Origin of the sequence: Methylomonas montana (genome assembly GCF_030490285.1) — a bacterium.
Taxonomy (GTDB): Bacteria; Pseudomonadota; Gammaproteobacteria; order Methylococcales; family Methylomonadaceae; genus Methylomonas; species Methylomonas montana.
In genome coordinates this window covers 1,894,849-1,951,039 of the sequence record NZ_CP129884.1, presented here as the reverse complement: position 1 = coordinate 1,951,039, position 56,191 = coordinate 1,894,849, and the positions used below count along the sequence as shown (strand labels likewise).

General features: G+C 50.9%; 59 protein-coding genes and 1 pseudogene (1 of these 60 cut by a window edge). 29 read left to right on the top strand and 31 right to left on the bottom strand.

The window, feature by feature from the left end; translation table 11 throughout:
* Positions 1-109: 109 nt before the first annotated feature.
* The 3 genes from QZJ86_RS09110 to QZJ86_RS09100 all read right to left on the bottom strand — a co-directional run bounded on the left by QZJ86_RS09110 (position 110) and on the right by QZJ86_RS09100 (position 1,906).
* A complete protein-coding gene (locus QZJ86_RS09110) occupies positions 110-523 on the bottom strand; it encodes a peptidase associated/transthyretin-like domain-containing protein (protein ID WP_301938337.1) in 414 nt (137 codons plus the stop codon).
* Positions 524-616: 93 nt separating this feature from the next.
* Positions 617-1,501: an OmpA family protein gene (locus QZJ86_RS09105; RefSeq protein ID WP_301938336.1), complete on the bottom strand. Its 885-nt coding sequence runs from the start codon at positions 1,499-1,501 to the stop codon at positions 617-619.
* 18 nt (positions 1,502-1,519) lie between these two features.
* On the bottom strand, positions 1,520-1,906 hold the full coding sequence (locus tag QZJ86_RS09100) for a DUF4398 domain-containing protein (RefSeq protein WP_301938334.1): 387 nt from the start codon (positions 1,904-1,906) through the stop codon (positions 1,520-1,522).
* Between the two features lie 284 nt (positions 1,907-2,190).
* On the opposite strand from QZJ86_RS09100, the gene QZJ86_RS09095 reads away from it, so the two are divergent.
* Complete coding sequence (locus QZJ86_RS09095; protein WP_301938332.1) at positions 2,191-2,742, top strand: PAS domain-containing protein; 552 nt, start codon at positions 2,191-2,193, stop codon at positions 2,740-2,742.
* A gap of 4 nt (positions 2,743-2,746) precedes the next feature.
* On the opposite strand, the gene QZJ86_RS09090 is transcribed toward QZJ86_RS09095, so the two are convergent.
* Entirely contained in the window at positions 2,747-4,060 is a 1,314-nt protein-coding gene (locus QZJ86_RS09090) for a YihY/virulence factor BrkB family protein (RefSeq protein WP_301938331.1), read from the bottom strand.
* Between the two features lie 634 nt (positions 4,061-4,694).
* On the opposite strand from QZJ86_RS09090, the gene QZJ86_RS09085 reads away from it, so the two are divergent.
* Entirely contained in the window at positions 4,695-5,183 is a 489-nt protein-coding gene (locus QZJ86_RS09085; protein ID WP_301938330.1) for a septal ring lytic transglycosylase RlpA family protein, read from the top strand.
* A 75-nt stretch (positions 5,184-5,258) separates the two neighbouring features.
* Here QZJ86_RS09085 and shc read toward each other — a convergent pair whose 3' ends face one another.
* On the bottom strand, positions 5,259-7,223 hold the full coding sequence (gene shc / locus QZJ86_RS09080) for a squalene--hopene cyclase (RefSeq protein WP_301938329.1): 1,965 nt from the start codon (positions 7,221-7,223) through the stop codon (positions 5,259-5,261).
* A 401-nt stretch (positions 7,224-7,624) separates the two neighbouring features.
* Here shc and QZJ86_RS09075 point away from each other — a divergent pair, with 401 nt between their 5' ends.
* Entirely contained in the window at positions 7,625-8,347 is a 723-nt protein-coding gene (locus QZJ86_RS09075) for a Crp/Fnr family transcriptional regulator (protein WP_301938328.1), read from the top strand.
* Between the two features lie 121 nt (positions 8,348-8,468).
* On the opposite strand, the gene QZJ86_RS09070 is transcribed toward QZJ86_RS09075, so the two are convergent.
* Positions 8,469-8,819 carry a hypothetical protein gene (locus QZJ86_RS09070; protein ID WP_301938327.1) on the bottom strand — a complete coding sequence of 117 codons (351 nt, stop codon included), beginning with the start codon at positions 8,817-8,819 and terminating at the stop codon, positions 8,469-8,471.
* A gap of 530 nt (positions 8,820-9,349) precedes the next feature.
* Between QZJ86_RS09070 and QZJ86_RS09065 the strand changes: the two genes are divergently transcribed.
* Positions 9,350-10,039 carry a Crp/Fnr family transcriptional regulator gene (locus QZJ86_RS09065; RefSeq protein ID WP_301938325.1) on the top strand — a complete coding sequence of 230 codons (690 nt, stop codon included), beginning with the start codon at positions 9,350-9,352 and terminating at the stop codon, positions 10,037-10,039.
* Positions 10,040-10,191: 152 nt separating this feature from the next.
* Here QZJ86_RS09065 and QZJ86_RS09060 read toward each other — a convergent pair whose 3' ends face one another.
* Positions 10,192-10,560 carry a DUF4870 family protein gene (locus QZJ86_RS09060; protein ID WP_301938323.1) on the bottom strand — a complete coding sequence of 123 codons (369 nt, stop codon included), beginning with the start codon at positions 10,558-10,560 and terminating at the stop codon, positions 10,192-10,194.
* Between the two features lie 379 nt (positions 10,561-10,939).
* Between QZJ86_RS09060 and mgtA the strand changes: the two genes are divergently transcribed.
* Together mgtA and QZJ86_RS09050 are read left to right on the top strand one after the other, a co-directional pair.
* The gene (gene mgtA / locus QZJ86_RS09055; RefSeq protein WP_301938322.1) at positions 10,940-13,534 is read left to right on the top strand and encodes a magnesium-translocating P-type ATPase; all 2,595 of its coding nucleotides are present in this window, start codon (positions 10,940-10,942) and stop codon (positions 13,532-13,534) included.
* A gap of 278 nt (positions 13,535-13,812) precedes the next feature.
* Complete coding sequence (locus tag QZJ86_RS09050) at positions 13,813-14,373, top strand: PRC-barrel domain-containing protein (protein ID WP_301938321.1); 561 nt, start codon at positions 13,813-13,815, stop codon at positions 14,371-14,373.
* A gap of 309 nt (positions 14,374-14,682) precedes the next feature.
* On the opposite strand, the gene QZJ86_RS09045 is transcribed toward QZJ86_RS09050, so the two are convergent.
* Positions 14,683-14,841 carry a hypothetical protein gene (locus QZJ86_RS09045; protein ID WP_301938319.1) on the bottom strand — a complete coding sequence of 53 codons (159 nt, stop codon included), beginning with the start codon at positions 14,839-14,841 and terminating at the stop codon, positions 14,683-14,685.
* Between the two features lie 125 nt (positions 14,842-14,966).
* Here QZJ86_RS09045 and QZJ86_RS09040 point away from each other — a divergent pair, with 125 nt between their 5' ends.
* The 3 genes from QZJ86_RS09040 to QZJ86_RS09030 are packed head-to-tail and all read left to right on the top strand — an operon-like array spanning position 14,967 to position 16,418.
* Complete coding sequence (locus QZJ86_RS09040; protein WP_301938318.1) at positions 14,967-15,374, top strand: BON domain-containing protein; 408 nt, start codon at positions 14,967-14,969, stop codon at positions 15,372-15,374.
* A gap of 15 nt (positions 15,375-15,389) precedes the next feature.
* The gene (locus QZJ86_RS09035) at positions 15,390-15,911 is read left to right on the top strand and encodes a hypothetical protein (protein ID WP_301938316.1); all 522 of its coding nucleotides are present in this window, start codon (positions 15,390-15,392) and stop codon (positions 15,909-15,911) included.
* A 39-nt stretch (positions 15,912-15,950) separates the two neighbouring features.
* Positions 15,951-16,418, top strand: coding sequence for a ferritin family protein (locus QZJ86_RS09030; protein WP_301938314.1), 468 nt, complete (start codon positions 15,951-15,953; stop codon positions 16,416-16,418).
* A gap of 442 nt (positions 16,419-16,860) precedes the next feature.
* Here the strand turns inward: QZJ86_RS09030 and QZJ86_RS09025 are convergent, their stop codons facing one another.
* The 3 genes from QZJ86_RS09025 to QZJ86_RS09015 form a co-directional block, all read right to left on the bottom strand.
* On the bottom strand, positions 16,861-17,664 hold the full coding sequence (locus QZJ86_RS09025) for a glycosyltransferase family 2 protein (RefSeq protein ID WP_301938312.1): 804 nt from the start codon (positions 17,662-17,664) through the stop codon (positions 16,861-16,863).
* Complete coding sequence (locus tag QZJ86_RS09020) at positions 17,639-18,352, bottom strand: LpxL/LpxP family acyltransferase (protein WP_301938310.1); 714 nt, start codon at positions 18,350-18,352, stop codon at positions 17,639-17,641. Before QZJ86_RS09020 ends, QZJ86_RS09025 begins: the two co-directional genes overlap by 26 nt.
* 412 nt (positions 18,353-18,764) lie before the next feature.
* Entirely contained in the window at positions 18,765-19,199 is a 435-nt protein-coding gene (locus QZJ86_RS09015; protein WP_301938308.1) for a TRL-like family protein, read from the bottom strand.
* Positions 19,200-19,791: 592 nt separating this feature from the next.
* Here QZJ86_RS09015 and QZJ86_RS09010 point away from each other — a divergent pair.
* From QZJ86_RS09010 to gorA, 8 genes are all read left to right on the top strand, one after another.
* A complete protein-coding gene (locus tag QZJ86_RS09010; RefSeq protein WP_301938939.1) occupies positions 19,792-20,592 on the top strand; it encodes a polysaccharide deacetylase family protein in 801 nt (266 codons plus the stop codon).
* Between the two features lie 199 nt (positions 20,593-20,791).
* Complete coding sequence (locus tag QZJ86_RS09005) at positions 20,792-20,974, top strand: CsbD family protein (protein ID WP_301938305.1); 183 nt, start codon at positions 20,792-20,794, stop codon at positions 20,972-20,974.
* A gap of 84 nt (positions 20,975-21,058) precedes the next feature.
* Positions 21,059-21,337, top strand: coding sequence for a CsbD family protein (locus QZJ86_RS21505; RefSeq protein WP_320415845.1), 279 nt, complete (start codon positions 21,059-21,061; stop codon positions 21,335-21,337).
* Positions 21,338-21,571: 234 nt separating this feature from the next.
* Positions 21,572-21,922: a four-helix bundle copper-binding protein gene (locus tag QZJ86_RS08995; RefSeq protein WP_301938303.1), complete on the top strand. Its 351-nt coding sequence runs from the start codon at positions 21,572-21,574 to the stop codon at positions 21,920-21,922.
* Between the two features lie 19 nt (positions 21,923-21,941).
* Positions 21,942-23,336, top strand: coding sequence for a PQQ-dependent sugar dehydrogenase (locus QZJ86_RS08990; RefSeq protein WP_301938302.1), 1,395 nt, complete (start codon positions 21,942-21,944; stop codon positions 23,334-23,336).
* A 500-nt stretch (positions 23,337-23,836) separates the two neighbouring features.
* Positions 23,837-24,346, top strand: coding sequence for a hypothetical protein (locus tag QZJ86_RS08985; RefSeq protein ID WP_301938300.1), 510 nt, complete (start codon positions 23,837-23,839; stop codon positions 24,344-24,346).
* A gap of 98 nt (positions 24,347-24,444) precedes the next feature.
* Entirely contained in the window at positions 24,445-24,972 is a 528-nt protein-coding gene (locus QZJ86_RS08980; protein WP_301938299.1) for a peroxiredoxin, read from the top strand.
* A 26-nt stretch (positions 24,973-24,998) separates the two neighbouring features.
* Positions 24,999-26,360 (top strand): glutathione-disulfide reductase, encoded by a 1,362-nt coding sequence (gorA, locus tag QZJ86_RS08975; protein WP_301938297.1) that lies wholly within the window; start codon positions 24,999-25,001, stop codon positions 26,358-26,360.
* A gap of 66 nt (positions 26,361-26,426) precedes the next feature.
* On the opposite strand, the gene QZJ86_RS08970 is transcribed toward gorA, so the two are convergent.
* Entirely contained in the window at positions 26,427-26,780 is a 354-nt protein-coding gene (locus QZJ86_RS08970; RefSeq protein WP_301938295.1) for an EF-hand domain-containing protein, read from the bottom strand.
* A gap of 912 nt (positions 26,781-27,692) precedes the next feature.
* Here QZJ86_RS08970 and QZJ86_RS08965 point away from each other — a divergent pair.
* The 3 genes from QZJ86_RS08965 (at position 27,693) to QZJ86_RS08955 (ending at position 30,472) form a co-directional block, all read left to right on the top strand.
* The gene (locus tag QZJ86_RS08965) at positions 27,693-28,520 is read left to right on the top strand and encodes a Crp/Fnr family transcriptional regulator (protein WP_301938293.1); all 828 of its coding nucleotides are present in this window, start codon (positions 27,693-27,695) and stop codon (positions 28,518-28,520) included.
* A gap of 126 nt (positions 28,521-28,646) precedes the next feature.
* A complete protein-coding gene (locus QZJ86_RS08960) occupies positions 28,647-29,093 on the top strand; it encodes a DUF2383 domain-containing protein (RefSeq protein WP_320415844.1) in 447 nt (148 codons plus the stop codon).
* 347 nt (positions 29,094-29,440) lie between these two features.
* Positions 29,441-30,472: an Lnb N-terminal periplasmic domain-containing protein gene (locus QZJ86_RS08955; RefSeq protein ID WP_301938291.1), complete on the top strand. Its 1,032-nt coding sequence runs from the start codon at positions 29,441-29,443 to the stop codon at positions 30,470-30,472.
* Positions 30,473-30,580: 108 nt separating this feature from the next.
* Here the strand turns inward: QZJ86_RS08955 and QZJ86_RS08950 are convergent, their stop codons facing one another.
* Entirely contained in the window at positions 30,581-31,708 is a 1,128-nt protein-coding gene (locus tag QZJ86_RS08950) for a DUF1207 domain-containing protein (RefSeq protein ID WP_301938289.1), read from the bottom strand.
* Positions 31,705-32,313, bottom strand: coding sequence for a BON domain-containing protein (locus tag QZJ86_RS08945; RefSeq protein WP_301938288.1), 609 nt, complete (start codon positions 32,311-32,313; stop codon positions 31,705-31,707). The genes QZJ86_RS08950 and QZJ86_RS08945 overlap by 4 nt, the downstream gene beginning before the upstream one ends.
* A gap of 325 nt (positions 32,314-32,638) precedes the next feature.
* Here QZJ86_RS08945 and hpnR point away from each other — a divergent pair, with 325 nt between their 5' ends.
* Positions 32,639-34,186 (top strand): hopanoid C-3 methylase HpnR, encoded by a 1,548-nt coding sequence (gene hpnR / locus QZJ86_RS08940; RefSeq protein WP_301938285.1) that lies wholly within the window; start codon positions 32,639-32,641, stop codon positions 34,184-34,186.
* Between the two features lie 10 nt (positions 34,187-34,196).
* Here hpnR and QZJ86_RS08935 read toward each other — a convergent pair whose 3' ends face one another.
* The 9 genes from QZJ86_RS08935 to QZJ86_RS08895 form a co-directional block, all read right to left on the bottom strand.
* Entirely contained in the window at positions 34,197-36,422 is a 2,226-nt protein-coding gene (locus QZJ86_RS08935) for a putative bifunctional diguanylate cyclase/phosphodiesterase (RefSeq protein WP_301938284.1), read from the bottom strand.
* The gene (locus QZJ86_RS08930; RefSeq protein ID WP_301938282.1) at positions 36,406-39,036 is read right to left on the bottom strand and encodes a chemotaxis protein CheB; all 2,631 of its coding nucleotides are present in this window, start codon (positions 39,034-39,036) and stop codon (positions 36,406-36,408) included. Before QZJ86_RS08930 ends, QZJ86_RS08935 begins: the two co-directional genes overlap by 17 nt.
* A 313-nt stretch (positions 39,037-39,349) precedes the next feature.
* Positions 39,350-39,640, bottom strand: a complete 291-nt coding sequence (locus QZJ86_RS08925) for a DUF1330 domain-containing protein (protein ID WP_301938280.1) — start codon at positions 39,638-39,640, stop codon at positions 39,350-39,352.
* A complete protein-coding gene (locus QZJ86_RS08920) occupies positions 39,637-40,326 on the bottom strand; it encodes a CTP synthase C-terminal region-related (seleno)protein (protein WP_301938278.1) in 690 nt (229 codons plus the stop codon). The genes QZJ86_RS08925 and QZJ86_RS08920 overlap by 4 nt, the downstream gene beginning before the upstream one ends.
* A gap of 19 nt (positions 40,327-40,345) precedes the next feature.
* Positions 40,346-41,170 (bottom strand): alpha/beta fold hydrolase, encoded by an 825-nt coding sequence (locus tag QZJ86_RS08915; RefSeq protein WP_301938276.1) that lies wholly within the window; start codon positions 41,168-41,170, stop codon positions 40,346-40,348.
* Positions 41,171-41,283: 113 nt separating this feature from the next.
* Positions 41,284-41,463: a hypothetical protein gene (locus QZJ86_RS08910; protein ID WP_301938274.1), complete on the bottom strand. Its 180-nt coding sequence runs from the start codon at positions 41,461-41,463 to the stop codon at positions 41,284-41,286.
* Positions 41,460-41,960 (bottom strand): signal peptidase II, encoded by a 501-nt coding sequence (gene lspA, locus QZJ86_RS08905; protein WP_301938272.1) that lies wholly within the window; start codon positions 41,958-41,960, stop codon positions 41,460-41,462. Before lspA ends, QZJ86_RS08910 begins: the two co-directional genes overlap by 4 nt.
* 44 nt (positions 41,961-42,004) lie before the next feature.
* Positions 42,005-42,418, bottom strand: a complete 414-nt coding sequence (locus QZJ86_RS08900; protein ID WP_301938271.1) for a GFA family protein — start codon at positions 42,416-42,418, stop codon at positions 42,005-42,007.
* 6 nt (positions 42,419-42,424) lie between these two features.
* Positions 42,425-43,159, bottom strand: a complete 735-nt coding sequence (locus tag QZJ86_RS08895) for a class I SAM-dependent methyltransferase (RefSeq protein ID WP_301938270.1) — start codon at positions 43,157-43,159, stop codon at positions 42,425-42,427.
* Between the two features lie 466 nt (positions 43,160-43,625).
* On the opposite strand from QZJ86_RS08895, the gene QZJ86_RS08890 reads away from it, so the two are divergent.
* Entirely contained in the window at positions 43,626-44,108 is a 483-nt protein-coding gene (locus QZJ86_RS08890) for a tyrosine-type recombinase/integrase (protein WP_301938268.1), read from the top strand.
* Positions 44,109-44,535: 427 nt separating this feature from the next.
* Here the strand turns inward: QZJ86_RS08890 and QZJ86_RS08885 are convergent, their stop codons facing one another.
* Complete coding sequence (locus QZJ86_RS08885; RefSeq protein WP_301938267.1) at positions 44,536-45,945, bottom strand: Fic family protein; 1,410 nt, start codon at positions 45,943-45,945, stop codon at positions 44,536-44,538.
* Between the two features lie 310 nt (positions 45,946-46,255).
* Complete coding sequence (locus QZJ86_RS08880; RefSeq protein ID WP_301670921.1) at positions 46,256-47,203, bottom strand: IS1595 family transposase; 948 nt, start codon at positions 47,201-47,203, stop codon at positions 46,256-46,258.
* Positions 47,204-47,365: 162 nt separating this feature from the next.
* Here QZJ86_RS08880 and QZJ86_RS08875 point away from each other — a divergent pair, with 162 nt between their 5' ends.
* The 7 genes and pseudogenes from QZJ86_RS08875 (at position 47,366) to QZJ86_RS08840 (ending at position 50,718) form a co-directional block, all read left to right on the top strand.
* Positions 47,366-48,418 carry an IS630 family transposase gene (locus QZJ86_RS08875; RefSeq protein WP_301938265.1) on the top strand — a complete coding sequence of 351 codons (1,053 nt, stop codon included), beginning with the start codon at positions 47,366-47,368 and terminating at the stop codon, positions 48,416-48,418.
* 31 nt (positions 48,419-48,449) lie between these two features.
* Positions 48,450-49,022: a transglycosylase SLT domain-containing protein gene (locus QZJ86_RS08870; RefSeq protein WP_301938262.1), complete on the top strand. Its 573-nt coding sequence runs from the start codon at positions 48,450-48,452 to the stop codon at positions 49,020-49,022.
* Between the two features lie 18 nt (positions 49,023-49,040).
* Positions 49,041-49,232, top strand: a complete 192-nt coding sequence (locus QZJ86_RS08865; RefSeq protein ID WP_301938260.1) for a flagellar transcriptional regulator FlhD — start codon at positions 49,041-49,043, stop codon at positions 49,230-49,232.
* Entirely contained in the window at positions 49,229-49,741 is a 513-nt protein-coding gene (locus QZJ86_RS08860) for a hypothetical protein (protein ID WP_301938258.1), read from the top strand. Before QZJ86_RS08865 ends, QZJ86_RS08860 begins: the two co-directional genes overlap by 4 nt.
* Positions 49,734-49,970: a TIGR02450 family Trp-rich protein gene (locus QZJ86_RS08855; RefSeq protein ID WP_301938256.1), complete on the top strand. Its 237-nt coding sequence runs from the start codon at positions 49,734-49,736 to the stop codon at positions 49,968-49,970. Before QZJ86_RS08860 ends, QZJ86_RS08855 begins: the two co-directional genes overlap by 8 nt.
* A gap of 21 nt (positions 49,971-49,991) precedes the next feature.
* Positions 49,992-50,392, top strand: a pseudogene (locus QZJ86_RS21600) (SOS response-associated peptidase).
* Positions 50,393-50,451: 59 nt separating this feature from the next.
* Positions 50,452-50,718 carry an SOS response-associated peptidase family protein gene (locus QZJ86_RS08840; RefSeq protein WP_301938251.1) on the top strand — a complete coding sequence of 89 codons (267 nt, stop codon included), beginning with the start codon at positions 50,452-50,454 and terminating at the stop codon, positions 50,716-50,718.
* A gap of 273 nt (positions 50,719-50,991) precedes the next feature.
* On the opposite strand, the gene QZJ86_RS08835 is transcribed toward QZJ86_RS08840, so the two are convergent.
* The 6 genes from QZJ86_RS08835 to ssuE all read right to left on the bottom strand — a co-directional run.
* Entirely contained in the window at positions 50,992-51,837 is an 846-nt protein-coding gene (locus tag QZJ86_RS08835; protein WP_301938250.1) for an amidohydrolase family protein, read from the bottom strand.
* Between the two features lie 24 nt (positions 51,838-51,861).
* Entirely contained in the window at positions 51,862-52,614 is a 753-nt protein-coding gene (locus QZJ86_RS08830) for an ATP-binding cassette domain-containing protein (protein ID WP_301938248.1), read from the bottom strand.
* 55 nt (positions 52,615-52,669) lie between these two features.
* The gene (locus QZJ86_RS08825) at positions 52,670-53,455 is read right to left on the bottom strand and encodes an ABC transporter permease subunit (RefSeq protein WP_301938246.1); all 786 of its coding nucleotides are present in this window, start codon (positions 53,453-53,455) and stop codon (positions 52,670-52,672) included.
* Entirely contained in the window at positions 53,452-54,609 is a 1,158-nt protein-coding gene (ssuD, locus tag QZJ86_RS08820) for an FMNH2-dependent alkanesulfonate monooxygenase (protein ID WP_301938245.1), read from the bottom strand. The genes QZJ86_RS08825 and ssuD overlap by 4 nt, the downstream gene beginning before the upstream one ends.
* Before the next feature lie 113 nt (positions 54,610-54,722).
* Positions 54,723-55,697: a sulfonate ABC transporter substrate-binding protein gene (locus QZJ86_RS08815; RefSeq protein WP_301938244.1), complete on the bottom strand. Its 975-nt coding sequence runs from the start codon at positions 55,695-55,697 to the stop codon at positions 54,723-54,725.
* A gap of 18 nt (positions 55,698-55,715) precedes the next feature.
* A protein-coding gene (gene ssuE, locus QZJ86_RS08810) for an NADPH-dependent FMN reductase (protein WP_301938242.1) crosses the window boundary here: on the bottom strand, positions 55,716-56,191 show its 3' portion. 145 nt of this gene lie beyond the right edge of the window; the window shows 476 of its 621 coding nt (coding positions 146-621); the start codon falls outside the window, past its right edge; the stop codon is at positions 55,716-55,718.

The window sequence follows — 56,191 nt, the reverse complement described above, 5'->3', positions numbered from 1 at the left end:
GGCCACGTAGTCTGTACGCTATCGTACACACTTACCGGCTTTAACCGTCAACTTCGGCAGTGTAGCGACGGTCGGCGGCGCCGGTACGTTGACGAACATACCGTTAAGCTTATTGGCCAGACCAAGTAAACGACAGCGCCGAGCGGTGTTTGCGGTCAACCGTTACGTTTTTGTTAATCACTTGGCCTTCATGATCGGCACTAACCCGATAACGGCCGGGCTTGAGTTTGGCAAATAACATGGGACCGTCGGATACGGTATCCAGCACGCTCTGGCGTTTTGCGTCGCTAATGCTGACGGTCACATCGCTGAAATACTCGCCGGTGCCTTGCATCGAAAACAGCAATGCCAAATTGTAATCGGCGCGCACTGCTTGCAGAGCGTCGCGTTCATCGCCGCCTATGCCGCCGCTGATAAAAGTCACATCGCCTTGGCTCTGTTGCTTAATCATGGAAGAATCGGCGATGGCTGAAAAGCTGTATAGAATCCACGGCAAAATATGCGCTAAATGTCTTCGTTTCATACTCGTTGCTCCTGGGTGCTTGGCAAAACGGGACTAACTTAAGCCCCGCCTGTTTTAAGGTTCAGCGTTCAAATCGTCAAATTGCGAATCATGCTAGCGCGTTGCGATATTGCCCTTTTCGTCGGACAGGATGATTTCCACCCGGCGATTCAATTGTCGACTAGCCGCCGTATCGTTGTCGGCTACCGGATACTCCTCGCCGTAACCACGAGTTCTGATCCGGTCGCTGTTCACGCCACCATCGACCAAAGCCGTACGCACCGCATAGGCGCGGCGATCGGATAATTCCTGGTTCAGTTCGTCGCTGCCCCGGCTGTCGGTATAACCTTCGACCAATACCTTGTAGTCCGGATATTGCATCAGAAATTCGCCCAACTTATCGATGTTGCGCAGGCCGCCAGATTGCAATTGGGCCTTATTGGTTCGGAACAACACGTCGCCCAATGTGATCACCAGACCGCGCGCGGTTTTTTTCGCATTCAATTCGTTGATCAAGATGTTCTGTTGGGCAATCAGGGCTTCGTCGCGTTCGCTATTGATGCCGGCCCGCACTAGTTCGGTCGCTTGGCGATCCACGGTTTGTTGACTAAGCTCTGCTTGCCGATTTGCCGCGTCGGCTTCCGCCGTTCTGGCGTCGAGACGTACTTGGTTGCGTTTGCCTTCCGCGCTATTCACGGCGGTTTCGGCAGTTTTGCGCTTGGCGGTTGCCTGTGCGATGGCGACTTGCTGAGTCGCTATATAAGCTAGATGGGTAACGGATTCGTCCTCATCGTCTTCGGCGTAGGCACGGTCGGCTTTTTTCAAGGTATCGTCGGCCTGCTTCATTTCCAGTTCCGCCAGCGTGCCCACTTCGGAATTGATGCGAGCGTTGTTGAAGGTGTTATGTGCATCGATCAACGATGCATTGGGCACTGAACTGCAGCCGGAAATGATGGCGGCAGCGATCAGTGTTAGCGGTAAAACTCGATAGGTTTGCATAATGAACTCCATTAAAAATTATTGGGCTTTACGGTCGATTTCTTCGCGCAGCACGCGATTGCTTTCCTGCAACTCGCGCGCCGCTTTCTGTGCTTTGGCGGAACGCGCCGTCGCGGCGGCAAGTTGGGCGTCGACCTGGGCTTGTTCGGCTAATTGCCTGGCTTGCAGATAATTTTCCTGGGTCATCGCCCGCTCGGCGGCCTCCATTTTCTGCATGGCGGCTTTCAGCGGTATCGGCGCATACTCGTTGCCGCCGGCGCTGCTGGCACTGTTCACTGCGGCCTTGGAAACGGCCATTTGTTCGGTAGGCGCCGGAATGCTGGCGCAGCCAGCGACAAACACCGCCGCAGCCAAGCCGATGCCGTATATCGTCCGAGACGTTCCGGGGTATTTAATGGTTGTCATGATTTTTGTCCTGTGAGTTAAACATCGAATAGCATTGCTACCTGGCCTTCCCGTCTATGCCCTTGCGATCGATTAGGATCGACCCTGTAAATTTTCAGGCTCTGCCCTAAAACGGATGGTAGGATTAGCAGAGAATTGGGCTAGGAAAGCGTCGAGATTGATTAGACGCCTTTGTGCGATGCAACACAGTTCGTTAGCGTACATAGGCCCGACATGGCGGGCTGATTGGCGCCGCGTTAATGACAACATAAACGGTCGGCACATCGACCTGGAGACACTGCGGTATGAAGCAAAAATGGGATGGAATCGAGCGGCGCAAATCACTGAGAAAAAAAGCCGAAGCGATGGTGTCCAGTTTATCGCCCGAGGCAATAAATACCCAACCTGCCGAAATGCTGCTGCACGAACTGCTGGTACACAAAATCGAACTGGAGATGCAGAACGAGGAGTTACAAAGAACCCATAGCTCATTGGCGGAAGCGCGGGACCGCTATTGGGATTTCTTTGAGTTTGGCCCGGTCGGCTACCTCGTCATCGATGCCGAAGATCGAATCGACGAAATCAATTTGACTGGTGCCGCACTGTTGGGCGTGGTTCGCGATCAAACGATCAAGTTTCGGTTCTCGAAACTGGTCGCGGCCGAACACCGCGACGACTGGTATCGGCAATTCCGGCAGATGATGGATGCAGCCAATACCGAAAGCCTATCGTTCGATTTAGAGATGACTCGCCCCGACGGATCGCATTTTCATGCCCATCTCGACTGCCGACGCCAAAAGCATACCGATACGCCGCCTAAGCTGTTGGTATCCCTGATCGAGATTAAGCAATCCTGAAAGTCTATATGTCCTTTAACAAACAGTTGTGTTCGGAAGCTTCCCGGTTTTTTGTAAAATTATCGACCGCAGCGATTATCAACGGTTCTTGATGGCTATCCGGCAATTGATTTTGCCCGCACTGCTCAAGCGCATTAAGCACAAAACTAATCGTCAATATATTGATATCCATTGCCGGCAAATACACTTCATAGAAATTATATTGATCTTTCAACTCGACAATAAGCTGGCTGGCGATTAATTTCAATAAGACATCCTGGATAATCTCGATGGGTATCGCCAATTTCTCGGCAATTTCCACAGCGCTTAAAGGCGTATTCAATCGACTAAAGTTTTTAGCAATCAAATGCATGATTTGTAATGCAATGACTTTTTTCAGATAAAAACTTAAATTTGAAAATCGGTTATTATTTCGGTAGGTTTGATAGTTCTGGATAAAAAAAGCCAGCTCGCAACCGAATAACACTATCATCCAACAGCTTTGCAACCAAACCACAAATAAAGGTAAGGCGGCAAAACTGCCGTAAATGGCGTTATAACTGGATACGCCAATCTGTAAACTTAAATAAGCCCACTGCAAAAGATGGTAGCTTACCCCGGTAACCATCCCGGCGACGATGCCGGCCCGGTAGTTTATTTTATGATTTGGCATAAAAATAAAGGTAAAGGCAAACAAGCCTGTCATCAGCAATACCGGCGAAAAACTCAGCGCCTTAATCACCAGCCAGGTACCGAATTCCGGTAATTCTATCGCGGTGATCAACCAGGTTATCTGCGTTTCCACAAATACGGTAATACTGCTGGCAGCTATCAGTAACACCGGCGCCAGCAACATCAGCGACAAATAATCGCTAAATTTTCGCCCCAGCGCACGGCCTTGCGCGATTTTCCAGATGTAATTAAACGACTCTTCGATATTGCCGATCAAGCTGATAACCGTCCAAAACAACACCACAATACCGATACCGGCAACCACTTCGCCTTTGGTATTTTCCAACAGATTTTGGGCAAAACCGATTAACTGCAATATCAGAGAGTCCTGATTTGGGGCGCGCTCCAGCAATTGTTGCTCCAGCATGGTTTCTAACCCAAAACCCTTGGAAATTCCGAATAACATGGAAATAACCGGTACTATCGATAATACGCTATACAAAGTTAACGCCGATGCTCGCAACGGGCACAGATCACGGCGGAATCCCTGCAAAGACAACAGCGTTATTTTTATGGCCTTGATTATTTTTTCTTGAAATAGCGGCAGTTTGTTCTCGTGTAACAGCCAAATATCTTCTTGAATAAAATTAAATAATTTATGTCCCATGGCTTGATCCGGAAGATCGAAATAACAGCTAATTAAAAATAGGTTCCCTACCAACAGTATATGTTGAAAATACTGGATTTATGGATAATAAAATTAGCCACCTGCTAAACTTGCTTTTCGGCTTCACCCGAATACAAGCTTTCAATCAGCTTTCTTTCGTCTTGGGTAAGCAGTATCCAGGAATATTTTTGTGCGGAACGGCGCTGTTCGGATAGCCGTGCCAGGCGCCGATCGGACAGGCGTCTTTCTTTCGCGCGTCTAATATCGTCTCTCCTATCGCTGTTCGGCCAGGCCAAATATGCATGCTTGATATTTTCCACCCATTCCCGTGAACCGAATGGCTAGGGGATTTGCCCCCTATCGGCTAAACGCCGGCTTAAAAGGACGACCGGCGCGATGCTGTTCGTGATTCATGGGTATTCATCTCCGCTCCTTTCCTGTATTTGCTAAAAGCCTCGAGGCCTCGTAAATCGAAATCAGGCGGCATCGTCTTATTTGTTTATCGTGCTCACTTCGCGCGCGTGGTTCTGTACGCCAGAGCACATTAGCGGCAACTAGCGATTAGTGCGCTAGCGTACAGACCTGAACAGGGATTCAGCGCATCTTTAACACGGAATCAGCCAGGAGAATCGCTATGATCCTACAACAAAGTTATTTAGGTTTTTTAGCCGTTATGATGGCCACTTTACTGGCGGTTTTCGGCTGTGATTCGGATCGCTCGCCCGAGCAAAACAGACAAGAAGCACCGGCGCAAGAAAAGGCTGCCAGCACAAACACTCGCAAGGAAGTCGGCGAGGCCTCATGGTATGGGCCGGGCTTCCATGGTCAGGAGACCGCCAGCGGCGAGACCTTCAACCAAAAAAAGCTGACCGCCGCCCACCCTAGTTTGCCGATGGGCACCAAAGCCACCGTCACCAACCTGGACAATGGCAAAAAAGTCGAAGTCACCATCAACGACAGAGGCCCGGCAGCGAAAGAGGATAGAGCCATCGACCTTTCCAGCGCTGCGGCAAACAAGCTTGATATGAAAAAAGACGGCACGGCCCAAGTCAAAATCGAGACTAAAACTGCCAAGAAAAAACCGTCGACCACCGGCAAAGCCAAATTGGCGTCAATTCCTTAAATCGAAAATTCGTTGTTCCGAGGGTAGAATTTTTCTCCCCACGTTGTGGCTATGAATAAGGGAGCACAAGCGCAACTAGGCTGAGGATTTTTGGGCGTTACGATAACGCCCCAAGGCCCACAGCGGGAAGAATTTGTCGTAACCGTGGTATTTCAGGTAAAAAAACTTCGGAAAACCTGGCGCGTTGAAACAGTCGTCGTGCCAGAAACCATCCGCTTGTTGATTTTTTAGCAGATAACTCACGCCGTCGGCGACTTCCTGACAACCCATTTCTTCTGCCGCCAACAATGCCAGCACGGCCAAAGCCGTATGAAATGCGGTACTGGATTCAAATTCACCGCGAATCTTAGAATCGTGATAACTAAAATTGCCCTCACCCCAGCCGCCATCGGCACGTTGTTTGGATTTCAACCAAGCCACCGCGCGACGCACGCTGGCGTCGTCCGCGGCAACGCCAGCCGCTGCAAATCCGAGTAATACCGACCAGGTACCGTAGATGTAATTGGTGCCCCAGCGCCCGAACCAGGAACCATCGGCTTCCTGCTCAGCGCGCAAATAGGCAACACAGCTGTCGATTACGTCGCTGTACTCCAACTGCTGCGCGCCCAATTTGCCCAATAGCATGATGCAACGGCCGCTAACATCGGCAGTTGGCGGATCGAGCAGCGCGCCATGATCGGCAAACGGAATTTGGTTTAAATAATAATGATCGTTGTCGGCATCGAAAGCGCCATAGCCGCCGTTACGCGATTGCATGCCGGCAATCCAGTTCGCGGCCCGCTGGATATTCTCGGCAAACGCCGGCGTGTTGGCTTGCAGCATCGCGTATGCCACCACGGCGGTATCGTCGACATCGGGATAATAGCTATTGCCGAACTGGAAAGCCCAACCGCCGCCAGCCAGACCGGGACGCTGAATTTGCCAATCGCCCGGCTCGTCGCGTAACTGTTTGTCCGCCAACCACCTCAAGGCCAATTGAGTGGCTTGGCGGCTGCGACTATCATGATCATGGATATCGACTTCTTGCAGAGCCAGTACGGCCAAACCGGTATCCCAAATCGGCGACACGCATGGCTGGCAGTAGACGGTATCGTCTTTCACCACTAGCAATTTATCGATAGCCGCTCTGGCGATTTGCCGTTTTTCGTTGTCGACCGGGATGCCGAGGTAATCCATCGCCTCATAAGCATTGACCATCGCAGTAAATATTGCTCCCAGCCCATCATAACCATTCAAACGGGCCATAAACCATGCAGTCGCTTTGGCGGTGGCCTTGCGCCGGACAAAGCCGGGTATCAGAGCTTCCATCAATCGGCCAACCTGATCCAGCATCAGAACGGCCTTGCCTAGCGGCGTTTTGACGTGGGAGAAATACTGCTTCTCCTGGTCGGGCGCGGTTACGAACAATTCGGCAATGCCAATTTTATGCGGGTTGCGCGCTTTGACCCGGTAAGTGCAGAGTATCGACAATGGCACTATCACCGTGCGCGACCAATAGGAGACTTTATCCAGATGAAACGGAAACCACTGCGGTAGCAGCATGATTTCCACCGGAATAAACGGCACTGCGCGCCATGGCACTTGCTGAAACATAGCCAGCATGATGCGCGTAAACACGTTAGCCTTGGCCGCGCCGCCCTGTGCTAGTATCCACTCGCAGGCTTTCCGCATATGCGGTGCATGCTGGCTGTCGCCGGCCAATTTCAACGCATAATAGGCTTTTATGGTGCAACTAAGGTCGCCCGCACCGCCTTTGTAAAGTGGGTAACTGCCGTCGACGCTGGCTTGGCTGCGCAGGAAATTGGCGATTTTAGCTTCCAACGGCGTATCGATTTCGGCCATATAGTGCATCATCAGGATGTACTCGGCTGGAATCGTACAATCTGCTTCCAGCTCGAATACCCAATACCCCGCCTGGTTTTGTAAACCCAGAAGCTGAGCTTTGGCTAAATCAATCGCCCTGTCCAGACTTAAGGTAACAGAGTTCGTAGCGGTATCGCCAACATCCGAACTGGACAGTGAGGAGTTTTCTATTAGCATGATTTCAGGTCCCTGGTTTCACTGCTCTGGTAGGATTTGCAATAGGCGTCTGAATGGGTTCAAAGACGATTAAAAAAAACCGCCGCAACTTAAAAAGGTTGCTGCGGCGAGTGGCACGCATGGTCATGGAGGCCCTGGAAAGTGAAGATTGATCCGAGGGTTTAGCTAAATAGCCTTTTTACCCGGATCGTAAATGGACAGCTTAATAGCCGCCCCAATCCTGGTCTGTACGTTATCGAACATAAGCCTGTTTATTACTGGTCGGCCTTATCATGTAAGGCCCTATTGCTCTGTTCCATAACGCACAGAGCGTAATTTTATTTATCAGTACAGTTTGGGTATAAACTAGCCCCTAATTGATGGAGCCAATCCGTGTTTCCCGATAATTGCAAAGGCAGCCGATGACCGACCTCGACCATCCGCAACAAAACCATTTGCTAAACGCTTTGCCGATAGCCGAGTACGAGCGATTATTACCGCATTTGGAGTGCGTCGATATGCTGCTGGGAGAAGTGATTTACGAATCCGGCGACGAACTGCGCTACGTCTATTTCCCCACCAATTGCATCATTTCATTGCTGTATGTCATGGAAAACGGTGCATCGGCGGAAATTGCCGTGGTCGGCAACGACGGTATCATCGGTGTGGCATTGTTCATGGGCGGCGGCAGCATGCCGAATCGTGCAGTGGTGCAAAGTGCCGGTCATGCTTATCGCTTGCGCGGCCAACTATTGATGCAGGAGTTCAATCGTTACGACGCTTTGTTACACCTGTTGCTGCGCTATACCCAAGCCTTAATTACGCAAATGGCGCAGACGGCTGTATGCAATCGGCATCATTCGGTGGATCAACAACTGTGCCGCTGGCTACTACTGAGCCTGGATCGACTACCAACAAACGAATTGAAAATGACCCAGGAGTTGATCGCCAACATGCTGGGCGTGCGCCGCGAAGGCGTCACCGAGGCCGCCGGCAAATTACAGCTAGCCGGATTGATACATTACAGTCGCGGCCGCATTACCATACTCAACAGGAGCGGCCTGGAAGAAAGGGTTTGCGAATGCTACCACGTGGTCAAAGCCGAAGCCGACAGACTTCTCCCCCCCCCCCCCGGAATTAGTTAATGAACATCAAGGCAGCTAGTAAGAGAGGTGATTTTTAGAGGCTGCCATCAGGCCAAAAAAGCCGGTTGTTACCGGCTTTACTGATGTGTTTACAAAATAGTCCTTTATTTTTAGCGATTTCCTATTGCCCGTTGACCTTTTCCAGCTGCATTTCCACTATACCTTGCTCAACATTGGCTATGCCTTCTGGCAGATTGCCGGCTTTAGCGGCTTTTATCGCGGCTTTTAGCTTGGCGTTAGCCCGTTGCAGACGAATGGAGCTGCCTTTCTCGTTTTGTTCTTTCAATGCTTCCCAGGCAATAGTCGTACTATCAATAAAGGCTTGGGTGTCGCCTTTTTTACCTATCTCCAACGCATTGTTGGATAAGGCAATCAGATTAGTGAAGCTTTCGTTCATCGGACTGCCGGCGGCATGCGCGGCGAAGGAGCCGAAAGACAACAGCAATGCCATTAAAAAGTGTCTAATTTTCATAAATTTACCCTGTGTATAAGTTCTATAAAAGGCGCAATATGGCAAATGTCGGTGGCTTACAAAAAAGCTGTTCTAGAATTGGCATTGCGCTCTGAAACCGCGACGATCGAACTATCATTAATAAAAGCCCTCATCCCGGTTGCTGGGTGATTTCACCTAAGCTGTTGCTAGCTTACGGAAATGCATCGCCCTAGTCTGTACGCCAGAGCACATAGGCTTAGCCCATCCCAAATTTATCTTGCGGGCCCTATCAGTTGCCAGGCAGGGCAATGATTCGGCATGGCCCGCGAAGTATCGCCTAAGTGCGCTAACATACAGACAATAACAGCCTGATTCGCTAATCTGACAACCAAACCAGTGGGCGCATGTCTCTCTGGACCGCCGCCAGCATCGCAATGAGCAGTTTTTCAAACCTTTTAGCCTGCCTGGCATTACAAAAACCTCGCCGGAGAGCGCCCGTGTCGTCCATACCAGCAGTTCCCGCGGCCAACCGTCTCCTTGACGCCCTACCCGCTTCGGATCAAACACGTTTGCTCGAACGCTGCGAGCCAGTCGAACTCGCCTTTGCCGAAGTGCTCTATCTTGCCGGTGCACGAATTCCGCATGTTTATTTTCCGACAGGCAGTTTTATTTCCCTGGTAACGCCAATGGATGGCGATAGCGGTTTGGAAGTGGGCTTGATTGGCAATGAAGGTATGCTGGGTATCACCCTAACACTGGGAGTAGAAGTCGCGCCGTTTCAAGCGCTGGTGCAAGGCGCGGGTTCCGCGTTACGAATAGCAGTACCCTTGTTTTTGCAGGAACTGGAACGCAGCAGACCATTACAGCTGGAATTGAAGCGCTATTTGTATGTCTCGATGAGCCAGCTCGCGCAAACGGCGGCGTGTAACCGCTTTCATTTGGTAGAAGCACGCCTGGCACGCTGGCTATTAATGACGCACGACCGTGCTCACGCCGACACCTTTCATGTCACCCATATCTTTCTGGCTTATATTCTGGGCGTGCGGCGAGTCGGCATTACTAAAGCTGCGCTTTCCCTGCAGGAACAAAAACTGATCAGCTATCGGCGCGGAGACATTACGATTCTGGATCGCATTGGCCTGGAAGCCGCTGCTTGTGGATGTTACCAAACAGAGAGAGAAACTTACGAACGTATCTTAGGCGGCGAGCCGAAAAACTTAGCCGACGCTTATAAACGCCGAGGGCTAAGCCATTCCTGAACGGTTTAAGTGAATTTCTAAAAATCCCCTCTCCTTGCGGAGGCTGTCGCAAAAGTCAAATGTAGGTTAGGCAGAGCCCAACAAAATCAAAATGTTGGGCTTCATTGTATTCAGACCAACCTTCGAGATTTCTTTAATTTTTAAAGATCCCCTTAACTCAAATCCTGTAAAGACTTCTCGGCAGTCAAATTGGTCCAACCGATGACGATTCTGTAAATCAGCAGCAACAGTGTTGGAACCAAAACGATCAAGCTCAACTGAATATCGAGCATCAATACCAAACCGGACAACGCAAAACCCGCCAAGGTCACCCATACGGTTTTAATCTGCCAGTTGAAATGCGATTCCAGCCAAGTGCCTTTCACATTGCTGCGATAGAAAAAATTAATGGCCACCCCGACTAATAAGGGCAAACCGGCAAACGCAAAGGTCAATACCTGGCATAGATAAACCGTCGCGGTCAGCTTTTTCAGTGCGGCAAAATCGTCGCTGGGTTTTTCGTTGGTGACTCTGGTGTTCATGGATACTTACCTCATCGTGAAGAATTTATCTTTGGCTCTATTATGGAGTCTCTCCAATCAGAACCCGCGTTCGGCGGCGCCAAACTCTATCCCGAACTCTAGCCCCAAAAGGCTTACTCGTCTGTACGCTAGCGAACATGCACCCCCACAGATCAGGGATTAGGGCCGATAATAATTTATCGCGAAAGCGCGTACGCTAACGCACAGACCCGATTCAGCGAGTCGCGTTAACGTTTGGCAGATCAGAAGGCTGTCGGTTCAAGGCGCAAATCGTTATCCTTAGATTGTGCTCTGACTGCACGCTGCCAATGACAAAGGCCTGACTAAGTCCATTTCCTGTAATTTCACGGAACCCGTTGCCAACCCAGCGATAACATTTATGAACAAATCAATCCCAACTAAACCCGCTGCGGGCGACACAGCTTGGTGGCTTTGTTCCGCTTCGCACCTGAGTACGGCTCGCGCCAACGATACCGACGGCTTATCCAGTACCGATGCCCGTACCAAGCTCGCCGAGTTTGGCCCCAATCTGTTCCGCGATCGCCAGCAACAATCGTTACTGCTGCAATTTCTGTCCCGCTTCAAAAACCCGTTGGTAATTCTGTTGCTGGTAGCCAGCGCGATTTCGGCATTTACCGGCGAAATCACCAATTTTGTGATCATTTCAGTCATGGTGCTATTTAGCGTTACCCTGGATTTTGTCCAGGAGCACCGAGCCGGCAAGGCCGCGGAAAGCCTCCGACATTCGGTTTCGGTCAAGGCCAGAGTGATGCGCGACGGCAAACCGTTGGACGTACCGGTGACTGAAGTGGTGCCTGGCGACATCGCCCTGCTCTCCGCGGGCGATATGGTGCCGGCAGACGGATTGCTAATCGAAGCCTGCGATCTGTTCGTCAAGCAGGCGCTGTTGACCGGGGAAGCCTATCCTATCGAGAAACATACTGGCGAATTACCGACCACCGCTACCGATCTGCAGGATGCCACCAATGCGGTGTTTATGGGTACCACGGTGATCAGCGGCAGCGCCAAAATGCGCGTGATTAAAACCGGCACCGCTACTGCAATCGGCACCATCGCCGACAGTCTGACCCGGCAACCGCCGCCAACGGCATTCGAGACAGGCACCCACCGCTTCGGCTTGCTGATCATGCGTCTCACCGTGTTACTGGTGCTGTTCGTGCTGTTAGTGAATGCGCTACAAGGCAAGCCGTGGCTGGAATCATTTCTGTTTGCGGTGGCATTGGCGGTGGGCCTGACGCCGGAACTGCTGCCGATGGTAGTCTCTGTCACCCTGTCGCGCGGCGCGATGCACATGGCCAAGAAACGGGTGATCGTCAAACGTCTGGCAGCCATCCAGAATCTCGGCTCGATGGACGTGCTTTGCACAGACAAGACCGGCACGCTAACCGAGGCCAAGATCAGACTGGAACAGCATGTCGACCCACAAGGCCAGCCCAGCGCCCGGGTGCTGGAACTGGCATATCTGAACAGCTTCTTCGAAACCGGCCTGAAAAGTCCACTCGACGAAGCGATTCTGGCGCACGAAAGCATCGACGTCAGTGCCTGGAAAAAGATCGACGAAGTACCGTTCGATTTCGAGCGGCGACGGGTGTCGGTGTTGCTGGATAAAGGCAATGGCCGCTTGCTGGTGGTGAAAGGTGCATCCGAAGAAATCATCACCCTCTGTACCCGTTATGAGCAACAAGGCAGTGATGCCCAGCTTCCGCTCGACAAGGACAGCCGAGCCCGGATACACGAACAACACAATGCCCTGGAAAGAGAGGGCTTCCGGGTCTTGGGCATCGCCTGGCGCGAAGTACCGCTGGATCATCCGCATGCGGTGGTCGGCGACGAAAGCGAACTGATCTTCGCCGGTTTTGCCGGCTTTCTCGATCCACCCAAACAAAGTGCCGGCGCTGCGCTGGCGGCACTCAAGGATAGCGGCGTGACAGTGAAAATCGTCACCGGCGATAGCGACTTGGTGACCCAGCATGTCTGCGCGCAATTGAACATTCCGGTCACTGGCGTGCTGACCGGCAAGGACATCGCCGAGATGGATGACCACGCCCTGCGTATCCGCGTGGAAAAAGCTAATCTATTCTGCCGGGTCAACCCGGCCGAAAAGAACCGGGTGATCCTGGCCTTGAAAGCGCGCGGCCATGTGGTCGGCTATCTGGGCGACGGCATCAACGATGCGCCGTCGCTGCATTCGGCGGATGTCGGCTTGTCGGTGGATTCGGCGGTGGACGTTGCCAAGGAAGCCGCCGACATGATTCTGCTGGATCAGGATTTACAGGTTCTGCACGACGGCGTGCTGGAAGGCCGCCGCACCTTCGGCAACATTCTGAAATACATCATGATGGGCACCAGTTCCAACTTCGGCAATATGTTCAGCATGGCCGGCGCGGCGTTGTTTCTGCCTTTCCTGCCTATGCTGCCAACCCAGATTCTGCTCAACAACATTCTGTACGACGTATCCGAAGTGCCGATACCCTTGGATCAGGTCGATCCGGAAGAACTGCGCAAGCCGCGGGTCTTGGACATGAACTTCATTCGCAATTTCATGCTGGTGATCGGCCCGATCAGTTCGGCATTCGATTTTTTGACCTTTTACATTCTGCTAACGGTATTGAAAGCCGACGAAGCCTTATTCCAGACCGGCTGGTTCGTCGAATCGCTGTCCACCCAGGTGTTGGTGATTTTCATCATCCGCACCCGTGGCAACCCGTTCAAAAGCCGCGCCCACCCGATTCTGGTCGCCACCTCCCTGTCGGTAATGCTGATCGGCGCCATTCTGCCCTATACGCCGTTGGGGCATTACTTCGGCTTCGTACCGCCGCCCGTCCAGTTTTATTTAATCCTGGCGGCGATGGCGGTGTCATATTTGCTGGTAGTGGAACTGGCCAAAAGAGGTTTTTATAGCTGGCATAAAAAATACGGCAAACCGCGCCGCGCCGACCATCGCTTGATTTGAAGAACTTGGCAATACATCGAAATGGCGACCCATTGCAGGGCTTACCTTGCCCACTTTTCCACACTCGCCACCTGGGCGCCACCCAATTCCAATATCGGCTAACGACTTACCGCATACCAACTTTAACCGCACAGGCATAGCCCGAAAGCAAGTATGTTCGACAGCGCACCGACAGCGCCCGCAGTGTTGGATAAAGTCGGGTCCGAGTTTGCGGAACCTTTCAAAATGTCCAGCCAAACTAGAAACGCACCTATCTTTTTACAAAGTTGGAGAATCGTATGAAAACATTAATGTCCATGGTAGCCATACCTTTTCTAAGCGCGGCAATGGTAGTTCCTGTCTACGCGGATGACGTAAAAGAGAAACAAAAAGACCTTCTCGAAAAACAACAAGAACTCAGTAAAACACAAGAAGAAGTCCATGAAAAACAGATCGAACTCAATCAAGCCAATAAAGAAGTATCCATAGAACGCGCGCAGGAGGCCAACAAGTCGATGCAGCAGGTCAGCCGAGCCAGCAAGATTACCGGTGCCAAGGTAAAAAACACCACGGGAGACAGTCTCGGCGACATCAAAGACTTGGTGATCGATCCGGAGAACGGTCAAGTGGTATACGCTGTGGTTTCCTTCGGCGGCCTAATGGGCATGGGCGACAAGCTGTTTGCCATTCCCTGGAGAGCGCTGCATTGGACCAGCCCCAAGGATTATTACGTCCTCGACTTGGATAAAGACACCTTGAAAAAGGCGCCGGGTTTCGACAAAAAGCATTGGCCGGAAAATTCCGAAAAATGGGAAGAACAACGTGAGGCGCTCGGTCAGTTTTATCGCGTGACGCCTTAATGGCCCCGGCGTCGACAACTGATTAACCTACGAGTTAACGGCATTATCAAGAACAAATCATGCCTGAGTTATTCTCTGCGCTGACGCCAGTTGGCAGGGTAGCGAGTCTGGCTACATATCGTCGGCGATGAAAATCCATATGTCGCGCCAGCCTTGAAAAAGGCTTTCTTTTGCGTCCTCCAGTGCCCACTGTTAGATAGCGTGGGCATTTTTTTCTATTCAGTCGTGAAAAATGGCCATCTAAAATTCAGCCGATTCGGTTGGATTGAAGAGTCGTTAGCGTCGATTTGCAAATTTTCCATGATTTGCTCAACCGACATAATCTTCATAGCGCGGGGGCGGCGTCGCGGTGAAGTTATCGGCAAAGACAATAGCCATACGCTCCAGTCGGCCGGACAATTTTGCAATACCTGCAATGTTTGATAGCGCACCGACACCATTCATCTGTTCCAGTAAATTCCATCCCACAACAGCGTTTTGCTGCTCATCGCAACTGCTGTCGTCATTAGCCGAAGCCAGTCTATCGAAATACCAGGCTTAGTTATATACGGCGCTAACGCTCCAAAAATAAAACACCTTTCAAGGAGGGGATTATGCCAAAACTATTATCGTTCGTTGCCCTGGCTTTAAGCGGCAGTTTGGTTTTTATGACCAGCCCCGCTCAAGCCGAACCATCTTCCTCAATCCAATTGACCGACAACTCGGCGCTGGACAATACCCGGCAAAACCTTCGCGATAAGGACAACATGACCTTAACGGCCGAGGATCAAAAAGAATCCAAAGCCGACCTAAATATCACGGCGCATATTCGCAAAACCGTGCACAAAGACAAATCCCTCTCTATGGATGCGCACAACGTAAAAATCATTACCCGTGATGGCGTGGTGACTTTGCGCGGCCCAGTTGAAACTGAAGCCGAAAGTTTAAAACTACAACTAATCACCCAGCAAACCAAAGGTGTGGTGCAGGTGGATAACCAACTCGAAATTAAAGCGCCTTAGGCGTGGGAGCAAGTCATGACTAAATCAGTTTTTTGTATCGCCCAAACCATTGAACAAACCGAAAGCATTGTGAAACAGTTGAAAGCGGCCAGCTTCGCCAACAACGATATTTCCGTGCTGCTTCCCGATAAAAACACCACCATGGATTTTGCTTATGAAAAACACACCAAAGCACCGGAAGGCGCGGCGGTTGGCGGAAGCGTAGGAATGGGTACCGGCGCGGTGCTGGGCTGGCTGGCCGGTATTGGCACCCTGGCTATCCCTGGTTTAGGGCCGTTTATCGCTGCCGGACCGATTATGGCTACCCTGAGCGGCGCGGCATTAGGTGCGGCCGCCGGCGGGTTGACAGGCGCCTTGATTGGGGTGGGGATTCCGGAGTATGAAGCCGTGCGCTACGAAGGCAAAATCAAGGGCGGCGGTATATTAATCTCGGTGCATGCCGCCAGTAGCGAAGCGATTGACCAGATCAAAGAAATCTTCGGGCATGCGCATGCTGAGGATATTTCTTATACCGACGAAGCGTCCGTACCCACTTAACGTTGAGTGTTACTTAACAGTCCCGATCGAGACCTTAATATGCACAGCGTTGAAACAATCGGCAGATTGCTACAAAATGAAATGGCCGCAGCAGCCACTTATCAACAGCTACTCGATAAGTTTCAAGATGATGGCGGTTTCACCGAATCAGCGTTTTTAACCCCTATTTACGAGGACCATAAAAACGCAGCTTCCGATTTACAAACCCATATCCGCAAACTGGGCGGCACACCGCCCGCCAAATACTCGGGTGTCAGGGAGGCGTGGGCGAAAATAATTCATGGTGGCGCGAATAAACTGAGTAAACAAGCCGCCCTGGACATTTTGTGGCAAGGCGAAAAAAGCGGCGCGGAGGATTATCTGAAGGTACTCGGGAACGCCGATTTGCCTGTATCGATTCGCTGTTTAATTGAATGGAAGTTACTGCTTATCCAAATTTCGCATACCCGGATTTTAGATCGATTATTGGGCGAGACAGAGGCACCTGCTATTAGTTTTTCCGGCTAGTGGCGATCCGATTGGTTAGACAGCCCAGCGCTTCTTGACCTATCGGTAGCCAAATTATCCTGACTTAAAAGACCTGCCGCGAGCGTTGGGCCTTTTAAAGCAGGCTTGTTTTTGATCGATCAAATTTTAATTTTTTCGTAGTAATTCGACGAAATAAATATAACTCACGGTGCCTCCAAAATGCCCCCCGCCTAGTCGGACCGGGCATTCTTTTTCATAGAAATATTTCGGCCAGTCCGAATAGGACAAATCTCATCGGTGGCCGTTGTCTTTCGCCAATTTTATTAATTCGACCAATAAATATACCTAATGCCCTGAAACGGCATAAATGACCATCCAGTTTGACCTTGCCCGCGTTACCCGCCCTTGAGGTAATTTACATAGACGATTCTCTGATTCAGAGACTGGTTCCAGAATCGGACATGAAGGAGATAGACCCTTCCTACAATTTTCGAGGCTCTAGGCGTTGAATCCCACTTAGACTCCGCCACAATCCCGACAGAAAAAAACCTCGGCTAAACAAACGCCAAGCCACCATACGAGTGATACTGACAATGTCCTTCACTGGGCGAAAATAGCTGGGCCGGGCATTTTCGGGATAAGCGGTATGCACCGGCACGAAAGTGCATAGAAAACCAAGCCTGGCGGCTTCGATGATGATCTCGCTTTCAAAAACGAAGCTTCGGTTACGGCTCGGATTGAAACTGCAGAGCCGGATGAGTTGCGCCGGATATACGCGGAAACCTGACTGGCTATCTTCAATTGCTTGGCCTGACGCCCAGGCGATCCAGAAGTTGGCGAAACGGTTTGCACGATAGCGGGCCGTTGGAATCACCTCGCGATTCCAAAGACGCGAACCAATCACCAGCCTGTTCGGATGAGCTTGAGCGGCCATCAAGAGCTTCGGAATATCGGCCGGATCGTGCTGCCCATCCCCGTCCATGGTTACGACCCCCTTCGCGCCGAGATTCAGCGCCGCCTGCATGCCACTCCACAGGCTTGCCGCCTTCCCCATGTTCTCGGGATGCTGTAATAAGGTCACCGGCATATTAGAGAGTTTTTCCACCATGCCATCGCTGGAACCGTCGTCAACCACAATCACCGTGCCGAAATATTCCAGAGCACCCTGGACCACTTCGCGGATGGTGGCGGATTCGTTATAAGCCGGGATTACCAATATGTATTCGCCTGTTCCGGTCATGCCATAGTCGCCTTGGATTCTATTCGTCCGGCTGCCAAAAATCATAAAAATTAAACCAGTTGTAAGGTGCCAGTCGGCAGTAATGTTCCAGACGGGTGGCATAGGCTTGCATGATGCGTTGGACGGCAGCGCCCCGCTCGTGTCTGGAAACTCGCTGCGGATCAGCCAGGTGTTCGAACCTCACCTCGTAGCGACCGTCGCCCAGGTGCAGGCAGAAAAACAAAACCAGCGGCATATCGAGAATTTGAGAGAGTAAGGCAGGAGCCTCAGGGAACCAGGCCGGTTCGCCGAAAAATTCGCAGCGAATCCGCTTACAGGCACTCACACTACGGTCTCCCAATAGCGCGATGATGCCGCCTTGGCGCGCGTGTTCATCGAGTCCGAACAAGGATCCTGTATCGCCCATATAAATAATGTCTTCGAAAAGCGATGGATTCAATTTCTTATATACACCAGCAATACGGGGCGTGCCCTCTCCGTAAACCAAAGCCTTGATACGATACCCACTCCCCAACGCCCCCACTGCTCGAGCAATCTCGAAGCTGCCGAGATGAGCCCCTACCAGTAGACAGCCACGGCCGGATTGGGCATAACTATCCAGCACTTTCAGGCCTTGGATGCGAATATCCAGTCTCTGGCCCTGCCCGGCAAAGATGTAGAGTCGATCCAGTAGCGTGCTGGCGAAAGTATGGTAATGCCGGAACACCTCTGTCCAGCCGCAATCACGACCCAAAACCCGCCTCAGAAAGTCGACGGAGGCTGTATGGGTGCGACACGAGAAAACAACGAAATAGGCCGTAATTGGGTAAAGTAGGAGACAGGATAGCCATCGCCCACCTCGCAGAGCAATCCAGTTGATCGTGTTCAACCAGAATAGATTGCTCCGCTCCGGTAACTCCAACCAGGCCTGTCTCATGGGACTGGGATATAAAAGAGGTCAAAGGCCGGTCGGCAGCCCTGTCCTTGCATAGATATCCCCTTGAACTTGGCGCCCACAATACGTAGGGTGCAAGTGTTGGCACAGACAATCGAACTTAGCGAACCGTCACCAGTCCTGCCTCGCGTAGATATATATGATTCATTGATCACCTGCACACCGTACTCTCCCCTTTCGTTGCTAATTTGTAAATCGAGAGCTACGGCGCCTAATGGCCCTTCACAATCGTACACCACTCGCCAACGATGTTGAGCAAGTTCCTAGCCGAGTGATCCACTGAAGTGACTTCTGAAATATTGCCGTTTTCCTTTGCCGCACGAACACTTGCATCACCGCGCGCCAGTAAACCCAGGATGGATTCGGCACAGGCTTTGCCTTCCTTCGACGCCTCAGGGTTAGCGGAACCCGTTTTTCCGGTCGCAATATCTCCCCAGAAAACCTCAGTACCCAGAACCCCCTTGATTGGCGCATCAACAATCATGCAACCACTGAGGCCAACTAAAACACTTATCAAACCAGGAGCCAAGAATGCTCTCATGGTCAGCCGCTTTTGCTTTGCGCTTCGATTGAGTGAGTTTGCCAGACCGCGTTTCCTCACCCCAATTAGTTCTACCGATGTGCTCTCGATTTGATCCCAAGTCATAGCTGTACTCCAAAAACTAAAGAAACTAAGTAATTCAAAATGAGCTCAATTGCCCATTTCTATTGAATGGTTCCCAGACCAGCTTTCCTTTCTCCTAAGAAAAAATTGAAAACCTGACTGGTTCCGTGATTAGAGTGCTCCATGACCTTTTTTGTCGGCATCCCTCTGCCATGGCAAGGTAATTACCGAATGATTCTTAGACACGGTCAGACCTAGCATGTGGCCTTCTGCTTTCTAGGTCTTCACCTTGTTTCGCGTTCGTTGCTTTCTGTTGCGCCCGCCAACACTGCCGCACACAAAACTGAAAACACTGCCCGCTTGATTCCATAGGTCTACCCCGAAAGCCAATCTACAGCAGCATCTGTTGTCGGTCTGTACGCAAGCGCACCGACCGACAACAGCGTCCCGGGTAACTATGTCGCACCGCCACGCCAATACGTCTTTGACAGTCCAGGCATTCAACACCACTCACACTGATAAGGCATAAGGCGCCATCCGCGCGCCGGCGACAGTTACATGCATCCTGCCCAAACTGTTGAGGAAATATTCGTGCCTGGCCTAAGGAATAAATGAGGAAAATACTGAATTGAAAATGACCTTATTAACAATCCCAGCGACCATGAAGCATTCTATCTGGCTTGTTCTCATGCTCACGAGCCTGATGGCGGGCTGTATTAATCGGCTTGATGTGCGTAATCCGCAAGGACAAACCACAATGGAAAGTGCCGAGTTTATGCTCAGCTTTGATGATGGGCCGCTACCTAATACCACCGAGCGGGTGCTGGATATATTGGCAACACTGATAGCGATTGACGGCACACCGGTAAAAGCCGGCTTTTTCCTGCTGGCTGATGCGCCTGATGAATTTTGGCAGCGGCGGCTTTATTACGCCCCATACGAGCTCTGGACCGATAAGGGCAGTATCGCCAAATACCCAAATATTGTCCGCCGAATCAAGCAGGCCGGACATACTATCGGCAATCATTCGACGCATCACGCCTGGTTCCGCTGGCCTTGGCTGGATACGCCAGAGACGGTGCAGGACGAAATCACCCAGTGGGAAACCATTTCAAACCCGATTTCAGGCTTGTCAAACATCCGCCTGTTTCGGCCGCCCTACTTTATTCTAAACACTACTGTGCGTGAAACGGCACACCGATTAGGTTATCAGATCGTGATGGGCGAATCGGTAGGCGACGCGATACCGGGTATGACGGTTGCTGCGATTCAGAAAAAGACTCAGGCCATTCTGTCGGCATGGCACAAGCCTTACCCCTGCCTATTGATATTTCACGATAATCGTCCCACCACCTACCTGCATCTCGGCGAAATTGTTACCCATCTGCAGCAACAGGGATTTCGACTGGTGCATTTTGATTCCAAACGATTGTAAAACAACCGGCAATGCTGGCTCCTGATCGAAAAATGTTTCTAATCGTTAGTTGCATGCTTAAGTGTTTTAGCAGGTTTATGCCGAATCAATGTGCGTTGACGCACCGACCCTGTTCAGCATTGCGAGTATGGTCTATTCCGAGCACCGAATAACATCAGAATTTGCTCGAACATCCACTAAAACAAAACGGGGAATCATCATGAACAAAGATCAAGTAAAAGGCCGCGTCCAAGAAACCAAAGGCAAAATCAAGGAAGTTGCTGGCAAGATATTAGATGACGAAGACATGGAACTAGAAGGCACGGTTCAAAAAAACGTCGGCAAAGTTCAGTCAGGGTTTGGCGACCTTAAAGAAGACATCAAAAAGGTTGCTGAAGATTAATGGTGCTGAGTTGCACCGCCTACCCATAGTGACTGGCTTGCAGTTATGTGGCAGTTAAATTCGACAGATTTATAGGTAATCATCATGAACCAAACTCACAACAAATTCAGCGCTATATGGGCGGGTATTCTTTTGACGCTCTGCTCGTTAAGCGCTTATGCCGAAGATAGCAAAATTGAGCCGCCAATGAACAAAGATCAAGTAGAAGGCAGGGTCGAGGAAACCAAAGGCAAAGTTAAGGAAATGACCGGCAAAATCATTGACGACAAGGGAATGGAAGTGGAAGGCAATGTCCAAAAAAATCTCGGCAAAGCCCAGAAAGGCTATGGCGATATCAAGCAGGATATTAAGGAAGGAAAATGAGGAAAAGCAGCTACCGATCTATCGCCTCCCCTTGGTGTTGACGCTAGCTGGATAGTTGCTCACATAACATTGTCGAGACGCAATATTTTGCGTCTCTATGTCCGCCCAGGTGAGAGCGATTAAAAATTGTTGCGGCACTCGACAGCACAATCTGACTGTTAGCAACAAAAGCTAGCGCATTTTGCGTCGGCATTTGTTTCGAGGTCGAATTGCCCCTACTCAAAGGAGAATCCTATGCATCACCCATCCCACACCGAACACGCCACGCAAGCCTGTATAGAAGCTTGTAGCGCCTGCCATCAGATTTGCCTGCATACCGCGATGAACCACTGCCTGGAAACGGGTGGCAAGCATATTAAGGCCAAACATTTTCGACTAATGATGAGCTGCGCCGAAATCTGCCAGACTTCGGCTAATTTTCAACTTACCGGCTCTCATTTTCAACATAGCCTTCACGAGCTTTGCGCGGAGATCTGCGAAGCCTGCGCGGCCGAATGCGATGAAATCGGCGATATGGACGACTGTGTCGTGGCCTGCCAGAAATGCGCCGACAGTTGCCGGCAAATGCTCAGCACTCAGCATTAAACCCAAATATCCCGACGTCATGCTTCCACGGTCCTCGTTGTTATTCACTCTGCTGGTGCTGTCGGCCTGCGGCGAATCGGCGCGACTACCGATTTCGGCCGGCATCGGCCCTCATCCCCAACTGCCGCCGCCCAATCCAAGCTGGATGCCAACAGTCAACATCGCCCAGGCCGTGGGTTGGCAGGCAAATTCTAAACCGATACCGGCGCCGGGTATGACGGTTAACGCCTTTGCCGGCAATCTCGATCATCCGCGCTGGCTTTATGTGCTGCCCAATGGCGATGTACTCGTGGCCGAGACCAATGCTCCGCAACGGCCAGACGATGGACAGGGCATCAAAGGCTGGTTGATGAAGTGGGCAATGAACAAGGCTGGCGCAGGTATGCCCAGCGCCAATCGCATCACCTTGCTGCGGGATAGCGATGGCGACGGTGTAGCGGAAACGCGTACGCCGTTTATCGAGGGACTCAACTCGCCTTTTGGCATGGCATTGATCGGCCACGACTTTTATGTGGCCAACACCGATGCACTATTGAAATTTCACTATAGCGATGGCGAAACCCAAATCGCTCAACCGGGAATCAAAGTGCTTGACCTGCCGGCAGGCCCAATCAATCACCACTGGACCAAAAACATTTTGGCCAGCCAGGACGGCTCACGGCTTTATGTGACGGTGGGATCGAACAGCAATGTCGCCGAGAATGGTATCGAACAAGAATTCGAACGTGCTGCTATTTGGGAGATCGATCCTCGAAAAGGCAGTTACCGAGTTTACGCCTCCGGTCTGCGCAACCCCAATGGCCTTGCCTGGGCACCGGACGACGGAGCACTTTGGACCGTGGTCAACGAACGCGATGAGATTGGCAGCGATCTGGTGCCGGATTACCTGACATCGGTGTCCGACGGCAGCTTCTTCGGCTGGCCTTACAGCTATTATGGCCAGCATCAGGATGATCGTGTTCAACCTCAGCAAGCCGATCTGGTCGCCACGGCCAGGGTACCGGATTATGCATTGGGGCCGCATACCGCGTCGCTCGGTTTGGTTTATTCCCGGAGTGCCACCTGGCCGGCGCCGTTCGACAACGGGGTTTTCATCGGTCAGCATGGTTCGTGGAACCGTGAGCCTCGCAGTGGCTACCGGGTTATCTTTGTGCCTTTCAGCGCAGGCAAACCTTCCGGAGAACCTGTCGATATATTGACAGGTTTTGTCAGCGACACTGGTGAAGCCTTCGGCAGACCCGTGGGCGTCGCTCTGGACAAACAAGCCGCGCTGCTGGTCGCGGATGACGTGGGTAACACCGTCTGGCGCGTGACGGCTGCTACCGCCTATTCCTGGTCGGACTCTGACGCAACCGACAGAAATTTGCTCAGCAAAATCAGTTGCCGCGCCTACCGGTATCAATCTTTCTGCTAACGCCGACGCCACCAAGCTATCAAGCTATCAAGCTAACTCATACAACATCAGGAAAACCTATTATGAGCATGATTGCCACCAAAAATGAAAAAACCGGCCAAATTTATTTTAGGTCATTTAACCATCCTCTAGTTGAATAATAAACCACCACTTTCAGTCAATTTTTAACTCACCTATCCAATCCATTGGTATCGAAAAATAATTAGCTAAAAATCACAGCCTTTATTATTGTTTAATATTTTAAAATCCGCTTTTCATAGCCTTCGATCGAATTTTGTTTACCGTGAATGTGCGACAACGCACCGACTGAATCAAAGTTTTACTGTAGATTGAAAGATCCAATAAGATATTAATTAGACCATTATTAAATACCAAATTCACGATAAATATTTATTATCTCGCAATGGTTAATTTTATAATTAATATTTTTTATTAAAAAACCGAAAAATGCACCTGGATAACACCCTTAAAAAACTGTTATCCCGATCGAAGAGAATATTATGTATAAGCCTATTTTTTGTATAAGCCAGGATATCGATCAGACAACGATTATTGTTAATAACCTGAAGATGGCAGGGTTTTCAAACAACGAAATATCCGTGCTATTCCCAGACATGTCCAACCCCAACAACCCTGTCGTTAACTCACAGGACAACGCCGGCGAAAATGCCAATGTTGTTGTGGCAGGCGGAGTCGATCTTGAGTGGATCACCGGAATTGGTAGCCTGGAAATTCCTGGCGTCGGCCGGTTCATTGCCGCCGGCCCCATTATGGTTGAATTGAGCCGAACACTCCAAACCGGGAGCCTTGGAGAGTTAATGAATGCATTGATTGGAGTAGGCATTCCTGAGCATGAAGCCAAACACTATCAAGAGAAAATCAAGGGTGGACGCACTTTGATTGCTGTCAATACAGCAAGCGTCGAGGCGCGCGATACCGCAAACAATATTTTCCAGCAGGCCCAAGCAAAGGATATTTCCTCATCCGAGGAAGCATCGGTCATCGTTTGACTTGCCGGTACGCATCGCACTATCAACAAACACATTGTAATTTTTATTAATGGAACCGTTTTCTCGATTCCATGTTTGAAACTCCAAGGAGTCCCAATATGCTTTCAACTGTACCTGATGTCACGTTTAAAACCCGCGTTCGCGATGAAAGTATCGGCGGCGAGAATCCATTTCGCTGGCAGGATGTCAGCAGCGACGACATTTTCAAAGGCAAAAAAATCGTGGTTCTGGCGCTTCCCGGTGCATACACCCCCACTTGCTCGAACAAGCATCTGCCGGGCTTCGAGGCAAAATACCAGGAACTGATCGCGCACGGCGTCGATGAGGTGTATTGCTTAAGCGTCAACGATGCTTTTGTGATGTATCAATGGGGTCAGCACCTGCAGATTTCTCATGTAAAAATGCTGCCGGATGGCAACGGCGAGTTTACCGAAGCACTTGGCATGCTGGTGAAAAAGCACAATGTGGGTTTTGGTAGCCGGTCCTGGCGTTATTCAATGTTGGTCGAAGACAAAAAGATTCTGAAACTATTCAGCGAACCCGGTCAAGTCGATAATTGCCCCGATGACCCGTTTACCGTGAGCGGCGTGGATACCCTGCTGGCTTATCTGCAGCAACAGAAATGAGCCTAAATAGTGCCCAAGGACCAGCCATGACTGATTACGACTATGATCTGTTCGTGGTGGGCGCCGGCTCCGGTGGTGTGCGTGCCGCGAATATGGCAGCCAATCAAGGCGCGCGCGTTGCAATAGCGGAAGTGCGTCATTTTGGTGGCACCTGTGTCAACCTGGGCTGCGTACCGAAAAAACTGTTGGTCTACGCCTCGCAGTTTAAAGACGACTTCGCCGCCGCTGCGGGTTTCGGTTGGACGCTGGACAACGCCTCCTTCGATTGGCCCAGTTTAATCGCCAACAAAAATCGGGAAATCGAGCGCCTGCAAGCGGTTTACCAAAATCACTTGCAACAATCCCGAGTCACTGTCTTCAATGGCAAGGCGCAATTGCTCGATGCGCATACCGTCGCGGTGGCCGGCCGCCAATGCACGGCCAAACGCATTTTGCTGGCCACCGGCGGCTGGCCGTTTGTGCCCGATATAGCCGGCAAGCAGTACATCGTTACCTCTAACGATATGTTTTCACTGGATAAATTACCCGAGCGCATTATGATTGTCGGCGGTGGCTACATTGCTGTCGAATTTGCCAGCATCCTTAACGGGCTGGGAGTAGACACCACCATTTGCCAACGCGGCGAAAAACTGCTGGAAGGATTTGACGATGATATTCGCGACTTTCTGGCGGCTGCCATGCTTAAACAAGGCATTAAGATTCTGTTTAATTGCGATGTCCAGGCAATTGAAGCGGATGGCAATGCCTTTAGCGTCAGCTTGCTGGACGGGAATACCATAACCACCGACCTGGTGATGTACGCCACCGGCAGAACGCCCAATTCGCGCGGATTCGGCCTGGAACAACTTGGCGTAGCATTGGACGACAAAGGCGCGATCATAGTCGACAGCCACTATCAAACCAATCTGCCGTCAATTTATGCGCTGGGCGATGTCACCGACCGGGTCAACCTGACGCCGGTAGCGATAGCCGAAGGCGAGGCACTGGTGCATAGTTTGTATGCCAAGCAGGCGCGACCGGTGGATTACCACAACATCCCCACCGCGGTGTTTTGCCAGCCCAATATCGCCAGCGTCGGCTTAACCGAAGCCGAGGCGCGTCAAAAATATGCGGACATCGATATTTATAAAACCGAATTCAAACCCATCAAAAATACGCTGTCGGGAAAGGCTGAAAACACCTTGATGAAAATGATCGTGGAGCGCGACACGGACCGGGTGATCGGTCTGCATATGATAGGCGCCGATGCACCGGAAATTATCCAGGGTATGGCTGTTGCGATGCGTGCCGGCGCGACTAAAGCCCTCTTCGATTCGACTATTGGCATCCACCCAACAGCTGCCGAAGAGTTTGTTTATCTGCCTAAAGCTTCTAGCAAATTCGAATAGCTCAAAGACTCGCCCCCGTTACTCCTTGGAGACAGTATTGCCTCCTTGGATAGCGCTTAAATCAACTTACTTAACTTCGCCTTCCCGTCTGGTTTCCATTTTCAGATTTTGATACTCATGCTGTTCCAGCTTACCGTCATTTCCCGCATCGACTTTGTCGAAGGTTTGCAGCAGGTATGGAAAGTTTTTCAATTCACTTTTGGTGACGTTGTGATCGCCATTAACATCGGCCTGATCAAACGTGGGCAGATTGCCCTTACCATCCACCGATTTTTTAGCGGGATTAATTTGTGAATTTTCCGCACTGACTGGACTAACAACCGTTCCAAGGCCAAGCCCCATCATGGTTGCTATCCCGATAATCTTAAAAATCCGATGCGTTCCTTCGGTTGCTTTACTTGTATATTTTCTAGTTTTCATATTAGTTTATTTTGACCAATGATTAGATAGGTATATTTTCATTTTGAAAATATATTGAAAAAATATCGTTTTAATTTCATGATTTTAATAAGCGTATTTGCTGCCAACCAAAACCTTTGAAATTTGCCGATACATACAAATTAGTTTGTATATAGTTAATGTATCAAGCTAGTAGCATTCTAACCTGCACCACTAATGATGTCGGTTCGGTGACACACATAATTTTTATTATAAAATTCTATTTTTATCCTATAGTTATGTCTATGCATAAGCAGTTTGCTGAATGGCTGACAACGGTCGGGCAACTCGAAAAGCTGTTGTGTTCATGGTTCGACAAGCTCACCATAAACGTAACTGATTGATTATACTGCATATCTGTTAGCGCAGAGCCTGTCGAAGCGCCAAGTTTTTCGAGGTGCCCTGTCGTCAAAAAATTGGTCGCCACCATTCCACACTAACCTTAAGCCTATGTGCGCTACCGTACGGATCAATTTTCTTTTTGTTTGTAATGTTTTTACCGCGTAGCGAAACAGTCGCTCAGCACTTTACTGACCATCACAATTTATCAAGGAGGCGTTATTAACAAAGATCGTCAGCAATACCGAATTCATCAAACCGAAGAAGAGACGGTCAAAAATGCGCTCAGCGACCGATCGGACGACGAGATGGAGCTGGAAATCGGCTTTGATAATGCCAAGAAACGCCATAAACACCAATCCCACTAACCCATATAGACCGCACCTACCTGCTACCTGCAAGTCATATACCGGCGAAAACTCGCTATTTTTATCTTAATGGAGATGCCATTTACGAAATGATCTAAGAATAATAAACAATTCTCGGGGCCCCCTTAACAAAGAGATTTTTAACCTCGGCAGAAAGGTTCAGCCCCCACACAGATGGAGAGGGCTCATGACTAAACTGAATACGCCTAGACAAAACCATTTGCTGGGAGCACTTCCAGCAGAGACATACGAACGCCTTTTATCCGATCTGGAACTGGTTCAGATGCCTAGTGGTAAAGTTCTTTACGAATCGGGAAGCGAATTGCGCTACGCCTATTTCCCGACGACTTGCATCGTGTCCAAGGTTTACATCGTTGAAAACGGCACATCGAGCGAACTGGCCGTGGTCGGTCACGAAGGCTTCATCGGCCTGGGTCTTTTCATGGGCGGGCGAACCATGCCGCATCAAGCCGTGGTCAGTAGTGCCGGCTACGCTTATCGACTGCAGCGGCATCTGTTTATCAAAGAAATCGAATCTCGGCATGGGTGCGATAACGATATGTCCTTGTTCCAGTTGTTGCTGCGTTATATCCAGGCGCTGATTACCCAAATAGCCCAGACGGCAGCCTGTAACCGTCACCATTCCATATACCAGCAGCTATGCCGTTGGTTACTGCTGAACCTTGATCGGCACGCGTCAAACCAGATGCTAGTGACTCATGATTACATCGCCAATATGCTGGGTGTGCGCCGAGAAAGCATCACCGACGCCGCCGGGAAGTTACAACAAAAAGGCATAATTAGTTACAGCAGAGGCCATCTTAGTGTGTTGGATCGATCGGGTTTGGAAGCACAAGTCTGCGAATGCTACAAAGTGATAAGCACTGAATTTGATCGGCTAATACCTGCTTTCGCCGAAGTTGCCGATGCCCCCATACAATTGGCACTAGATATTTCGGACAAATTCGCTAAACACCCGCCGGCCAATCCCATTTTGAATAAGTCTATTCACTAGCCGTTTGGATAACAGCTGTGCGGTACCGCACCGACTTTTAACCAGCGTTGTTATTTAATATTCATCCACGCAACCGAGTGATCGACTATTCGTTAACCATACTCACAATCAATCATATGGGGTTTCATGATGTATCACATTCAATCAATCAACAGTTTGCTACAAAATGAATTATCCGCAATAGAAACGTATCAACAGGCACTGGATAAGTTCCGGAAACAGACCGCGCTGGGTGAAATGGATTTTTTAATGTCAACATTTGAGGATCATAAAGCAGCGGTTTTCAGTTTACGGGGAAAAATTCAACAACTGGGAGGCACATCCGCTCAAGACTCGGGAACTTGGGGGACTTTGGCAAAAATAGTCATGGCCAGCGCTAATTGCATGGGTAAACAAACCGCGCTAAAGGTATTACGCGAGGGGGAATTAACCGGCTCGGAAGAATATGAAAAAGCGTTGCTGGATCATGAATTACCATCGGACATTCGCTCATTGATCGAAAACAAGCTACTGCCTGCGCAACAAAGGCATATGCGGACTTTGGACCAACTAGTAAATGCGGTGATGGCCTAGGTGTTCTATCGAGGTTACTGCTGGATTTTCGTCATGCTTATGCCAGGCAACACCTGCCCTGCCAACGGTTGATTTAATGCTTCTTGGCAATTCGTCGAAATCAATGCCGCTATGAGCGGCATTTTTTTTATACCGGAAGCTTGCGGTGAATTCGGATGAGACACAAATCCCAAACCACTGGGTTCGGTGGCCTGTGGAAAATCATGTGGGACAAACTGATTTCGAAATCATTGCTCACTGTGCAAATTCCCCCTCTGACGCCCAATTGCAGGTAAGATCAAGCCCCTAGATCAACCAAGATTTCGCTTTCATCTGGAAACCTGTTTATCGGCTTTGCCCTGAGTGGAATGATTAAAAAAATTTTCTGGTTCCTGTTCCTCATCGGCATCACTGCCTGGGGAGTGTCGGCCCTGTATTACGGGGACTCCCGCACCAGCACCTGGCATATTGCCGTAGCCAGTGCCTTTGGTTTCTCCGGCATGCTGGCGGCGATTGACGTTTTCCGTTCTGATAGATACGGGCAATGGCAACTAAGCCACTTATTGCTCTTTTTCGGTATTTGGGTCTGGTGGTTATCCATCGCGCCAGCCAATGATCGAGACTGGCAAACCGATGTGGCACGGCTGGCCTATGCGACTATCGATGGTGACAGGGTTACCTTGCATAATATCCGCAATTTCGATTACCGCAGTGAATTCGATTACCAGCCGGCCTATTACGACAAAAATTTCGATATCAGCAAACTGCAAGGCGTCGATCTGTTTGTCTTTTATTGGATGGGGCCAGCCATTGCGCACACCATCTTAAGCTTTGATTTTGGAGAACAGGGACATTTGGCGGTTTCTATCGAAACCCGCAAACAACTAGGCGAGAAATATTCGACCATTAAAGGATTTTTACGCCAGTACGAGCTGATTTACGTCGTCGCCGACGAGCGCGATGTGATTCGCTTGCGCACCAACTTCCGCAACAACCCTGCCGAAGAGGCTTATCTTTACCGGATAACGGGTAGCCAGGAGAGCGGCCAGCGTTTGTTTTTAAGTTATCTGGCAACCATTAACGCATTACGAGACCAGCCAAAGTTCTACAATACCTTGCTGAATAATTGCACCGTCGCTATCTGGCTACAGTCATTGGTCAATAAGGATCATTTGCCATTTTCCTGGAAAATTCTGCTGAGTGGCTATCTACCGGAATATCTTTATGAGTCCAACAGGCTGGAAACCCAGATGCCTTTTGTCGAATTACAACGGCAAGCCAATATCAATCACTTGGCTAAGATGGCTGATCGCTCGGCCGATTTTTCCCGGCAAATACGATTAGCAAGCCATTATTTAAATTCGACCGATGGCCGAATAGTTGAATCAGGACCGAATTGACTCCACACACCGTTCGATGAGCAGGCAGAACTGACTACGCCAAAAACCGGCCGAAATACGCGGAGGTTGTTTTACGCTCTCGGTATTCCGGCGCTTTTTAGCTTATCCCTAAAAGTGATAATGCGCCCCCAAGCCGACGTATTCCACCTTGTCTTTATAAAACTGGCCGCTGGGCGAATAGCCGTTGAAATATTCGACCAGAATCTGCAGTTTGCGACCCAATACTTTTGCGTTATCGAACTCGACGCCGGCCCTGGCCGAAATATCGGTACTCCAGTTGTTTTCGTCGTAATTCTTGATGTCGGCAGCGATGATGGGCCGCATGTTGGCAAAGTCCAGGCGCCAAGGGCTTCTAAATTCGATGCCATATTGCGCCGACCACCTTTTCAGCGCGGAAGGTTCTCTGTGAAATAAACCACCGCCGCCGCCATAAACCCTCACGCCATAAGGCAGCTCATACGACAGTTTCAAATCCACACCTTCGTAGCTGAGATTTACCCGTTCGAATTTAGTGTCGGCCACACGCAGTAAAAATTCGTCGCCCAGATGCGAACTCTGATGATATATCCGGCCGAACGCGGAAAACTGCCCGGCACGGACACTGGAATACAGGGAAGCAATAAAATCGGTATTCACCAAATCCGACGACGCGGCATCTAAATTGAAGTCGCTAAACACGCCGGCCTGAATACCGGCTTCCCATTGCGCCGTGGAATGGCCGATGTTGGCACGATAAAACGGAATGGTTTCGCCGAAGCTTACCGAGGCTATATCGCGGCCGTCGAAGTTATTGCTTTGGTAATTGCGATAAGCCGCGGAAAAATGCGCCCAGCGCGGATCGGCTAGCAGCCCTTTGAACAAATGCCCGGTCGGTAGCAACCCGGTCGGCAACACCAAGGTATCGGCTGTGGTCAACGTGGTTGGGTCTCTCGCCAACGTGGCTGCCTCTCTGGACTGCACCTCAGTGGTATCGGCAATTTTGACGGCATTGACACCGGGAATCCCCGACAATATCTTACTGGCGTCGGCGCGTTCCGCAGCGGTCAAGTTAGCCGCCGGCAAGGTGATCACACCATCTTTTACGGTCAATGCCGGCATATCGAGTTTTAACTCGTGCTTCAAAGCGGCGGCGGCATACCCGGCGATATAGGCATCATCTGCTGTCGTGGCCTGTGCACAAGGCGCAGAAACCAGCAAAACGCCTGCCAAAGTTATCAGTCGAGAAGCATCCATCATTGCTTACTCGGCACGCTGGTCTTAACCAACAGTTCGTTTTTTACCGACTTCACATGTTCTTGGTTATTCACCAAGCCAATCGCTCTGGCCACCAGTTGCTCGGAATCGACAGTGCCGCGCAGGGTGACGACGCCATCCACTGTGGTCACGTCAATCGGCGCCAGTTTCAGAAAGTCATCGTTTAACAGTGCTGTCTTGATTTTGGCGGTGATCACAGAGTCATCAAGGTATGCCCCGGTTGCTTTAGTGGTATCGACAACAGAGTCCTTGGCGGCTTCCACGTGCTTTTCGGTGTTGCTGATGGCCTGGTCTATTTGTCTTCCGGCTTTTTCCAGGGCATCGTTAGAGCTTTGCGCGGATTTATCGATGTACTCGCCGGTTTTTTCAGCTTGCTGTTCTACTGACTCTTTAGCAGCTTCAAGTTTTTGACCGGCTTTATCGGCAGTTTGCTCAATATTTTGCCCGAGGTTCTCAACGGCCTTATCGATTTTTTTGCCGGTTTTTTCCGCCTCGCCTTCCGGTTGGCAAGCCGCAAGTCCTAATGCGGCGAATAAACAGCTAGCCGCCAATAATCTTCTTTGCTTATACCACTTGATGATTTTCATAAGGGTGTTCCTTTATATGGGGTGTTTGAAAAAACTGCTATGCAGCACTGCAGCTAAAAACCTTGCCGAGATGCAATTGGCTCAGTGCTGAAACCTCGTTCTGATTCTAAGAGCAAAATCGGATGCAGTCTGTACGCTATCGAACATATGAACACCATCCCAGCTACCCGATCGGCTTGGCCTAATCCCCTGAATTAATTAAGTTTGACCGCTGTGCCTGGGGTTACTTATAGTGAACTCGAAATGACATTTAAGAGGGCAGGTTTATGCTGAAACTCAAGCATGGATCACCACTTGGAGTCATTACCCAACAGGAGTCGATGCCATGAAGTTTCTTGCCGTTCATCCCAGTCCACTGATGTATACCAAGGTATTTTTACGCCTTGAACCGCTCGGTTTGGAACTGGTCGCCGATACAGCTCGTCGTTCCGGTTGCCAGGTTCGTCTGATCGACTTACAGGTGGAATCGCATCAAGACTTGAACCGCCTGCTGGACGACTGGCAGCCCGACATCGTGGCTTTTTCATTGAATTATCTGGCCAATGTGCCTGAGGTGATCGACTTGGCCAAGGCAGCTAAAGACCGCTTGCCGAACAGCTTTGTGTTTATCGGCGGCCATAGTGCCTCGTTCACCGCCGAGGAATTGTTGGAACACGGCGAAGGCAAAATCGATGCCGTGCTGAAGGGCGAAGGCGAATCGGGGCTACCGTTGTTACTACAAGCCCTGAAAGACGACCGCGCCAGTCTTCATAGCGTACCGGGCGTGGTGACAATGAAAGGCAGCGGCGGACAACCGACCTTCATCCCCAATCTGGACGAGCTATCGCCGGCCCGGGATTTGATCAAACATCGCAAGAAATATTTTCTGGGCATGCTGGACCCTTGTGCGTCCATCGAATTTTCCAGGGGTTGTCCCTGGGATTGTTCGTTCTGCAGTGCCTGGACTTTTTACGGCCGCAGTTATCGGGTGATGAGCCCGGAAAAAGTCGTGGAGGAAATGCAGCGCATCCGCGAGCCGGGGGTTTTTATCGTCGACGACGTTGCCTTCATCCAGGAAAAGATGGGCTTTGAAATTGGCGAAGCACTAATCAGAAAAGGCATCCACAAAAAATATTATCTGGAAACCCGCGGCGATGTGCTGTTGCGCAACAAGGAGGTGTTCAAGCTTTGGAAAAAGCTGGGGATGAGTTATCTGTTCTTGGGCATCGAATCGATCGATGAAGCTGGCCTGGAAAAATACCGCAAACGCATCGATTTGAGCCGTAATTTCGAAGCCTTGGAATTTGCCCGCTCGCTGGATATTATGGTTGCCATCAACATCATCGCCGACACCGATTGGGATCAGGAACGTTTCAGAGTTATCCGGGAATGGTGCAAGGAAGTGCCGGAAATCGTCAACATCAGCATCAATACGCCCTACCCTGGCACCGAAAGCTGGCTGACCGAATCGCGTAATCTCACGACCCACGATTACCGCCTATTCGACATACAGCATGCGGTGTTGCCGACGCGGATGTCGCTGCCAGAGTTTTATGCCGAATTGATCGAAACCCAACGGGTGATGTTTACCAAACACATGGGCTGGAAGGCGATGAAGAAACTGTCAAAAAACATCGGCGGCAACCTGTTGCGCGGCCAAACCAATTTCGTCGGCAATTTGTGGAAATTCGACAAGGTCTTCAACCCGGCATTGCAACTGGCGGATCATCAAATGCCGGTCAAATATCAAATGAAGCCGCCGGTGCGCGATACCCAATTCGCCAGCGCCAAGGCACTTTCGCAATCGCTATATGTTCATCAACCGCTAGGCCGGGCCAGTCGGCAACTGGACGATGAGACCGAAAAGTTTGTCGATGAAAGCCGGAGTGCTTGAGCCGCCTATATTAGTTTTCAACATGAGTCGCTTTAAGTAGCGCCTCAAACTCTTCGGCCGTCACCGGTTTCGAGAACAAATAACCTTGACCGTAATCGCAACCGGCGCGCAACAACAAGTCGCGCTGTTCCTCGGTTTCAACCCCTTCGGCAATCACCTTCATTCCCAGCACATGAGCCATCAGGATAATGGCTTCACATAAATCGATATCGGTGGAACCGGCGGAGAGGTTGGAAACAAAGTCCTGATCGAGCTTTAAAAAATCGATGTGGAATTTTTTCAAATGCGACAACGACGAGTAGCCGGTGCCGAAATCGTCCAGCGAGGTTTGCATCCCGGCATTTTTTAAAGCCAGCAATTTTTCCGCCACGCCGGATGTGTCGTCCAGCAATAAGCCTTCGGTAATTTCCACCGCTATGCAACCGCCGGGCAAACCCAGGCGCCGTAAATGCTCGAACCAGTCGGCCATTTTGTCGCTATTGTTGTGAAACTGCGCCGGCGATTTATTGATACTGATTTGAAACTGGGCATGATGATTGATGCGCCACTTCGACACTTGATTGGCTGCCTGATGGAATACCCAGCGGCCTATCTCGGTTATCAGACCGGCATCTTCGGCAATCGGGATAAATTCAGCAGGACTCACCTGGCCGCGCGTTGGATGCTGCCAGCGTAGCAAGGCTTCGGCTTTGCGGATTTCACCGGTGGCCAAGTCCACGATCGGTTGGTACGCCACCCAAATTTGCCTGTCGGCCAAGGCGTGGCGTAAGTCGTTGCTTAGCCGCAAGCGACTCTCCGCCGCTTCCTGCATGGCCGGCGTAAAATAGCAACAACGGCTGCGGCCCAAATTCTTGGCGGCATACATGGCCTGATCGGCTTTCTTCAATAATTCTTCCATATTATTGGCATCGTCCGGATACAGCGCGATGCCGATGCTGACCGAGACGTAGCAGCGTTCGTTCTTCAATTGAAACGGCGCCGTCATGGTTTGCAAAATGGTTTGAGCCACCCGGTCGATGCTATTGAGTTCGTGCAGCTCGCCCATAATCAGCGTAAATTCGTCGCCGCCCGGCCGGGCCAGCGTATCGGTTTCGCGGATACAGGCGATCAGGCGTTGCGTGGTTTCCTGCAGCAGGCGATCACCTATGTCGTGTCCCAAGCTGTCGTTGATGTCCTTGAAATGATCCAAGTCCAAAAACATCAACGCCAATTTTTGATGACCACGGTGGGATTTTTTGATGGCTCGTTGTAGCCGGTCCAGAAACAAGCGCCGATTAGGCAAGCCGGTAAGCGGATCGATGTTGGCCTGTCTGCGAATAATTTCTTCGGCCCGCCGCTGTTCGGTGATGTCGAAGGACATCCCTACCCGCCGGATCGGCCGGCCGTCATTGTCATAGACGGTGCTGATCGATAAGCGTGCCAGATACTCGTCGCCATCTTTATGTCGGTTCCAAATCTCGCCTTTCCATTGGCCGGTGTTAATCAACTGTTGCCACATGGCCTGAAAAAAGGCTTCGTCTTGGCGGCTGGATTTCAGCAGCGCCGTGGTTTGGCCGATGGCTTCGTCGGCGGAATATCCCGTCAATTTGGTAAAGGCCGGATTGACGGCAATAATTCTGTCGTTGGTATCGGCCACCATAATGGCCTCCTCGATCGCCATATAAACAGTCGCCGCCAGTTGCAATTCTTGCTCGTTTTGTTTGCGTTCGCTGATGTCCACCATCGCCGCTAGACAGCTTAGACGGTCGCTGTCGGCAATCGCTTCGATCGCTACCCAACGGGAACTGCCGCCCGGTTGCAGAACGATCTCGCAACGTTGCGCACCGGCATTGATAAATACGTTTTGCAGAAAGCCATTGAAGGCTGCTCGATATTCGCTGGCGACGATATTGGCAAAGTGGCGCCCGGCGATTTTGCTTCGCTCCATGCCCAGCAAACGTTCGCCATTGAAATTAGTCTGATGAATACTGCCGTCTTGTCCCAAGGTAAAATAAGCGACCGGGGCAAAATCGAACAGTTCGGCATAATGTTCCAGCGCCTGCTCGGCACTCGTGCGTGCTTCCTGCAGGGCCTCGTTTTGCATCTCCAACTCGATCTGATGCACCTGTAATTCGTGCAGCAAACGGTGTTGTGATTCGTCCGGCTTCCCTGGCGCGGTCTCGGCCAGCCGCCGTTCGGCTCGGCGGCGCAATTCACCTTCGTTTCCATTCTGGCGCTTGTCATTCCGGTTTTTCATGGCTGATCCTTAATTCGGCTTCCAGCTTCTTGGTTTCGGAGATATCGATAAAGGTAATCACCACACCGTCGATCAAATTGTCCTGGGTTCGGTAAGGCATGATCCGCACCTTAAACCAGCGTTCGTCGCGGGCTTTGATCTGCTTTTCCACGAACATCAAGGTGCGCAGCACCTCCTGCGCATCGGTGTGTAATTCGGGACATTCCAGATCGGTAACGATGTCCGACAGTGGCCGGCCCACATCGGCGGCGATCACCTTGAATAAATGGCTGATGTGGCTGGTAAAGCGGCGGATATTCAGGGTGTTGTCCAAAAACACCGTCGCAATTTCCATGCTATTCAGCAGATTGTTCATGTCATTGCTGGCCCGCGACAAATCATCGACTTTGACCTGCAACTCGGCGTTCACGGTTTGCAGTTCCTCATTCAAAGACTGCATTTCTTCCTTGGAGGTGGTCAATTCCTCATTGGTGGACTGCAATTCTTCATTGGTCGATTGCAATTCTTCGTTGGCGGATTTGAGTTCTTCTTGCGAGGTTTGCATTTCTTCGCGCAAGGTTTGTAAATCTTCGCGGCTTTGTTGTACTTCGGCCTCAAGCTGTTTCTGCGCGGCGTTAGGCGATTTACGCGAGGTTTTCCTGGCCGGCGGCGTGGGGACATCGGCAAATACCACGATAGCCATGCCTTTTAAGGCAGCGGGTTTAGTGATGGTCTGTATGGTCAGATTAACGATTTGGCTAGCACCATTGTTGCCGACCACCAGCCCCGGCACATGTACCGCTTCAGTTTGATCGCGGGCTTTTTTAAGCGCGCCGATCAGCTCATGCCGCAAGCCTTCGCGGGCCATGGCGTGGATATTCCAGTTGGCCTTGCCGGCGGCCGGTTCCAGATATTTACCGGTACGCCCGCTAATGTAAAGAATATCGCCTTCGGCATTGACCAAAACCGCTGCCGGGGCGAAATGCTGTAACAAGAGCTGGTCTGCCAAGGTTTGTAGATTGGCAATAGGCAGGTTTTTTTCGGATTCTTCGGCCATGGTTGTAACTGGAAAATATTTGGTAGGGAAATCGACATCCAATGGAAAAGGATTGCCAATGCGTCGATAAAGCCGAGATTTGTTGTCAATCCCACTAAACAAATGACCGGCGTTGCCTATGGTTTCGGCGTTACCCAGCAACATAACGCCGTGATTGGCGAGCGTGTAGTGAAACAACAAAATCAGTTTTTTCTGCAATTCCAAGCTTAGGTATATCAACAGGTTGCGGCAGCAGAGCAGGTCCAACTTGGTAAATGGCGGATCCATGATCACATTATGCGGCGCAAAAATCACCATCTCGCGAATTTCCTTATTAATGCGATAGCCGCCGCCGTCCGCGCTAAAGAAGCGGTTCAAGCGTTCGGCGGATACATCCCCGGCGATATTGGCCGGATACAGCCCCAGCCGCGCTTTGTCGATAGCATCCTGATCCAGATCGGTTGCAAAAATCTGTAGTTTAAACGGCTGCGGACATTGGCTGGCTGCCAATGCTTCCTTAAAAACGATGGCCAGCGAATATGCTTCCTCGCCGGTCGAACAGGCCGGCACCCAAGCCCGTAAGGCCTTACCGGCCGGATATTCCGCCAGTAGCGCCGGAATCGCATCTGCCTTCAGAGATTCCCAGACCGACGGATCGCGAAAAAAATTGGTCACGCCGATCAACAGTTCCTTGAACAACAAATCCTGTTCCTGGGTATTCTCACGCAGATAACGTACATAATGGGCTATCGCGTCGATTTGGTGCAGCCCCATGCGCCGTTCGATCCGCCGATAAATGGTATTTTTTTTATACAGCGAGAAATCGTTGCCGGTGCGCTCGCGCAGCAGAATGACGATTTGTTCCAGCGCGCTTTGGTTTTTTAGTTCCACGCCCATGTCCGGCACGGTGTGCAAACCGCGCGGATTGTGCTTGAGATAGGCCAGTATCTTGCCCCACAATTCCACAGGGGGAGCAACAATATCCGCCAAACCGGCATTGACAGCACTACGCGGCATCGAATCGAATTGTGCCGACTCCGGCGCCTGCACCACCGCCAAGCCGGCGTTTTCCTTGATGGCGCGCAGCCCCAGAGTACCGTCCGAGCCCATGCCCGACAGGATCACGCCAGTTGCCCGTTCATGCTGGTCGTCGGCCAACGCCCGGAAAAACGAATCGATCGGCAAACGCAAGCCTCGCGGGGCAAGCGGTTCCAGCAGATGCAGTTTCCCATGCAAAATGGATAAATCTTTATTGGGCGGAATCACATACACCCAGTCCGGCTTAATTTTCATCCGATCGCCGGTCTGAATCACGGTCAACGGCGTAACCCGCTGCAATAATTCCGGCAACATGCCCTGATGATCGGGGTCGAGATGCTGTATCACGACAAAGGCCACACCACAGCCAGGTGGAACATGGGTAAAGAACTGTTCCAAGGCTTCCAAGCCGCCAGCAGATGCGCCTATGGCAATAATAGGCGGTGTACTATCCGAACCGACATTTGGTTTGCTGTTATTTCGGATTCTGGGGGCTTGGTTGGAGGCACTGGCAACCATCAAAGAATTGGAGCCTAAACTGGCCGTTTGGGTTTTAACCATTTTTCAGCTCACTTTGAGTTAAATGGAAGGCAGAGGAATCAAATCATCACATTTTGGCACTCCTTATTTAAAGGTGCATAGAGAGTACATTCACAATCGTTTAATTCAAAACAAATTATGCGCTTGTCTGCCTTAGCCGCAAAGCGCCTCATCCAAGGGTTGGAAAATAACACCTCCATAAGCTTCAGTCAGTGCGCTAACGCACATGAGAAGTGGTCCGCTCGATGGGATCGAGGTGATCTTTGATGCCGTAAATTTTGATTTGTGCCATTTTGATGATCTAACCTTTGATATGTTGGAATTTACTATTGCGTTACAAACATCCATCCACTAGAACGAGTTTACTGGTGCTCGTTTGATGGCGTAATGAAAAAAGCGTTTGCGCTTCGGGGTCTTGAAGAAAGCCGTTAGCTTGTTCTCGTGATGGAAACTCGATGACAACGACCCTTTCAGGCATCCAATCACCCTCTATAACAGTAGGCGGTTCGCCCCGAACCACGTACCTTCCGGAATGTTTTTCTATCAATGCCGGTATTTTCGAGATGTATTCTCGGAATCGATCAAAATCATGAATCGTTAGATCCAAAATGAGATAGGCATTCATAGGTTTGCCACGGCCCTTAAAAAAGCCGAAACCAAAGGATGCGGCTGTTGCGGCGTGGATCGGGCTTGCGGCACAAACAAAGTGCCGATGAAAAACGGATGCCCCGGCCACTCGATCACCCGGATATCACCTTCGGCATCAGCGCCGCTGATTTGCATAGGGCCTTGTTTCAGCGCATCGACACAGTCCGGGTTGATGCCGAAATTGCAGTAATACTGCTCGGTAGCCGTTATCGCACCATAAATGGCTGCCACGCGCGAAGTGGGTTCGAAGCGTAGTTGCATCTCTCGTCCGGCCAGCGAACAAGCCAACTGCGAGATAAATAAATTCGAGGCATACGGATCGTACTCGGCATGCTGTGCGTCTATAAATCCCAATACGTTGCGGGCATATTCGATGATCATGTGCTGAAAGCCGCCACAGGTACCGAAGCATGGGATATTGTTTTCTCTGGCATGACGAATCGCCGCCAGCGTTTTGTCCATGTTTTTATACGGGCTACCAGGGGCGATCCAGATGCCCGAGTAGCGGTCGAACAGCGCTGGGGTAATTTCCGCTGTGGAAATCCAATCGGACACTATGTTCTCGCCTAGCGCCGCTTTTGAGTGTTCGATAGCGGCATTGGTAGCAGCATGAGGCGGAAATGTCGGCGTGTATTCGCCAAGCAATGCGATGGATACCGTCATAGATGGGTAGACTCCTTGTTTAACTCAACGTTTTGATCGCTAGGCATATCGTCGGCGCGGCTCGATACAGGCAGGAATAATGGGAAAGTCCGTCCAGTACCGTGTTTTTCGAACAACCAGGCAGCGCCGTTGCCAGAAAATCGGCCATGGCAACCGGCGACCAATTGTCTTCCGCGCCGTGCCAGATATGAGCATCAACGCTGATATCGGCCAGCGTCGCTTTCCAGGGCTGCACGTAGGCGATGACGTCGCGAGCATAGCCTAGCGAATCGCGCTTGAAACAGGTTTTGAGCGTTTGGGTCATGGCGGTCCGAAACGTCTTGTCCTCTGCTAAAACCTTGTCTTCGCCGGCCGCGCTGGAAAACAACATCCGCAACAACAGGCCGGGAAACCTACTCGCTAGCCATCCTTGTACTCGAGCCAGCCACATAAAAGCGGACGGATGATTTTGAGCCAATCGGAAAACGGCGTTTCCCGCCGCCGCGTCGATGAAGTTGCCAGCATCCAGCGGCGCAGCCGCGGAAACCAGATGCAGGCTGCGGACTTTGCCGCTCATCGCGCGGCAGACTTGCAAGGCAATGAAAGCGCCGATCGAAAAGCCGATAAAATCGACGGGGTTAGCGCCAACCTTCTTGGCAATCTCATCGGCTATGCCCTGGTAATAAGCAGCACCTTGCAAACTAGGGGCTATGGTCGAGCGGTCATAACAAATGATGGTCAGCTGATGTTGTTTGCCATGAAGGTCAAAAATTTCGCATTCGTCAGGCGAACCCGGCGTACCGTGGAAATAAATCACCGGCTGGCCGTCGGCGGCGCCGAATTGTCTAAATTCTATTGATGGCATAACGGCGGCATCCTGTGTTTCCAAGGCTCGGCCTGTTCGAGCTGGGCGGCCCGTTGCAACAATAGCCGGTCGTGACCTGTTGCGGCCATGAACTGCAAGCCGTCGTCGCTCCACTACAGCGGCACCGATATGGCCGGTTGGCGGGTGATGTTGGTAATCGGGGTGAACGGCGTTTGTTGCACGGCTTTGGCGATGATCGCATCCAACGATTCGCCGGCCGAAACTTCGCCGGTTTGCAGCAGATGCGCCAGACCCAAGGCATCGTATTGCGGATATTCGCTGAATGGATTCATCGCTCAGACAGCCTTTTGTTAGCGCGGGGCATGCCAGTAAGCAACATCAACGCGCCAGCGACCACGACCACATCGGCCACGTTAAACACACCGGTGCGGATTGGTCCGATGCCCATGTTGACAAAATCCACCACATAGCCGCCGTACATCAATCTATCGATCAGATTGCCCAAGCCACCCGCCAACAACAGCGCATATGCCATGATCCAGGCCGGCGAGGCCGATTTGGAAAACAGGAGGTAACCCAGCAAAGCGAGTAACATTCCGGCTACGCCAAGCGAGAATAAACTCTCTCGGGGGTTTTCCGGAAACGACGAACCCACGCCCAAAAATGCGCCATGGTTATGGGCCATCTGTAAGCGCACCGTATCGCCCCAAAACGACCAGACTTCGGTTTCGGACAATAACGACTGGGCAACTGATTTACTGGCCTGGTCGCAGCCGACGCAAGAAATCAGCACGATAACGATCAAGACCATGCGTTTGGATAGGTTCATTCAATATCCCATGGTTAGCAGTTGAATATGATTTAAAGCTAGCATTATTCACTAGGTGCGGCTTCCGCTGACTGAGGCAGATGGTCGGCGATTGCAAACCACGGCGCTTTTGAGCCAACCATGACGTGGCGCATCGGTTTACAGCCTGGGTCACCATTTACCGTACCCAATGCTAACCCAAAAGCATCTGGAAACGCCTGATCTGCAATGTACTGCAAGGTGGAGCCGCACACCTTGCAAAATGTTCGCCTGACATCAGGGGATGAGCGATACTCTCCCAGTAGGTCACTCCCGTGAATCCATCGAAAATCTTGATATTCTACGTATGCCCAAGTGGCAAATGCCGCGCCTGTCGCTTTTCGGCACATAGCGCAGAGGCAATTGCGGGCAAACCGCAGCGGGTTCGCTATTTCACATTGGACGGCACCGCATAGGCAACCGCCTGTTAATTTACTCATGATGATTTACCTAGACACTGCCTTAATCGCTATTATGGTAGTCATTCGGTTGACGACTTCGTTAAACGCCATCCTCAAGCCACAGTCGGCAAGGATTTTCACAACGTCGTTTGGTGAAACACGGACTTTATAATAGGAACTCACTTTTTGCTGCCAGCCGTTTTCCGTTTTAACCTGCAACAAATCCGTCACCCGCACCCTGTCTGCTTCATAATCCAAACAGCACGTCAGAATTTTTGTGTCGTCACTTTTTACGGGGATGAAGCGCTGATCGCCCGAGAGTGCCGTTGAATAATCTCGAAAAGATAAGATCAGTTTTCCGCCTTCGATTAATGATTCGCAGCAATCGATAACGAATTGCCTAATATCGTCCAAACTTTCAAGATGTGTCAGTGTGTCGCCCCAGCAAATAATCAGCTCAGGTTTGGGATCAGCATATTTTTTTACCAGACGAATATCGTCATTAAAGCCGGTAACGGAAAGTCTCTGCGTATTGTCGATTAACTCGGACAAAAGCTGTTTGTTAAAATCAATCGCTTTTACCGTATATCCCAATTTTGCCAGGGAAACACTTTGTATACCATGCCCTGCCCCTAGATCTAAGGCGATTGAAGTGCTATGTGGCAATAGGCCGCTGGCTTCCAAGAAGTGTTGATGTTCTTTTTGCCTGGCATCGAAGTCTCCAACCATCCATGCATAAAAACCGCCAAGATGCCGGTCATAGTGTTCTTTTGCGGTCATGCTATTTCCCTGTAGTTTTTCATTTGTTCAATGCTATATACGTCGTGAAGTTTGCCAGGGACAGGGCAGCGGTTTAAACCGGACAAAAAGATCATCCCATTCAGGGTCGTACTGATGAACGACCTTCGCTATGCCGTAAAGCCTCAGTACCGTCAAAGGCGCAAATAGGGTGGTCATTCGCGGGGCTTGCTGGATATGTGCCGAGGTTTCGTTACCACTACCCCTGGTGTTTTGCCACGCGACCCGGTTCGGACCCAGCACCCTGAGGGAGTCCATGCCCTTGGGCGAAATATTTACTCGGCTGTGTCGGCCGCCATCCCGACGAAAAACAGTTTCTGTACGCTGATAAAGTGGATATATTTGGCGGATAGTTCGTTGAAGCACTTGCCCATGGCTGTCTCTGTGGTTTGAATGGCTAACGGTTGGATTGGGTCATATTAACAAATTGTTCGAGCAGTTGCGGCAGTTGCAACATATCATCGAATGCAATATTGCCCGCAGTCTGATACGAAGTGGTCACTCCGGTTTGTACCGAAGGCTCAATAATGCCACCGCCAATCGGATTCTTTCGCTGATTCGAGCGATTTTGAATCGAGCAAAAGACGAATGGGGATGGATTGATAGCGTGCCCAACTTTCGTTTTTTACCAGAGCCGAACGAGCGAATCCGATGGCTAACGCATGACGAAGCTCGCAGGCTTTTGACTGAACTGCCAAGCCACCTGGAAGCTATGGCGAGATTTTCGCTGGCAACCGGATTGAGTGAGGCAAACGTAACCGGCTTACGATGGGCGAAAATCGACATGAAGCGTGAGTGCGCATGGGTTGAGGCGCATCAAGCGAAATCCGGTAAGCAAGGCCGGAGGGAATGCCTGGAGAAAGGCGTTAAAACGGGCCGGTACGAGGATTTCCGCTGGCATGATTTTGCGTCATACTTGGGCAAGTTATGACATGGTTTTGAAGTGCGCGCATCTATCAAGCGAACACCTGAAAGCCCGCGCCGGCAACTCTGTTTTGCAAACTTGCAAGGTAATCGAGTTAGATAAATTCAGGAAAGCCGTTTGAATAAATGGTACAAATTTGACACATCGATAAATTTGCACCAACAAAAACAAACTCAACCTATTGATTTAATTGGTCGGAACGACAGGATTTGAACCTGCGACCCCTTGTTCCCAGTCAAATAGAGTTTTTTATCAATCAATAAAATCAACAACTTGCAGATCTCGCAATTTAAAACCCTACTACAGTTACACCAATATCAACGTTATTTATATGTTGCAGTACTACGATTTTACTACACCACTGCTACACCGAAGCATATTACAAATTAGGCTCCAGGAACCACTGATGGTAACGATCCAGTGCTGAAATAGATTATTCCACATGGTCTGTTTGGTATTTTTCCCGCCATACTGAAAACTCCAGAGGACGCAGTCCAAAACGAATTGCATTTCCCGCATGTAAGTTTTTAAGTTCGTTTTGAATCAAAATGGCAAAACGTTCCCTATCGTCTGGCGATACTGAATCCGGAATGCCTGACATGATCGATGCTGCATCTGTCGCCAGTCCATCCCGGACAATGGCTCTTATAACCTCGGCCAGTTCGTTTCGGTAACGTAATCTAACGATGTCCGGCGGCACGAGCTGCTGTTGCACGGCGACGTATTGCTGACAGGAACGCTCGTACGCCCAGATATAGACATCTCTCAACAATTCAATTCGATTCAGCTCATAGACACCGAGGACCGCGTCCACGTAAGCCTGTTGAGGCACATCGATAAAGGACAGTGGACAAAGATTGTGTTGAATCAGCGGGATATTGGCCGCCAACCGCGAAACCCGTTTGTTGACGTCTTCGAAAGGCTGCAAGTAGGGCAAATGCACCATCAGGAAAAACGATTGTTCAAACGGATCGGCGATTTCCGCCGCCATGGTCATGACAATCCCGAACAACTCTTCAATCCGTTGCGGCATCGCAATAGGCAAATATACACTACCCCCAATTTCGACCGCCCGATTACGCAGGCGACCACAACTCATCGGGTCCGCCAACAAACCATCCGATAAAAAAGCATGTAAGGCAACAATGGTTTCGGCCGTAACGCCGGCATGCTCGGTATCCCGTACCAAGTATTCAATGGCCGACTTGTGATTGAGGATCATCTGGGTTTCCATGACATCCTTGCCTTCAGCCGCCTGACCGAACTCAATCAAGCGTTCAGTATCCAGTCGACTGTAGGTATTGCCTTCCAAGCGGGAAGAAGCCCAAGAAAGGTCGATGAGCAGGCGATTCAGAATGTCACGGGCAAACGTTCCTGCCGGGGTTCGCTCAGACGGCGACCTGCCCAAGGTATGTAATTGTTCGCGTAAACCAGCTGATAAGTAATAGGTGTGGTTTGGATAGTACTTCCCCAGGAAATCCGGTTGGTAGCTGACGGGAGGCCGTTGAGTTCGTGGTTGACGAATAAAGAACTTGATCTCTTCGCCTTCTGGCGAAATGGGAATGTAAACTTCGTCAACGCCATGCCGGTTTGAGTCATCCACACCATCAACTGTGGCGATACCCGTACCAGGCTTTACGACTTTATACTTCAGTGCTCGTCCATCGCCTTCACTAACAATGCGACGCTCTGCCACCAATGTGGCCAATCGACGTTGTAAAGTGCGGCCCTTAATTTCGAAATCTAGCCATTGCGCAATGTCTTTCGCGCCAATACCTTCGGGATATTGAGCAATCAGCTTTTCGATTCGTTCCAGCTCTTCTGATGGGACTATTTTTGGCATGATTTGATTTTTGGTGTCGCGATTGACTTTATTGTGCCATTTAATATGTCACCAAACAAAAAATCGCGCCATAAAAATATTCTTGGTGGTACACATAAACCTCAGCCACCATCTACCCACCCAAGTCATCACATTCCTTCCGATCATAAGATCAAGTAAAAAAGCAGGGCAAAACTCAGAGGATCGGCGAAAAACAGCTAAAAGAGAGGTTTTTCAAACATATAGAATTTTTGGCAACGTCGTAAACTCGCATCAAGACCATTACGGCGAGCTTGCGATGTGCAATATTCCTTCAAAAAATCTTACCTGATTACCCATAAGCCTCAGCTAATTTGAGCAAACGGCCCGGCATGGGTGGAGAATTAGCCGCAGCGATGAGAAACCGCGGCATTATGGTTTGCAGATCGAATCTGCGATTAAAACGATAACAAAACTCGGCCAGATAGCGGGGTAAATGCTTGGACTGAATGGCATGGTAAGTGCCATTGATGGAGCGCTTCACGTTACCGATCATGGTATTGACCCAGGCGAATTCTTCTTTCGTCACGCTGTCAGGACCACCGCCGGTGACAATGGAGTAATGGTGACAACCGTGATCGAGCACGGCGGAAAAGCAAGCTAAGCCGTCCGAGTACACCAGACTACCCGGCTGAAGATGATGGCCGGCCCAGCGCTTGATTTCGCTGTTGCGGAAGCCTTTGACGACATTCAAGTTCATCGCGATAGGATGGTGTTCCTTGTTCAGCGCCACCGCCGCGACAAAAGGCGTCTTGTTTTCCGAACCTCGCCCGCGTTTGCCACCCCGATGCTCGCCGCCCCAGTAAACGTCATCGAGTTGAATAATGCCGGTCAGCGGTTTGCGATCATCGCGCTCTTTCATTGCCTGCATGATCTTGTGCTTGAGGCTCCAGGCGGTGTTGTAGGAAACGCCGATTTGCCGCTTCAAGGCTAAAGCCGACAAACTGGTTTTGGCTTGAGTCAGCAGATGAATCGCCAGAAACCACACGGTGAGCGGCAACTTGGTTTGTTCGAACAGCGTACCGCTGATCAACGAGGTTTGGTGATGGCACGTCGTGCACTGATACAAATTGCGAGTCTTGATCACGCTATAGCGGCGGCGACCGCAGCCTGGGCATTGAAACCCGGATGGCCATCGCGCCTGAAATAGCCCTGCGGCACACTGGCTTTCAGTACCGTAGCGATTCATGAAATCCGTCAGGCTAAAGCCTTTTTGAAATTGGATCGGATTCTTTTTCATGCCACGATCTCCTGTCAGTTCATAGCTTTCATTGGACTAGCAGGATGCTCGTAAGTTGCTGAGGGTCGTGGGTAATCAGGAAATCTTAAGCTTCAGTTTCCATTTCAAAACGTTATTATTAATCCGGCCTACAAATACCCTGTAATTTGATAAAATAAGCGCATGGACAAACATAAAATTGATGCGCGAAAATTAACGGTTGAAGGGCGAGTGTTGTTGCGCCAAATGGTGATTCGTTTACGCAAGCAGTCCGGCATGAGCCTGAAAGAGTTAGCGGCGGTTGCCGGGGTTCACCATCGAACCATTGAAGAGTGGCTGGCTCGAGCCCGTAAAGGAGGCGAAGGCGCTTTGCAGGAAAAAAGCCGAGGACGTCGGTTGGGCAGTGGGCGCAAGCTGACGATGGCGGACGAATGCTGGTTGCGTGACCAAATCGTGGGTGAATGCCCGCAGCAACTGAAACTGCCGTTTGCCTTATGGACGCGACCTGCGATCAAGGCGCTCATCCGGGAGCGCTTTGGGGTAGAGATGCAGGATCGTCTGGTTGGTAAATATCTCAAGCGTTGGGGCTTTACCCCGCAACGGCCGATCAAGCGCGCCCTGGAGCAAGATCCTGTCAAAGTCGCTACCTGGTTAGAGCAGACCTACCCTCAGGTGTTGGCTAGAGCCAAAGCCGAAAACGCCACGATATTATGGGGCGATGAGACCGCCGTTAAAGAAGACGCGCATTGGATTCGAGGCTATGCCCCCAAAGGCCAGACACCGGTACTGAAGACGTCGACGCGTTGGCACAAACTATCGATGATTTCAGCGATTTCCGCCCGGGGGGAACTGGCTTTCCAAATCGTCGAAGGTTCGATTAATACCGCGCGATTTCTGGAATTTCTCTCCCGCTTGATCGAAGGCGCGCCCCGCAAAATCTTTCTGGTGGTCGATAACCTGCGTGTCCACCATGCCAAACAAGTCAGCGAATGGTTACAGGACAAGCAAGAGCGGATTGAGTTGGTGTTTCTGCCGCCGTATGCGCCGGAATCGAATCCTGATGAATATCTCAATCGGGACTTCAAGACAGCACTCCGCAGTGGGTCGGTCAGCCAAAATACCGCAGAGTTGCTTGAAAAAGCGCTGGCGTTCATGAGTCGTATTGCAACCCTACCGAATCATGTCGCCTCTTACTTTAAACACCCTGCTGCGATATACGCAGCCCAGGGTATTTAGGGGCCGGGTTAATAAGCATCTTCGGATTGGCATGATTGGCGGCTTTTGTATCATCAGCCAACCCATGGAATCAATGGCTGATGGAGCCATTCAAATAAACAGCAGCAACCAACAGTCTCCTGGTTCAAAAACCACATTACGGAACACGCTGTGGGGCCAAGTTGCTCGGAGACATGGCATTGACCCCTACATTCTCTATGCCGTTGCGCTCACCGAATCGCGAAAAAACGATGACCAGAATAAAGTCATACCCTCGCCCTGGGCCATCAATAACGCTGGCAACGCCTATATTCCTGGCAGCCAGCAGGAAGCCGAAGCATTGCTCAATCAATTGATGGATCAAGGTAAACGCAATATCGACGTTGGCATGATGCAAGTCAATCTTCGGTGGCATGGCCACCGTGTTGCGAAACCAGAGCAACTCTTGATACCAAGCACCAATCTCGAAATCGGTGCAAGTGTACTCTCCGAGGCCATCCAATCAGTGTCTGGCAATCTTGCACATGGCATAGGCCGATATTTCAGTTGGAAAAATGAGCCGGCAGCCATCCAGTACGGACGGAAAGTTGTTGCCCTGGCAAATCAAATTCGCGCAATTCTTTAGCCAATCGAGGATGGCAGAATGGATGAGAATCTCTACAAACTCAATCTCGACTACCTCATTGTCGCTCAATCCTTAATTTTTTCCGGCAGCGAACAGAAAGCCATGTTCTGCTTAGGCTTAACGACCGAAGCGGTTTCGTTACTCCGAAAGATGCCACTCGCACAATTAAAAAGCTTGGCTAGAAGCAGGATCAACTGTTACCGAGGTTGACCTGGGCAAACGATCTGGATTTTGGTGCGCAGGAAAATCTGTACGGTCTCTACAGCAACCAGCGCGATGCCCAAAAAGCCTTACGCAATCTGGCCGAACAACACCAGCTTTGCCTGGGTGTACTGGGGCTTGAAAAAATCGGCAGAGGAAAACCGTGTTTTGCGCATCAGCTTAAATGCTGCCGTGGTGCCTGTGTCGGCAAAGAATCCGGCTTGGAACACGCCACGCGCTTACTGACCGCCATGAGCAAACTCAAACTGGCCAGTTGGCCCTATCCCGGCGCCATCGGCATTCGCGAGGAAGACGATTTGCATGTGATTGATCTCTGGTGTTATCTGGGCACGGCGCGCAGTGATGACGAAGTCCACGTATTGTTTGAACAAGGCAGACCGGCATTTGATCGCGATACCTATATGACCTTGGTCAAGGCGTTAAAGAAAACTCAGGTCGTGCATTTAGGTTCAAAGCTACTCCATGAAACCATCCGCAGGAGACATTCCGATGCCTGATTCAACTGCACGTCGCTTGAACCCGAAAAAATTGCTGTTGAGCAAATGGACTGCCGTAATGCCCAAAAACAAGGAAAAGCATTTTCTGGTGACCCAGTTGATCACACCTGAAACGCCCGATGCGCCGATAGAACACATCGAGATGGAAGCGATCTACTCGCGCCGCAGCTTTATCCTGCCGTGGCGAGACCTGACGGATACTGGACAATGGTTACAAGGTTGGCAGTAAGTCAGGCCGGGATAGAAATTCATGTGCGGACGATTTCAGCTAACAGCATCACCTGAAGAGATTGCCGAGCATTTCCAGCTGTCGCGCCTGCCAAAATACCAGTCCAGCTACAACATTACCCCGGCACGGAAAATCCTCTGTATTGTCGAGTTGGAGGACAAATCGCTAAAAGCGGTGAATCTGTTCTGGGCTTGGTGCCGTCCTGGTCTAAAGACACAAAAAACAGCCAACATCTGATCAATGCTCGTGCCGAAACCATTCGGGAAAAGCCATCCTTCAGGGTAGCATTTCAAAAACGCCGCTGCCTGATCGTCGCACAAGGTTTTTACGAATGGCAAAAGTTGGAATCCGACAAGCAAGCTTTCCATATCCATCGTCAGGACAATCAGTTATTCGCCTTTGCCGAGGCCTGGGAGCATTAGCAGCAGTTAGAACAAGCGCTGTTTCCTGTTCGATAATCACCACGGCAGCAGGTGAATTGATGAGACCGATACATGAGCGTATGCCGGTGATTATTTCGCCCAATGACTATCATCAATGGTTGGACAAAGACGAAGATGGAAATCAAGCCTACAATCTAATCGATAACGTTGCTTATGCGGAGATGACAAGTTACGACCCTTTGCCCGCCGGTCGCGTTTCTCCAAACCAGCCAGTCAGCCCATCCAGATTCTGCAAACTGGGGGGCTACAAAGCAGCCGTTGGCGATCTCAACCAAACGGTCATTTTGCGACATTCAGGTGGCTGAAAAAATAAGTTCACCTGAGGCTGGTTTTGGTTGCGAAGCTGACTTCCATGTTTATATCTGTTCGGTAAAAGCATGGAGTTCAGTTCACATTCCGACCTCTCCAACAATTATCAAAGCCCAACTGGTATCAGTTGGGCTTTTTTATTGCCTGTTGATGTGGGTTTAAGGGGGGCAGCGGGCGGGGGCAAACGTTATGAATTTTTTTAATATCAGAGGGTATTGTCAATTTGGCTCAAAGAATTGGGCGCAAGAGAAAGTTTCGACCTAATCCGCCTATAGATCGAGTTTCAGTAATCGGTTGGCATTTTTAAATAACACGTTTTCCAACACTTGCTCTTGAAAACCCAGATTTAAAAAGTCTTCAACGGTCTGGCCCATGGCGCGGAAAGGATAAGAGCTGCCGAATAACAACTGGTCGCGCAGAAAGCCATTGGCCGCCTCAACGTACAAATGACTACCTGGAAGAAAAATGTACATATCCGGCACTAAATGCACATTATCATAGCGAAACGCCACGCCGATGATCTCGTTCACATAAGGGTAAAAACCGTGATAGCAGACAATCGGTAACTGCGGAAACGCTCGGGCAACCCGGCCTACCGCTTCCGGTCTGGCGTAGTTTAGGTCAGGGATGGTCGGACCCGACATCAAAAACACCGGCACCTTCAGCTGAGCGCAGGCATCGTAGATCGGAAACAGCGCCGGGTCGTCGGCGTGTAGCGGCGGATTGCCGAATCCCGGTTCGATATTGACGCCCAGCAATCCAAGTTGCTTAACTGCGCGTTCGAGTTCGGCCAAAGCGTCTGATTTTTGCGGATCGACCGAAGCGATGCCTATTAACTCCGGGTGCGGTGCGGTGATTTCCAAAATCCGATCATTGGCAATCGTCAGATTCGGCGTATCTCGGCCGACCACGACGGACGCGGTAATGCCCACTTCGCGGATTTCATCAACAAATGCCTCGACGTTAACCGAACGAGTGAAATGCTCATCAGTTTTCGAGCCCACGCGCCGGTTCAACCATTTGGCGACTTCGTATTCGTTCGTGCCTGGCGTCGCGCCGTAAAAATCATGCAAAAAAGCCGGGCGGCTGCGCATGTCCACTATTTTTCTAGTCATTGATGTCTCAATTCAGTAAGGGATTTAAATTTCTGGTTTAGTCAACACGCGGTTCAGAATTTCTTCTTCCAGCTGTATCCATTTCGGATGGTCGCGATGGCGTGGGCGTGGTAGATCGACCTTAATATCCATGTCGATCTTGCCGCCGTCGAGCAGAATCACCCGGTCGGCCAGGGTAATGGCCTCGGAAATGTCGTGGGTCACCAAAATCGCGGTGAAGCCGGTTTCCAGCCAGATCTTTTCGATCAAGCGCTGCATTTCGATGCGGGTCAGCGCGTCCAGCGCACCAAGCGGTTCGTCCAGCAATAGCAAGCGCGGTTCGTGGACCAGGGCTCGAGCCAGCGCCACGCGCTGGCGTTGTCCGCCGGAAAGTACCGACGGCCATTCCTGGGCTTTGGATTCCAGACCGACATGCTGCAAGGCGTCCTGTGCCCTGTCTTTGCGTTGACCACACAACCCTAGGCAAACGTTATCGAGCACCTTTTTCCAGGGCAAAAGGCGCGCTTCCTGAAACATTACGCGGGCATCGCCGTTGAGCCGGCGATGAACCTGGTTGTCGTAGTAAACGGCGCCGCTATCCGGCTGATCCAATCCGGAAATCAGCCGCAACAAAGTGCTCTTGCCGCAACCGCTGCGACCGACGATGGCGACGAAACTGCCCGGCTCAATCTCCAGGTTCAGATTCTCCAGAACGGTGAGAGCGCCGAAGTTTTTACTGACACTTTCCAGTTTCAGTGCAAGATTGGATGAGGTCTTTAAAAATGCTTGGGTTGCCACGGGATAATCTTCAGCGTTGGTTATAAAAGGTCTCTATGGTTTTCAAGTGTTCGACTTAGCGGCACCTGAACCCCGGATGCCATTGCAAAATGCGCCGTTCCAAAAAATGCACCGAGGTATCCGCCAGTTTGCCGAGTAAGGCATAGATCAGAATCGCTAATACCACGACGTCGGTCTGCATGAATTCCCTGGCGTTCATCGCCATTTGGCCGATGCCGGAGGTGGTGGCAATGGTTTCGGCGACGATCAGGGTCAGCCACATCAATCCCAGCGAATATCTCAGCCCCACCAAAATGGAGGGCAAGGCGCCGGGAAAAATGATCTGGCTGAACAATTGCCATGGCGTCAAGCCGTACACCCGACCCATTTCGATCAATTGCGGATCGGTGGTTTTGATGCCGTGGTAGGTGTTGGCATAGATCGGGAAAAACACCCCCAAGGTTACCAGGAACACCTTGCCGGCTTCTCCGATGCCGAACCAGATGATGACCAGTGGAATCAAGGCCAGATGTGGGACGTTCCGGATCATTTGTACCGTGGTATCCAGAAAGCGTTCGGCGGTCCGGAACAGGCCGTTGAACAGTCCCAGCAAAAAGCCGATGCTGCCGCCGACCAATAAGCCCCAGACGGCGCGCTCGGCACTGGCGGCGATGTTGTCCGCCAGTGCGCCGGATAGCGTCAAGTCGATCGCGGCGCGCACGATGTCCATCGGTGCGGGCAAGATCTGCGACGACAGCCAACCGTTTTCGGCAGCGACTACCCAGGCGGCGATCAGCAAAGCCGGCAACAGCCAGCCCGATAGCCCTGAAAGCCACTTGGGTATGGAAACAGCCGTGTTCATGATGCTGCCGCTAATTTCGTTGCCACATCAACATGGCCGGTATCACCTACCGGACTCATGTAAACCACGGCGTTGTCGTTGCGTTTTTTGCTGCCAACCGGCAACAGCGGGAACAGCAATTCGGCGACGCGGTAGGCTTCTTCCAGATGCGGGTAACCCGACAGCACGAAGTTGTCGATGCCCAGGTCCGCATATTCCTGAAGCCTGGCGGCCACGGTTTCAGGTGAACCGACCAGCGCCGTACCGGCTCCGCCGCGCACCAGGCCGACGCCCGCCCACAGATTCGGCGAGACTTCCAAGGCTTCGCGGCTTCTCGATGCGCCCCATTGAGTCAGTTCCGCCATCCTGCGTTGCCCCACGGAATCGGAGCGCTTGAAGGCTTGCTGGGCTTTGGCGATCGCATCGGCGTCGATGTATTTGATCAAGTCATCGGCGGCGGCCCAGGCTTCCTCGTCGGTTTCCCGCACGATGATATGCAGCCGCAAACCGAATTGCAAGCTACGGCCTTTGTTTTCCGCGCGTTGCTGGACATCGGTGATTTTTTCCGCCACTTGCGCCGGTGGCTCGCCCCAGCTCAGATAGACGTCCATTTCGCCAGCGGCAAACTCGTGCGCGGCATCTGACGAGCCACCGAAATACAAAGGTGGATGCGGCTTTTGCACCGGCGGAAACAGAAGTTTGCCGCCTTCGACCCGCGTGTGCTTGCCTTCAAAGTCGACAGTGTTACCAGCCAGCAATTCACGCCAAATGTGCAGAAATTCCTCGGCATATTGGTAACGGTCGTCATGGGATTGGAAGATACCGTCGCCGGCCAGTTCAGCGGAGTCGCCGCCGACCACCACGTTCAGCAATAAGCGGCCGTCGGAAAACCGATCCAGAGTCGACGTCATCCGTGCCGCCGCTGCGGGCGTCAGCAGGCCTGGGCGCAAGGCTACCAAAAATTTCAGGCGCTTGGTCAGGGCGACCAGCGAAGAAGCGACGATCCAGGCATCTTCGCAGGTTCGACCAGTCGGAATCAGCACGCCTTCGTAACCTAGTTCGTCGACGGCACGGGCAATTTGGGACAAATATTGTTGGTCCGCCGGCCGCGCATGTTTGCTAGCGCCTAAATAACGTCCATCACCTTGGGTGGGTAAAAACCAGAAAATTTTCATGATACTTTTGCTCCTAATCGGAAGAGTGGTTTCGGCTTTCTCGTCGGCATAAGCCTTGGTTGTCTTTTTGAAGCTCCGGCATTCAAGCTCATGAATCCCGGGCTATTGGGCAGTTATTTGACTTTGGGCCGCCAAACCGCATCCTCAACCTTGATGGCCTTGGGCAGTAATTTGATGTCCAGTAAGGTGTCGGCAATTTTTTGTTGGGCGGCAATCACGTCTGCGGTCAGATGTTCCGGACCGTAGTTGCTGCGGCGCAGGGCTTTTTCCAAAATCTTGGCATCGACGCCGACATGGACAGCCAGTTTCTCGGCGGCTTCGGTGGGATTATTCTTAACCCAAGCATCGGTTTTACGTACTTCCTCGAGAATGATTTCGACCAACTCTGGATATTTTTCGACGAATTCGCGCCTTGAACTGTAAAACGCATAGTTGTTGACGATGCCTTCGCCGTTGGTCAGAGTCCTCGTGCCTAACTGCACTTCGGCGGCCGCGTAGAAATAGTCCCAAATCGACCAGGCCGCCACATCGCCGCGTTCGAGCGCGGCTCTGGCATCGGCCGGCGCCAGATAGGCCACCTCGATGTCGTTCAGCGTCAAACCGGCATTGGCCAAGGCTTGAATCAGGAAATAGTGCGCGTTCGAGCCTTTGGCGGTCGCGACTTTTTTACCTTTTAAATCGGCGACACTTTTGACCTCGGAATCCGCCTTCACGACCAGGCCTTCGCCCTGCGGCGAGGCGGGTTCATTGGCGACGTAAACCAACGGCGAACCTTTGGCAGCTTGCGCAAAAACCGGCGGCGTTTCACCGGTCACCGCAAAATCCAGGTTGTTGGTATTCAGGGCTTCCAGCATCGGCGGACCAAATTGAAACTCCGCCCATTTGACAGCAACGCCTTTGTCTTGCAGGCGTTTTTCCAGTTCGCCGGTCGATTTGAGGATGATCAGCGGGCCGTATTTTTGGTAGCCCAGGCTTATTTCTTTTGGCCAGGCTTCACTTTCGGCAAAAGCGTTATTGGCAATAACGGCCGCCAAAACAACGGCCGTTTTCAGCAAACGATTCAAGGTCGGAAAAGGTTTTTTAGTCATAAAATGCTCCAGATTAGATTAATAAACTTCTGCTTCGATTTCGGGTTGCGAGGCGGCGAGCGTCACGGAAGACACTAACAAACTAACTTGTTCACCAAGCCGTTGTTCGGTTTCGTCGTCCAGCGACAACAGGCCGAATTGATCTCTTTTCGCCCTATCATCCGAAACGAAGAAACCATTCAATATTTGCGTGGCTCCCAACGCCGACAACACCGGTTTCAATGCATAGTCGATCGCCAATAAATGCTTGTCGGAGCCGGCGGTCATGATCGGCAATACCGTTTTTCCGGCCAGCGATTTTTGCGGCAGTAAGTCCAAAAATGCCTTTAAAACACCACTATAGGCGGCCTTGTAAACGGGGGTCGCGATCACGACACCCGTTGCACGTTCAATGTGCTCCGTTACATTTTTTAGAGTTTGGCTATCCTGGGCCGGGCCAAAAATCAGTTCCTCGGGGGATAAATCTTTTACCGAGATTAGTTTGGTGGTGAAGC

Excerpts from the sequence above, each read along its gene's own strand:
- QZJ86_RS08870 (WP_301938262.1), top strand. The coding sequence starts at position 48,450 with ATGATTGGCGGCTTTTGTATCATCAGCCAACCCATGGAATCAATGGCT.
- QZJ86_RS08970 (WP_301938295.1), bottom strand. The coding sequence starts at position 26,780 with ATGAAAACTAGAAAATATACAAGTAAAGCAACCGAAGGAACGCATCGG.
- QZJ86_RS08900 (WP_301938271.1), bottom strand. The coding sequence starts at position 42,418 with ATGAGTAAATTAACAGGCGGTTGCCTATGCGGTGCCGTCCAATGTGAA.
- QZJ86_RS09075 (WP_301938328.1), top strand. The coding sequence starts at position 7,625 with ATGACCGACCTCGACCATCCGCAACAAAACCATTTGCTAAACGCTTTG.
- QZJ86_RS09030 (WP_301938314.1), top strand. The coding sequence starts at position 15,951 with ATGCACAGCGTTGAAACAATCGGCAGATTGCTACAAAATGAAATGGCC.
- QZJ86_RS09095 (WP_301938332.1), top strand. The coding sequence starts at position 2,191 with ATGAAGCAAAAATGGGATGGAATCGAGCGGCGCAAATCACTGAGAAAA.
- gorA (WP_301938297.1), top strand. The coding sequence starts at position 24,999 with ATGACTGATTACGACTATGATCTGTTCGTGGTGGGCGCCGGCTCCGGT.
- QZJ86_RS09110 (WP_301938337.1), bottom strand. The coding sequence starts at position 523 with ATGAAACGAAGACATTTAGCGCATATTTTGCCGTGGATTCTATACAGC.
- QZJ86_RS09105 (WP_301938336.1), bottom strand. The coding sequence starts at position 1,501 with ATGCAAACCTATCGAGTTTTACCGCTAACACTGATCGCTGCCGCCATC.
- QZJ86_RS08985 (WP_301938300.1), top strand. The coding sequence starts at position 23,837 with ATGTATAAGCCTATTTTTTGTATAAGCCAGGATATCGATCAGACAACG.
- QZJ86_RS08825 (WP_301938246.1), bottom strand. The coding sequence starts at position 53,455 with ATGAACACGGCTGTTTCCATACCCAAGTGGCTTTCAGGGCTATCGGGC.
- ssuD (WP_301938245.1), bottom strand. The coding sequence starts at position 54,609 with ATGAAAATTTTCTGGTTTTTACCCACCCAAGGTGATGGACGTTATTTA.
- hpnR (WP_301938285.1), top strand. The coding sequence starts at position 32,639 with ATGAAGTTTCTTGCCGTTCATCCCAGTCCACTGATGTATACCAAGGTA.
- QZJ86_RS09040 (WP_301938318.1), top strand. The coding sequence starts at position 14,967 with ATGCCAAAACTATTATCGTTCGTTGCCCTGGCTTTAAGCGGCAGTTTG.
- QZJ86_RS08960 (WP_320415844.1), top strand. The coding sequence starts at position 28,647 with ATGATGTATCACATTCAATCAATCAACAGTTTGCTACAAAATGAATTA.
- QZJ86_RS08910 (WP_301938274.1), bottom strand. The coding sequence starts at position 41,463 with ATGAATCCATTCAGCGAATATCCGCAATACGATGCCTTGGGTCTGGCG.
- QZJ86_RS08885 (WP_301938267.1), bottom strand. The coding sequence starts at position 45,945 with ATGCCAAAAATAGTCCCATCAGAAGAGCTGGAACGAATCGAAAAGCTG.
- lspA (WP_301938272.1), bottom strand. The coding sequence starts at position 41,960 with ATGAACCTATCCAAACGCATGGTCTTGATCGTTATCGTGCTGATTTCT.
- QZJ86_RS08945 (WP_301938288.1), bottom strand. The coding sequence starts at position 32,313 with ATGAAAATCATCAAGTGGTATAAGCAAAGAAGATTATTGGCGGCTAGC.
- QZJ86_RS08915 (WP_301938276.1), bottom strand. The coding sequence starts at position 41,170 with ATGCCATCAATAGAATTTAGACAATTCGGCGCCGCCGACGGCCAGCCG.
- QZJ86_RS08920 (WP_301938278.1), bottom strand. The coding sequence starts at position 40,326 with ATGACGGTATCCATCGCATTGCTTGGCGAATACACGCCGACATTTCCG.
- mgtA (WP_301938322.1), top strand. The coding sequence starts at position 10,940 with ATGAACAAATCAATCCCAACTAAACCCGCTGCGGGCGACACAGCTTGG.
- QZJ86_RS08895 (WP_301938270.1), bottom strand. The coding sequence starts at position 43,159 with ATGACCGCAAAAGAACACTATGACCGGCATCTTGGCGGTTTTTATGCA.
- shc (WP_301938329.1), bottom strand. The coding sequence starts at position 7,223 with ATGCTAATAGAAAACTCCTCACTGTCCAGTTCGGATGTTGGCGATACC.
- QZJ86_RS21505 (WP_320415845.1), top strand. The coding sequence starts at position 21,059 with ATGAACCAAACTCACAACAAATTCAGCGCTATATGGGCGGGTATTCTT.
- QZJ86_RS09010 (WP_301938939.1), top strand. The coding sequence starts at position 19,792 with ATGACCTTATTAACAATCCCAGCGACCATGAAGCATTCTATCTGGCTT.
- QZJ86_RS09070 (WP_301938327.1), bottom strand. The coding sequence starts at position 8,819 with ATGAAAATTAGACACTTTTTAATGGCATTGCTGTTGTCTTTCGGCTCC.
- QZJ86_RS08815 (WP_301938244.1), bottom strand. The coding sequence starts at position 55,697 with ATGACTAAAAAACCTTTTCCGACCTTGAATCGTTTGCTGAAAACGGCC.
- QZJ86_RS08950 (WP_301938289.1), bottom strand. The coding sequence starts at position 31,708 with ATGATGGATGCTTCTCGACTGATAACTTTGGCAGGCGTTTTGCTGGTT.
- QZJ86_RS09035 (WP_301938316.1), top strand. The coding sequence starts at position 15,390 with ATGACTAAATCAGTTTTTTGTATCGCCCAAACCATTGAACAAACCGAA.
- QZJ86_RS08855 (WP_301938256.1), top strand. The coding sequence starts at position 49,734 with ATGCCTGATTCAACTGCACGTCGCTTGAACCCGAAAAAATTGCTGTTG.
- QZJ86_RS09015 (WP_301938308.1), bottom strand. The coding sequence starts at position 19,199 with ATGACTTGGGATCAAATCGAGAGCACATCGGTAGAACTAATTGGGGTG.
- QZJ86_RS08880 (WP_301670921.1), bottom strand. The coding sequence starts at position 47,203 with ATGAAAAAGAATCCGATCCAATTTCAAAAAGGCTTTAGCCTGACGGAT.
- QZJ86_RS08835 (WP_301938250.1), bottom strand. The coding sequence starts at position 51,837 with ATGACTAGAAAAATAGTGGACATGCGCAGCCGCCCGGCTTTTTTGCAT.
- QZJ86_RS08865 (WP_301938260.1), top strand. The coding sequence starts at position 49,041 with ATGGATGAGAATCTCTACAAACTCAATCTCGACTACCTCATTGTCGCT.
- QZJ86_RS08965 (WP_301938293.1), top strand. The coding sequence starts at position 27,693 with ATGACTAAACTGAATACGCCTAGACAAAACCATTTGCTGGGAGCACTT.
- QZJ86_RS08875 (WP_301938265.1), top strand. The coding sequence starts at position 47,366 with ATGGACAAACATAAAATTGATGCGCGAAAATTAACGGTTGAAGGGCGA.
- QZJ86_RS09050 (WP_301938321.1), top strand. The coding sequence starts at position 13,813 with ATGAAAACATTAATGTCCATGGTAGCCATACCTTTTCTAAGCGCGGCA.
- QZJ86_RS08935 (WP_301938284.1), bottom strand. The coding sequence starts at position 36,422 with ATGAAAAACCGGAATGACAAGCGCCAGAATGGAAACGAAGGTGAATTG.
- QZJ86_RS08930 (WP_301938282.1), bottom strand. The coding sequence starts at position 39,036 with ATGGTTAAAACCCAAACGGCCAGTTTAGGCTCCAATTCTTTGATGGTT.
- QZJ86_RS09085 (WP_301938330.1), top strand. The coding sequence starts at position 4,695 with ATGATCCTACAACAAAGTTATTTAGGTTTTTTAGCCGTTATGATGGCC.
- QZJ86_RS08990 (WP_301938302.1), top strand. The coding sequence starts at position 21,942 with ATGCTTCCACGGTCCTCGTTGTTATTCACTCTGCTGGTGCTGTCGGCC.
- QZJ86_RS08925 (WP_301938280.1), bottom strand. The coding sequence starts at position 39,640 with ATGAATGCCTATCTCATTTTGGATCTAACGATTCATGATTTTGATCGA.
- QZJ86_RS08980 (WP_301938299.1), top strand. The coding sequence starts at position 24,445 with ATGCTTTCAACTGTACCTGATGTCACGTTTAAAACCCGCGTTCGCGAT.
- QZJ86_RS08995 (WP_301938303.1), top strand. The coding sequence starts at position 21,572 with ATGCATCACCCATCCCACACCGAACACGCCACGCAAGCCTGTATAGAA.
- QZJ86_RS08955 (WP_301938291.1), top strand. The coding sequence starts at position 29,441 with ATGATTAAAAAAATTTTCTGGTTCCTGTTCCTCATCGGCATCACTGCC.
- QZJ86_RS09090 (WP_301938331.1), bottom strand. The coding sequence starts at position 4,060 with ATGGGACATAAATTATTTAATTTTATTCAAGAAGATATTTGGCTGTTA.
- QZJ86_RS09060 (WP_301938323.1), bottom strand. The coding sequence starts at position 10,560 with ATGAACACCAGAGTCACCAACGAAAAACCCAGCGACGATTTTGCCGCA.
- QZJ86_RS08840 (WP_301938251.1), top strand. The coding sequence starts at position 50,452 with ATGAGACCGATACATGAGCGTATGCCGGTGATTATTTCGCCCAATGAC.
- QZJ86_RS09100 (WP_301938334.1), bottom strand. The coding sequence starts at position 1,906 with ATGACAACCATTAAATACCCCGGAACGTCTCGGACGATATACGGCATC.
- QZJ86_RS09005 (WP_301938305.1), top strand. The coding sequence starts at position 20,792 with ATGAACAAAGATCAAGTAAAAGGCCGCGTCCAAGAAACCAAAGGCAAA.
- QZJ86_RS09025 (WP_301938312.1), bottom strand. The coding sequence starts at position 17,664 with ATGATTTTTGGCAGCCGGACGAATAGAATCCAAGGCGACTATGGCATG.